Annotated in this window: 57 protein-coding genes and 1 riboswitch (1 of these 58 running past the window's edge); of the genes, 26 read left to right on the top strand and 31 right to left on the bottom strand. The window is 66.0% G+C overall.

Going from position 1 to position 55,676, the window contains the following annotated elements; all coding sequences use genetic code 11:
- The 3 genes from J7E80_RS17205 to J7E80_RS17195 all read right to left on the bottom strand — a co-directional run.
- Positions 1-799, bottom strand: partial view of an ATP-dependent DNA helicase gene (locus J7E80_RS17205; protein WP_215053455.1) — the beginning only. It extends 2,702 nt beyond the left edge of the window; the window shows 799 of its 3,501 coding nt (coding positions 1-799); it begins with the start codon at positions 797-799; its stop codon lies beyond the left edge, outside the window.
- Complete coding sequence (locus tag J7E80_RS17200) at positions 796-4,053, bottom strand: ATP-dependent DNA helicase (protein WP_251037038.1); 3,258 nt, start codon at positions 4,051-4,053, stop codon at positions 796-798. Before J7E80_RS17200 ends, J7E80_RS17205 begins: the two co-directional genes overlap by 4 nt.
- 137 nt (positions 4,054-4,190) lie before the next feature.
- Positions 4,191-4,607, bottom strand: coding sequence for an MGMT family protein (locus tag J7E80_RS17195; protein WP_215053453.1), 417 nt, complete (start codon positions 4,605-4,607; stop codon positions 4,191-4,193).
- A gap of 130 nt (positions 4,608-4,737) precedes the next feature.
- On the opposite strand from J7E80_RS17195, the gene J7E80_RS17190 reads away from it, so the two are divergent.
- The 4 genes from J7E80_RS17190 (at position 4,738) to J7E80_RS17175 (ending at position 8,426) form a co-directional block, all read left to right on the top strand.
- Positions 4,738-5,448 carry a 3'-5' exonuclease gene (locus J7E80_RS17190; RefSeq protein WP_215053452.1) on the top strand — a complete coding sequence of 237 codons (711 nt, stop codon included), beginning with the start codon at positions 4,738-4,740 and terminating at the stop codon, positions 5,446-5,448.
- Between the two features lie 263 nt (positions 5,449-5,711).
- Positions 5,712-6,779 carry a methionine ABC transporter ATP-binding protein gene (locus J7E80_RS17185; protein WP_215053451.1) on the top strand — a complete coding sequence of 356 codons (1,068 nt, stop codon included), beginning with the start codon at positions 5,712-5,714 and terminating at the stop codon, positions 6,777-6,779.
- Complete coding sequence (locus J7E80_RS17180) at positions 6,776-7,447, top strand: methionine ABC transporter permease (protein ID WP_215053450.1); 672 nt, start codon at positions 6,776-6,778, stop codon at positions 7,445-7,447. The genes J7E80_RS17185 and J7E80_RS17180 overlap by 4 nt, the downstream gene beginning before the upstream one ends.
- A gap of 136 nt (positions 7,448-7,583) precedes the next feature.
- On the top strand, positions 7,584-8,426 hold the full coding sequence (locus J7E80_RS17175; protein ID WP_215053449.1) for a MetQ/NlpA family ABC transporter substrate-binding protein: 843 nt from the start codon (positions 7,584-7,586) through the stop codon (positions 8,424-8,426).
- Between the two features lie 97 nt (positions 8,427-8,523).
- Here the strand turns inward: J7E80_RS17175 and hemL are convergent, their stop codons facing one another.
- From hemL to J7E80_RS17135, 8 genes are all read right to left on the bottom strand, one after another.
- Positions 8,524-9,855 carry a glutamate-1-semialdehyde 2,1-aminomutase gene (hemL, locus tag J7E80_RS17170; RefSeq protein WP_215053448.1) on the bottom strand — a complete coding sequence of 444 codons (1,332 nt, stop codon included), beginning with the start codon at positions 9,853-9,855 and terminating at the stop codon, positions 8,524-8,526.
- Positions 9,856-9,860: 5 nt separating this feature from the next.
- The gene (locus tag J7E80_RS17165) at positions 9,861-10,952 is read right to left on the bottom strand and encodes an LLM class flavin-dependent oxidoreductase (RefSeq protein WP_215053447.1); all 1,092 of its coding nucleotides are present in this window, start codon (positions 10,950-10,952) and stop codon (positions 9,861-9,863) included.
- Complete coding sequence (gene hemB / locus J7E80_RS17160) at positions 10,952-11,932, bottom strand: porphobilinogen synthase (RefSeq protein WP_215053446.1); 981 nt, start codon at positions 11,930-11,932, stop codon at positions 10,952-10,954. Before hemB ends, J7E80_RS17165 begins: the two co-directional genes overlap by 1 nt.
- Positions 11,933-11,942: 10 nt before the next feature.
- Entirely contained in the window at positions 11,943-12,938 is a 996-nt protein-coding gene (locus J7E80_RS17155) for a uroporphyrinogen-III synthase (RefSeq protein WP_215053445.1), read from the bottom strand.
- A 21-nt stretch (positions 12,939-12,959) separates the two neighbouring features.
- A complete protein-coding gene (hemC, locus tag J7E80_RS17150; RefSeq protein WP_215053444.1) occupies positions 12,960-13,958 on the bottom strand; it encodes a hydroxymethylbilane synthase in 999 nt (332 codons plus the stop codon).
- The gene (locus tag J7E80_RS17145; protein WP_215053443.1) at positions 13,955-15,196 is read right to left on the bottom strand and encodes a ferrochelatase; all 1,242 of its coding nucleotides are present in this window, start codon (positions 15,194-15,196) and stop codon (positions 13,955-13,957) included. Before J7E80_RS17145 ends, hemC begins: the two co-directional genes overlap by 4 nt.
- Positions 15,193-15,894, bottom strand: coding sequence for a hydrogen peroxide-dependent heme synthase (gene hemQ, locus J7E80_RS17140; protein ID WP_215053442.1), 702 nt, complete (start codon positions 15,892-15,894; stop codon positions 15,193-15,195). Before hemQ ends, J7E80_RS17145 begins: the two co-directional genes overlap by 4 nt.
- Before the next feature lie 135 nt (positions 15,895-16,029).
- Positions 16,030-16,203 carry a hypothetical protein gene (locus tag J7E80_RS17135; protein WP_215053441.1) on the bottom strand — a complete coding sequence of 58 codons (174 nt, stop codon included), beginning with the start codon at positions 16,201-16,203 and terminating at the stop codon, positions 16,030-16,032.
- Between the two features lie 70 nt (positions 16,204-16,273).
- On the opposite strand from J7E80_RS17135, the gene J7E80_RS17130 reads away from it, so the two are divergent.
- Positions 16,274-17,056 (top strand): hypothetical protein, encoded by a 783-nt coding sequence (locus J7E80_RS17130; RefSeq protein WP_215053440.1) that lies wholly within the window; start codon positions 16,274-16,276, stop codon positions 17,054-17,056.
- 139 nt (positions 17,057-17,195) lie between these two features.
- On the opposite strand, the gene hemG is transcribed toward J7E80_RS17130, so the two are convergent.
- Positions 17,196-18,674 (bottom strand): protoporphyrinogen oxidase, encoded by a 1,479-nt coding sequence (hemG, locus tag J7E80_RS17125; protein ID WP_311380867.1) that lies wholly within the window; start codon positions 18,672-18,674, stop codon positions 17,196-17,198.
- Positions 18,675-18,678: 4 nt separating this feature from the next.
- Positions 18,679-19,773, bottom strand: coding sequence for a uroporphyrinogen decarboxylase (hemE, locus tag J7E80_RS17120; RefSeq protein WP_215053439.1), 1,095 nt, complete (start codon positions 19,771-19,773; stop codon positions 18,679-18,681).
- Positions 19,774-19,933: 160 nt separating this feature from the next.
- Between hemE and J7E80_RS17115 the strand changes: the two genes are divergently transcribed.
- The gene (locus tag J7E80_RS17115) at positions 19,934-21,283 is read left to right on the top strand and encodes a glutamyl-tRNA reductase (RefSeq protein WP_215053438.1); all 1,350 of its coding nucleotides are present in this window, start codon (positions 19,934-19,936) and stop codon (positions 21,281-21,283) included.
- A gap of 159 nt (positions 21,284-21,442) precedes the next feature.
- The gene (locus J7E80_RS17110) at positions 21,443-22,141 is read left to right on the top strand and encodes a hypothetical protein (protein WP_215053437.1); all 699 of its coding nucleotides are present in this window, start codon (positions 21,443-21,445) and stop codon (positions 22,139-22,141) included.
- 83 nt (positions 22,142-22,224) lie between these two features.
- On the opposite strand, the gene moeB is transcribed toward J7E80_RS17110, so the two are convergent.
- Complete coding sequence (moeB, locus tag J7E80_RS17105) at positions 22,225-23,424, bottom strand: molybdopterin-synthase adenylyltransferase MoeB (RefSeq protein ID WP_215053436.1); 1,200 nt, start codon at positions 23,422-23,424, stop codon at positions 22,225-22,227.
- Between the two features lie 66 nt (positions 23,425-23,490).
- Between moeB and J7E80_RS17100 the strand changes: the two genes are divergently transcribed.
- Genes J7E80_RS17100 through J7E80_RS17090 form a run of 3 tightly spaced genes read left to right on the top strand, consistent with a single transcriptional unit; the run spans position 23,491 to position 24,771 of the window.
- On the top strand, positions 23,491-24,177 hold the full coding sequence (locus tag J7E80_RS17100) for a TetR/AcrR family transcriptional regulator (RefSeq protein ID WP_251037010.1): 687 nt from the start codon (positions 23,491-23,493) through the stop codon (positions 24,175-24,177).
- 58 nt (positions 24,178-24,235) lie between these two features.
- Positions 24,236-24,460 carry a DUF3107 domain-containing protein gene (locus J7E80_RS17095; protein ID WP_215053434.1) on the top strand — a complete coding sequence of 75 codons (225 nt, stop codon included), beginning with the start codon at positions 24,236-24,238 and terminating at the stop codon, positions 24,458-24,460.
- Between the two features lie 8 nt (positions 24,461-24,468).
- Positions 24,469-24,771 carry a hypothetical protein gene (locus J7E80_RS17090; RefSeq protein ID WP_215053433.1) on the top strand — a complete coding sequence of 101 codons (303 nt, stop codon included), beginning with the start codon at positions 24,469-24,471 and terminating at the stop codon, positions 24,769-24,771.
- Positions 24,772-24,803: 32 nt separating this feature from the next.
- On the opposite strand, the gene J7E80_RS24445 is transcribed toward J7E80_RS17090, so the two are convergent.
- The 4 genes from J7E80_RS24445 to J7E80_RS17070 form a co-directional block, all read right to left on the bottom strand.
- The gene (locus tag J7E80_RS24445; protein ID WP_215053432.1) at positions 24,804-25,469 is read right to left on the bottom strand and encodes a 4a-hydroxytetrahydrobiopterin dehydratase; all 666 of its coding nucleotides are present in this window, start codon (positions 25,467-25,469) and stop codon (positions 24,804-24,806) included.
- 66 nt (positions 25,470-25,535) lie between these two features.
- A complete protein-coding gene (locus J7E80_RS17080; RefSeq protein WP_285291870.1) occupies positions 25,536-26,420 on the bottom strand; it encodes a thiazole synthase in 885 nt (294 codons plus the stop codon).
- Between the two features lie 5 nt (positions 26,421-26,425).
- A complete protein-coding gene (gene thiS / locus J7E80_RS17075; RefSeq protein WP_215053431.1) occupies positions 26,426-26,662 on the bottom strand; it encodes a sulfur carrier protein ThiS in 237 nt (78 codons plus the stop codon).
- On the bottom strand, positions 26,659-28,080 hold the full coding sequence (locus tag J7E80_RS17070; protein WP_215053430.1) for an FAD-dependent oxidoreductase: 1,422 nt from the start codon (positions 28,078-28,080) through the stop codon (positions 26,659-26,661). The genes thiS and J7E80_RS17070 overlap by 4 nt, the downstream gene beginning before the upstream one ends.
- A riboswitch (TPP riboswitch) is annotated at positions 28,073-28,193 on the bottom strand. (Overlaps the previous gene by 8 nt.)
- 27 nt (positions 28,194-28,220) lie before the next feature.
- On the opposite strand from J7E80_RS17070, the gene thiE reads away from it, so the two are divergent.
- Complete coding sequence (gene thiE / locus J7E80_RS17065) at positions 28,221-28,973, top strand: thiamine phosphate synthase (protein ID WP_215053429.1); 753 nt, start codon at positions 28,221-28,223, stop codon at positions 28,971-28,973.
- 36 nt (positions 28,974-29,009) lie between these two features.
- Here the strand turns inward: thiE and J7E80_RS17060 are convergent, their stop codons facing one another.
- Positions 29,010-29,696, bottom strand: coding sequence for a ferritin-like fold-containing protein (locus J7E80_RS17060; RefSeq protein WP_215053428.1), 687 nt, complete (start codon positions 29,694-29,696; stop codon positions 29,010-29,012).
- Between the two features lie 41 nt (positions 29,697-29,737).
- Here J7E80_RS17060 and J7E80_RS17055 point away from each other — a divergent pair, with 41 nt between their 5' ends.
- The 3 genes from J7E80_RS17055 (at position 29,738) to J7E80_RS17045 (ending at position 34,138) form a co-directional block, all read left to right on the top strand.
- Positions 29,738-31,240: an RNB domain-containing ribonuclease gene (locus tag J7E80_RS17055; RefSeq protein ID WP_215053427.1), complete on the top strand. Its 1,503-nt coding sequence runs from the start codon at positions 29,738-29,740 to the stop codon at positions 31,238-31,240.
- 304 nt (positions 31,241-31,544) lie between these two features.
- Positions 31,545-33,257 (top strand): DEAD/DEAH box helicase, encoded by a 1,713-nt coding sequence (locus J7E80_RS17050; protein ID WP_215053426.1) that lies wholly within the window; start codon positions 31,545-31,547, stop codon positions 33,255-33,257.
- Between the two features lie 8 nt (positions 33,258-33,265).
- Entirely contained in the window at positions 33,266-34,138 is an 873-nt protein-coding gene (locus tag J7E80_RS17045) for a site-specific DNA-methyltransferase (protein ID WP_215053425.1), read from the top strand.
- 64 nt (positions 34,139-34,202) lie between these two features.
- On the opposite strand, the gene J7E80_RS17040 is transcribed toward J7E80_RS17045, so the two are convergent.
- Positions 34,203-35,048, bottom strand: coding sequence for a PHP domain-containing protein (locus J7E80_RS17040; protein ID WP_215053424.1), 846 nt, complete (start codon positions 35,046-35,048; stop codon positions 34,203-34,205).
- 104 nt (positions 35,049-35,152) lie between these two features.
- On the opposite strand from J7E80_RS17040, the gene J7E80_RS17035 reads away from it, so the two are divergent.
- On the top strand, positions 35,153-36,742 hold the full coding sequence (locus J7E80_RS17035) for an aminopeptidase P family protein (protein WP_215053423.1): 1,590 nt from the start codon (positions 35,153-35,155) through the stop codon (positions 36,740-36,742).
- A gap of 165 nt (positions 36,743-36,907) precedes the next feature.
- Here J7E80_RS17035 and J7E80_RS17030 read toward each other — a convergent pair whose 3' ends face one another.
- Complete coding sequence (locus J7E80_RS17030; protein WP_215053422.1) at positions 36,908-37,846, bottom strand: general stress protein; 939 nt, start codon at positions 37,844-37,846, stop codon at positions 36,908-36,910.
- Between the two features lie 76 nt (positions 37,847-37,922).
- Between J7E80_RS17030 and J7E80_RS17025 the strand changes: the two genes are divergently transcribed.
- Genes J7E80_RS17025 through J7E80_RS17015 form a run of 3 tightly spaced genes read left to right on the top strand, consistent with a single transcriptional unit; the run spans position 37,923 to position 41,049 of the window.
- On the top strand, positions 37,923-39,206 hold the full coding sequence (locus J7E80_RS17025; RefSeq protein ID WP_215053421.1) for a magnesium transporter MgtE N-terminal domain-containing protein: 1,284 nt from the start codon (positions 37,923-37,925) through the stop codon (positions 39,204-39,206).
- Entirely contained in the window at positions 39,160-39,909 is a 750-nt protein-coding gene (locus tag J7E80_RS17020) for a DUF1003 domain-containing protein (protein ID WP_396020800.1), read from the top strand. The genes J7E80_RS17025 and J7E80_RS17020 overlap by 47 nt, the downstream gene beginning before the upstream one ends.
- Positions 39,910-39,921: 12 nt before the next feature.
- Positions 39,922-41,049, top strand: a complete 1,128-nt coding sequence (locus J7E80_RS17015) for an Mrp/NBP35 family ATP-binding protein (RefSeq protein WP_215053419.1) — start codon at positions 39,922-39,924, stop codon at positions 41,047-41,049.
- 61 nt (positions 41,050-41,110) lie between these two features.
- Here the strand turns inward: J7E80_RS17015 and J7E80_RS17010 are convergent, their stop codons facing one another.
- From J7E80_RS17010 to sigE, 3 genes are all read right to left on the bottom strand, one after another.
- Positions 41,111-41,527, bottom strand: coding sequence for a Sec-independent protein translocase TatB (locus tag J7E80_RS17010; protein ID WP_215053418.1), 417 nt, complete (start codon positions 41,525-41,527; stop codon positions 41,111-41,113).
- A gap of 69 nt (positions 41,528-41,596) precedes the next feature.
- Complete coding sequence (locus tag J7E80_RS17005) at positions 41,597-42,697, bottom strand: hypothetical protein (protein WP_215053417.1); 1,101 nt, start codon at positions 42,695-42,697, stop codon at positions 41,597-41,599.
- An 8-nt stretch (positions 42,698-42,705) separates the two neighbouring features.
- On the bottom strand, positions 42,706-43,323 hold the full coding sequence (gene sigE / locus J7E80_RS17000) for an RNA polymerase sigma factor SigE (protein WP_215053416.1): 618 nt from the start codon (positions 43,321-43,323) through the stop codon (positions 42,706-42,708).
- A 240-nt stretch (positions 43,324-43,563) separates the two neighbouring features.
- Here sigE and J7E80_RS16995 point away from each other — a divergent pair, with 240 nt between their 5' ends.
- Entirely contained in the window at positions 43,564-44,196 is a 633-nt protein-coding gene (locus tag J7E80_RS16995) for an O-methyltransferase (RefSeq protein ID WP_215053646.1), read from the top strand.
- Positions 44,197-44,239: 43 nt separating this feature from the next.
- Here the strand turns inward: J7E80_RS16995 and J7E80_RS16990 are convergent, their stop codons facing one another.
- The 4 genes from J7E80_RS16990 to J7E80_RS16975 all read right to left on the bottom strand — a co-directional run bounded on the left by J7E80_RS16990 (position 44,240) and on the right by J7E80_RS16975 (position 47,320).
- Positions 44,240-44,407 carry a DUF3117 domain-containing protein gene (locus J7E80_RS16990; RefSeq protein ID WP_009357720.1) on the bottom strand — a complete coding sequence of 56 codons (168 nt, stop codon included), beginning with the start codon at positions 44,405-44,407 and terminating at the stop codon, positions 44,240-44,242.
- A gap of 233 nt (positions 44,408-44,640) precedes the next feature.
- Positions 44,641-45,870: a hypothetical protein gene (locus J7E80_RS16985; RefSeq protein WP_251037026.1), complete on the bottom strand. Its 1,230-nt coding sequence runs from the start codon at positions 45,868-45,870 to the stop codon at positions 44,641-44,643.
- Positions 45,871-46,001: 131 nt separating this feature from the next.
- Positions 46,002-46,502 (bottom strand): DivIVA domain-containing protein, encoded by a 501-nt coding sequence (locus tag J7E80_RS16980; protein WP_311380866.1) that lies wholly within the window; start codon positions 46,500-46,502, stop codon positions 46,002-46,004.
- A gap of 32 nt (positions 46,503-46,534) precedes the next feature.
- Positions 46,535-47,320 carry a TIGR00730 family Rossman fold protein gene (locus J7E80_RS16975; protein WP_215053414.1) on the bottom strand — a complete coding sequence of 262 codons (786 nt, stop codon included), beginning with the start codon at positions 47,318-47,320 and terminating at the stop codon, positions 46,535-46,537.
- 104 nt (positions 47,321-47,424) lie between these two features.
- Between J7E80_RS16975 and J7E80_RS16970 the strand changes: the two genes are divergently transcribed.
- The 4 genes from J7E80_RS16970 (at position 47,425) to J7E80_RS16955 (ending at position 50,706) form a co-directional block, all read left to right on the top strand.
- Entirely contained in the window at positions 47,425-48,180 is a 756-nt protein-coding gene (locus tag J7E80_RS16970; protein ID WP_215053413.1) for an amino acid ABC transporter ATP-binding protein, read from the top strand.
- A 52-nt stretch (positions 48,181-48,232) separates the two neighbouring features.
- Positions 48,233-49,120, top strand: coding sequence for a glutamate ABC transporter substrate-binding protein (locus J7E80_RS16965; RefSeq protein WP_215053412.1), 888 nt, complete (start codon positions 48,233-48,235; stop codon positions 49,118-49,120).
- Between the two features lie 99 nt (positions 49,121-49,219).
- Positions 49,220-49,870 carry an amino acid ABC transporter permease gene (locus J7E80_RS16960; protein WP_215053411.1) on the top strand — a complete coding sequence of 217 codons (651 nt, stop codon included), beginning with the start codon at positions 49,220-49,222 and terminating at the stop codon, positions 49,868-49,870.
- Positions 49,867-50,706 carry an amino acid ABC transporter permease gene (locus J7E80_RS16955; RefSeq protein WP_215053410.1) on the top strand — a complete coding sequence of 280 codons (840 nt, stop codon included), beginning with the start codon at positions 49,867-49,869 and terminating at the stop codon, positions 50,704-50,706. The genes J7E80_RS16960 and J7E80_RS16955 overlap by 4 nt, the downstream gene beginning before the upstream one ends.
- A gap of 72 nt (positions 50,707-50,778) precedes the next feature.
- Here the strand turns inward: J7E80_RS16955 and dapE are convergent, their stop codons facing one another.
- A complete protein-coding gene (gene dapE / locus J7E80_RS16950) occupies positions 50,779-51,903 on the bottom strand; it encodes a succinyl-diaminopimelate desuccinylase (protein ID WP_215053409.1) in 1,125 nt (374 codons plus the stop codon).
- 133 nt (positions 51,904-52,036) lie between these two features.
- On the opposite strand from dapE, the gene dapD reads away from it, so the two are divergent.
- Positions 52,037-53,065, top strand: a complete 1,029-nt coding sequence (dapD, locus tag J7E80_RS16945) for a 2,3,4,5-tetrahydropyridine-2,6-dicarboxylate N-succinyltransferase (protein ID WP_215053408.1) — start codon at positions 52,037-52,039, stop codon at positions 53,063-53,065.
- A gap of 59 nt (positions 53,066-53,124) precedes the next feature.
- Complete coding sequence (locus J7E80_RS16940) at positions 53,125-53,979, top strand: hypothetical protein (RefSeq protein WP_311380865.1); 855 nt, start codon at positions 53,125-53,127, stop codon at positions 53,977-53,979.
- 8 nt (positions 53,980-53,987) lie between these two features.
- Here J7E80_RS16940 and J7E80_RS16935 read toward each other — a convergent pair whose 3' ends face one another.
- Both J7E80_RS16935 and J7E80_RS16930 read right to left on the bottom strand, forming a co-directional pair.
- Entirely contained in the window at positions 53,988-54,599 is a 612-nt protein-coding gene (locus J7E80_RS16935) for a hypothetical protein (RefSeq protein WP_215053407.1), read from the bottom strand.
- Between the two features lie 90 nt (positions 54,600-54,689).
- On the bottom strand, positions 54,690-55,319 hold the full coding sequence (locus tag J7E80_RS16930) for a TetR/AcrR family transcriptional regulator (protein WP_215053406.1): 630 nt from the start codon (positions 55,317-55,319) through the stop codon (positions 54,690-54,692).
- 115 nt (positions 55,320-55,434) lie between these two features.
- Here J7E80_RS16930 and J7E80_RS16925 point away from each other — a divergent pair.
- The coding region (locus tag J7E80_RS16925) for an SDR family NAD(P)-dependent oxidoreductase (protein ID WP_215053405.1) at positions 55,435-55,676 on the top strand (242 nt) is incomplete at its 3' end.

Here is a 55,676-nt window from a genome sequence, read left to right as displayed (position 1 = left end):
CGAGGTCGCCGAAGTCCAGGGCGCCACGTGCCCTTTTTGCGTCAGAATAGCGGGCCACAAGGTCGGCCACGCTGGCCCTCGTCCGCAGCATTGCGCCGAGCTCTCCGGCGGCCTGCGTGGGGTTCTTCTTCGCTCCCGCCACGTACGGCAGGTCCTCAAACGTGGCAAGCCGCTCCATCAACCAGACTTGAACCTCGGCCGCGTCACGGAGGTGCTCTGCGCACTCACCAGCGAGCTGAATAACGGCTTTGACCAGCGTGGACTTGGCCACGCGGAAATGCGAGTACTCTCCGTCGAATGATTCGACGACCTCGCTTGCCAGCTGCCAGGCCTGGGCCCCGCCCAGCAGGACGACGTCGCGTTCAATGCCCAGCCGGAGACCATAGTCCGACACGATGCCACTGGCAAAGGAGTGGTAGGTGGACACCTTCGGTTCCAGTGCCTCGGTGCTGAGAAGCCCGGCCGGGAAAACGGAGTGACCTGCATCCGCTGCTGCAATCCGCTGGAGGGCACCGAGCTTTGCCCGTATACGGCTGGCCAGTTCGCCGGCCGCCTTTCGGGTGAAGGTCACGCCGAGGACTTCCTCGGGTTTGACCCAGCCGTTGGCGACCAGCCAGACGACGCGGTCCGCCATGGTGGCGGTCTTGCCGGACCCTGCACCGGCAATAACCAGCCTGGGTGTCAGCGGCGAAGAGATAATGGCCGATTGTTCAGCAGTGGGCAGGTTCTTTTCCTCCAGCAGGACCGAAAGCTCTTCAGGGCTGAACCTCGGGGCCGGGGGTGTGGAAGTGGGATTCATTCCGTGACCTGCTTTCCCCGTGCACACAGTGGGCACACTTCCGGGAGGCGGCAGCCGTGACCGCCGAAGCCGCCCTTGGAGGGATCATGCCGGGCCTCGAATTCACGGCCCGACATGACGCCGGCCGCCCCTTTCACCATGTCCAGCGCCCAGTTGTCTCCGGGATCCAGCGCGTCCTGGTGCTGGACTCCCGGGCTCTTGGACGTGGTGCCCAGTTGAGCCAGCACGGCCCCGCCCGGCTGAACTCCGGCCGGAATGCCTGGATTGTCGAAGCCACCTGCCAGGACGGCCGCCTGATAGGCGCCGAGCTGGGGATGCCGGCCAAGGTCGCCTTTGCCGGGTTGCCGCTTGCCCGTCTTGAGGTCAACGATGACGAGCCGTCCGTGGGAGTCGATTTCCAGCCGGTCCACCTGGCCGCGGAGTACAGCAGCACGGACTTCCAGGTCCGCCGCTGCATCCGCGTCCGGTTCAGCTACAGCCTGGGTCAGCTGCACCTCGAAGTCCTGCTCAACACCGACGAGTTTTCTGCCTTCGCTGCGCATCACCAGGATGTACTGCGCTAGTTTCCGCACCATCAATTCAGCCCGCTGGAAGTCCAATTTCCCTTCCCAGTTGTCTTTCATGCCCAGCGCGGGCCAGCGCTTGACAAGCTCGGCAACGTACTCGGCGCCGGAACCTTCAGGAATGTCCTGGGCGATGGAGTGCACCAGGGTGCCGAGGCTTCTGGCGAAATCGGTGGCAGCCTCACCGCCCGCCGCCTGGATGAACCAGTCCAGGGGCGATTTCTGGACGGACTCCACTTTTGAAGGCGACACGTAAACTGTGCCGCCGGGCGGGACAATCCGGTCATCGCTGGTCAGGGGAGCCAACCCCCACCAGCTGTCGGGATGCGCTCCGGGCACTGGAGGATTCGCAGTGGCGAGGCGGGCGAGGACGCGGACAGCTTCGGCCGATTCTGCAGCGAACCTGCCGTCCAGCTGCGCGTACTGGCGCAGCTCCGCCACTAATGCACGGAGCGTCAGGGGGCGATCCACGGGAGTGAACCCCCTCGCGTCCTGGTCCGGACGCAGGGGCGCGACGTAGTCCAGAAATGAGGAGGGCTGTTCGTCCTCTGAAGCGACAGCGGTGCAGATCAGCACCTCCTGGGCCCGCGAGACCGCGGTCGAGAAGCTGCGGAGTTCGTCGTACCTGATCTCCCTGAGCCGGCTCAGCGGACCGAGCTGGAGCGCGTACTCCACACCATGCTCCACAGCATCGGCAAACAATGTGCTGCCCAGCAGTTCACCGCGCAGCCTGGTGTTGGGCCAGACGCCTTCCTGGAGTCCTGCAACGATGACCAGCGGCCATTCCCGGCCGGCAGCACTGGCCGGAGTCATCAGCTCCACGGCGTCGTCGACCTGTGCACGAGCGGCGAGCGTGTCCATGGGCAGTTCCTGGTTGAGCAGGTATTCAAGAAACTGCTCCGGGCCGGAGCCCGGCATCTGGTCGACGTAGCGTTCGGCAGTATGGAACAGCGCCATCATGGCGTCCAGGTCACGGTCTGCCCTTGCCCCCACGAGACCGCCGGACAGTGCGGCCGCAGTCCACGTCCCGGCAAGGCCCGTGGAGTTCCACAGAGTCCACAGCACGGTCTCGGCGTTCGCCCCGGTTTCAGCTGCGGCGCGCCGCCCTGCATGGATTATCCTCGCCACGCGCCGCGCTGACCGGCCTTCAATGCCCAGGGAGGCGAGCGCCCCGGGCTCCAGCAGTGCCTCTACGAGCAGCGAGTCGCTGGTTCGTCCGCCGCCGCCAAGAATTTCCTCCCGGCGCAGCGACTGGCGGAGCCTGCGCAGTTCCAGGGAGGTTGCTCCGCCGATCCGGGATGTCAGCAGTGATACCGCGGACTCGGGCGTCAGGACGTCGGAATCGAGAGCCACAGCATAGGCGTCGAGCAAGGGACGCACGGCGACTTCGTCGCGGACGGCCGATTCTGCCACGGGAATCCGTACAGGAATGCCTTGCCCGGACAGGTATCGCTGTAGCTGGCTGAGCTGGCCGCCGTTGCGGACAATAACGGCCATATCCGCCAGGTCACGGCCGTCGTTGATCTGGGCCTCCAGGATCCGTTGCGCCACATACCGCAGCTCGTGCACCGCCGAGGGCAGTAAATGTGCCTCGACCGTTCCGCCGGAGTCCCCGTCATCGTGAGGACAGCCGCCGGGCTGTTCGCCGTCCGGTTCGTCCAGGCGGCGGGCAAGCTGGCCGCCCGCGCGAAGGGAGATCCGGTCGGCAACGCCCAGCCAGGCCCTCGCCACCGCCGGCCGGTGCCTATGCGCATAACGGAGCGGCCTCTCCAGAACCGCCCTGCCGTCGCCCCGGCCTGACAGGAGGCGCGGGAGGTCCGAGACGAGGTCCGGCCGTGCTCCCCTGAATCCCTGGACTACGGTGTCCGGCGAGGATGTGACGAAGACATCCTTGCCGCCGGCGACATCTGCCAGCAGTTCAAAGACCGCAGGATTCGCTTCCTGGATATCGTCAACAAGAATTAGCTGGAGACGATCCCGCTCCGCTGCCAGAAAATCGGGCGAATCCTGGAACAGCTGCCGGGCGGCGGTGATGATGCCGGCGGGATCAAAGGCCTCCGGCATGCGCAGGTCGAGGACATCGCGGTATTCGGCGTACAGCGCCGCCGCCGCGATCCAGTCGGGCCTGCCGCAGTCGTGTCCGAGGTTTTCAAGGTCCTGGGGCGTCCGCCCGGATTCGATGATCCGATCGAACAGCTGCCGCACCTCATGCCGGAAGCCCCGGGTGGGTAGCGCGGCGTTCAGGTCGGCAGGCCAGGGCAGTCCCAGACCGGGTAAGGCGTGGCCTTCCAGCAGTTCCTTGATAATCAGGTCCTGTTCGGGGCCGGACAGGAGGCGCGGGGCCCGGGGCAGCGGCAGGACCCCTTCTGCCTTGGCGCGCCTGATCAGGTCGAAAGCATAGGACGCCCACGTCCGGGCGGGCGTGGTGCTCAGGCTGCGGTTCAACCGTGCGGTGAAACGGTCACGCAGGGTGTCCGCAGCCAGCCTGCCCGGCGCGAGGATGAGGATCCGCTCCGGATCGGCAGCGTTCATCTCCACCCTGCGGACTGCCGCTTCTATGAGAACGGTCGATTTTCCGGTGCCGGGCGCTCCCGGCACCAGCACGGGACCCGAACCCGGGGGCACGCCGACGGCTGCGAGCTGGTCTCCGGAAAGATCGGGAACGGCAGTGTGGACCTGGCGGGGCGGCAGGAGCCGGAGGCCGGTCGCGGAGAGGTGCGGGGCGGTTGCGGCTGGGTCCCAACGCTGCCCGGCGTTGTCCAGTGCTACGGCTTGGGCGAGGGCCACAGCGTCGGCGGGTGCTACAGCGGTTTCCTGGGTGGTTGCGGTCACGGAGACATTCCATCATCTGCCACTGACAATTTGCGCAGCGACGCTTCCAGCCGCTCAGCGATGGCGTCCACGGCGTCGAAGTCGGATTCGGAGGGAGCCCATCGTGCTGCCGCCAAATCCACACGCCAGCGGCCGTCTCCCGTCCTTGCGAACCGGAGGAACTCGCCGCGCAAGGGCGTGCCCTCCTTGAGGTAGTACTGCAGAGCTTCCGCCTCAAGTCCTTCCGGAGCCTCTCCGCTGGCCTTGAGCACGCGCCACCAGGGCACCGCGCTTCCATGGTGGCTCATGACGGAACCGACTTGCCGCGGCCCACCCGAGCCGATCAGTTCAGCGATGTCCCCGTAGGCCACAGCCGAGCCGGCGGGGATAAGTTCCACGACCGCCAGCACCGCCTCAACATACTCCCTGCGCATCGCTCCAGACTATCGGCCCGCACACTATCGGCCGGGCCCCGCGCGGCAGATCAAACCGGAACTCAAGCCAACTCCGGCAGAACGCGCGACACGAACCAAAACTGTCGGAGCCAGCCGGTAGCGTGGAGCCATGAGCACTTGGAACACCCTCCCCCGGGCCGCCTTCGACCTTGAAACCACCGGCCGCAATTCCCGCGCCGCAAGGATCGTGACGGCCTCGGTGACCGTCGTGGATGCAGTCGGAAGCGTCATCCAGGAACATGAATGGCTGGCCGACCCCGGCGTCGAAATTCCCACCGAAGCCAGCGACATCCATGGGATCACCACCGAGCATGCGCGCAGCAATGGGCGGCCGGCAGCAGAGGTCACGCGGGAAGTCGCTGCAGTACTTCAGGAGCTCTTTGACACCGGCGTGCCGGTGATCGCTTTCAACGCCAGCTACGATTTCACGGTCCTCGCCGCTGAATCGGCTCGGTACGGGGTCCCCCAGCTCACCAGGTTTCCGGTTCTCGATCCGTACATCATGAACAAACAGGTGGACCGGTACCGCAAGGGAAAGCGCACTCTGACCGCGCTTTGCGAAGAGTACGGCGTGGACCTCGAAAACGCCCATACTTCTGCCGCCGACGCCCTGGCCACGCTCCGGATGCTGGACGCGATGGCCGGCAAGTTCCCCAAGCTGAAGCTGCCGGCCAGCCAGCTGCATCAGCTCCAGGTGGACTGGGCCGTGAGCCAGGCGGCCGATTTCCAGCAGTACCTGCGCAAAACCAAGCCGGCGGCAGTCATCGAGGGCGACTGGCCTGTCCTGCCCCCTGAGGACGCCAGCAAGGGTGATTTTTAGCCGCCTTCCATTGGCCGGCTGGGACAAAGATCACAACGTCGCGGCCGGCTGCGGGAGACTGAGTGCTTGGCAGCGATTCAGGAACCCGCCAATGCCCTGCCTATACCACCGCAATATCCTCGGCATAACGGCTGATTATGCAGCTGGCAGTGTCAACCACCGAACGATCTTCGTAACTGGCTGCCATATCCCAGCGCTGACATAATTTAGTTCAGAAGCGCGCTTGTGCTAGGCCCTGTACGAGCCCTACCGCCTGAGGATAAATGATCACAGTTACCGACCTGCGCAAGGTCTACCGTCAGGGGAAAAAGGAAGTTGTAGCCCTCGACGGGGTCTCCCTTTCGGTCCCCAAAGGCGCCATCCACGGCATCATCGGCCATTCGGGAGCGGGTAAGTCCACGCTGGTGCGGTGCCTCACCCTGCTGGATCGCCCCACATCCGGCTCCGTGAATATTGATGGCAGGGAACTCAGTTCAGTCAAGGACTCCGAAATCCGGGCGGCCCGACGCCGGATCGGCATGGTGTTCCAGCACGCCAACCTGATGGATTCCCGCACGGCCGCAGGTAACGTCGCGCATCCGCTCGAGCTCGTCAAGACCCCGAAGGACAGGGTCCGGGCGAAGGTCGCGGAACTGCTGAAACTGGTGGGCCTTGAAGGCTTCGAGAATGCCTATCCTTCGCAGCTGTCCGGCGGCCAGCGTCAGCGCGTGGGCATCGCCCGCGCTTTGGCCTCGGACCCCGACGTCCTGCTGTGCGATGAGCCGACATCCGCCCTGGACCCGGCCACAACCGACGAGATCCTCGACCTGATTCAGGACCTGACGCGGCGCCTTCAGCTCACTGTTCTGATCATCACCCATGAAATGCACGTCGTTAAGCGCGTGTGCGGATCCGTGTCGCTCCTGGCCCGGGGCCGCGTCGTCGAAGCCGGCGAGTTGGCCGACGTGGCTGCCGAACTCGACAGCAAACTGGCGCGGGCGCTCCTGCCCCTGCCCGCTTCCGAGCCGCTCAAGGGAGCGCTGCAGGCGGGTCCCGTGCTGGAGATTCTCTTTTCCGGCGACACCGCCAAGGAGCCTGTGCTCACCAGCGTTGCGCGGCATTTCGATATTGACCTCAACGTCCTTGCCGGGAGCGTGGAAACACTCGCCGGCCAGCAGTTCGGACACCTGCGCGTTCAGCTGGCCCAGGGCGCGGATTATGACGCCGTTCTTGGCTACCTCCGCGACCGCGGCATCAGCGCGAAACTGGCGGCCGCCGTCGGCCCGTCTGAGCCGCCTGACGTCGACGTGGACATGCCTGACTTCGTCACCGAGACGGGAGACCTCAAGTGAACGACCTCTTCAGCAATCCTGTCTTGGCTAAGGCCCTTCCCGAAGCCGTTGTTGAAACCCTCCAGATGGTGGGGATCTCCGCTTTCTTCACCGTGCTGATCGGGCTGCCGCTGGGCGTTTTCCTGCATGTCACGGCACCGGGTGGGCTGCGCCCCATGCCGGTCGTCAACCGGATCGTCAGCGACATCGTCGTCAACATCACCCGGTCCATCCCCTTCGCCATCCTGATGGTGGCCCTGATCCCGCTGGCCCGGCTGTTGGTGGGAACCAGCCTCGGACCGGTCGCGGCGTCCGTATCGCTCTCCATCGGAACCATTCCGTTCTTCGCGCGATTGGTTGAAGCCTGTCTCCGGGACGTCCACCACGGCAAGATCGATGCCGCGCAGGTGATGGGTTCCACGAGGATGCAGGTCATCAACAAGGTCATGCTGCCCGAGTCCCTTCCCGCCCTCGTCGCGGCCACAACCACCACCGTGGTCACGCTGGTGGGCTACAGCGCCATGGCAGGCCTCGTCGGCGGCGGCGGCCTGGGGAAACTCGCGTACAACTACGGGTTCCAGCGCTTCGACGTCACGGTCATGATCGTCACCATCGTGCTCATCATCGTCCTGGTCCAGGTCATCCAGTTGACCGGCGAATGGATCTCCCGGAGCCTGGACCACCGCTAAAGCTCCGCCAGCAGTCCGGCCCTATGGCTTCGGACCTGCTCAGACTTCAACGCAGCGAGTAGCCGCTCACTGCATCTGAACCGGACCTCGGCGGCCTGCCGTCGAATTCCAGGCTATTTCGAAAGGAACGCATCCGATGCGTAAATCACTCACCCTTCTCGCCACGGGCATCGTCACGGCCCTGGCGCTGACCGCGTGCGGCGGTTCATCCGCGCCGAGCGCCGAGACCCAGACCCTGGATCCGGCCAAGCCCGCCACGCTCAGCGTCGGCGCCAGCCCGGTGCCGCAGGCCAAGATCCTCGAATTCATCAACCAGGACCTCGCTCCCAAGGCCGGCCTCAAGCTGGACATCAAGGAGATCGAGGACTACCAGACGCCCAACACGGCTCTGAGCGACGGCTCGCTGGACACCAACTATTACCAGCACAAGCCGTGGTTCGATGACCAGGTCAAGACCAAGGGTTACAAGTTCGGCCACGGCGAAGGCGTCCACATCGAGCCGTACGCCGCATTCTCCGAGAAGGTCAAGGACGTCAGCGAGATCAAGGACGGCGCCAAGATCGCCATCACCAACGATCCCTCCAACCAGGTCCGGGCACTGAGGGTTCTCGAAAAGGCCGGCCTGGTCAAGGACATCAAGGACGACACGTCGGTGATCGCCATTACTGATGAGCAGAACCCGAAAAAGCTCAAGTTCTCTGAGAACCAGCCGGAACTGCTGATCAATGACCTGAAGGACCCCTCCGTGGATCTGGCGCTGATCAACGGCAACTTCATCCTCAAGGCCGGCCTCAGCACCAAGGACGCGCTGGCAGTGGAGTCCACGGACAACAACCCGTACGCCAACTTCCTGGCCTGGCGCGAGGAGTCGAAGGACGACGCGCGGATCAAGAAGCTTGAGGAACTCCTCCACTCCCCCGAGGTGAAGGCCTTCATCGAGAAGGAATGGCCCAACGGCGATGTGACCCCGGCCTTCTAGGCCTCGCCTCAACAGTTTCCTAAAAAACTTTGGCACCCGCTGCGGCGGGTGCCAAAGTTTTTTAATGCCCGGCCATGCAGCCCAGGACGACGGCGGGTCAGGCCTTCGCTGAGGCGGCCGCCTTCGCGGCGGCGGGCAGTGCGTCGAAGATCCGGTTCATGGCGGCGTCGTCGTGTGCAGCCGAGAGGAACCAGGCCTCAAAGACGGACGGCGGAAGATAGACGCCGGAGTCCAGCATGGAGTGGAAGAACGGCGCGTACCGGAACACGTCCTGCTTCTGGGCGTCGCTGTAGTTGTGGACGCCGTGCTCCGACGTGCCGAACGCCACCGAGAACAGGTTTCCGGCCCGCTGGATCGAGTGGTCGACGCCTGCGGCGTCCAAAGCCGAGGACAGGGCCGAGGACAGCTCCAGTGAACGGGCGTCCACGAAGGAGTACACGTCGCGTGTGGCGTGGGTGAGCGTGGCGACGCCGGCGGCCATGGCCACCGGGTTTCCGGAGAGTGTGCCGGCCTGGTATACGGGACCGATGGGCGCGAGGTAGTCCATGACGTCGGCACGGCCGCCCAGTGCCGCCGTCGGCATGCCGCCGCCGATCACCTTTCCGAAGGTGAGCAGGTCAGGGGTCCACTTTTCCTCGGCGTCAGCGGCGCCGCCGGTGAGGCCCCAGTAGCCGGCGTAACCGGTACGGAAGCCGGTGAGGACCTCATCCACGATGAGCAGCGCACCGTGGGCGGCCGTGATGCGGGACAGCCCGGCATTGAAGCCCTCGCCCGGGGTGACAACTCCCATGTTGGCCGGTGCCGCTTCGGTAATGACGGCAGCGATGTTGGAGCCGTGCTCAGCGAAGGCGGCCTCGACGGCGTCGAGGTCGTTGTACGGGAGCACGAGGGTTTCGGCAGCAGTGGCGGCCGTGACGCCGGCGGACCCGGGCAGGGCCAAGGTGGCCACCCCGGAGCCGGCCGAGGCGAGCAGTCCGTCGAGGTGGCCGTGATAGCAGCCGGCGAACTTGATCACGAGGTTGCGGCCGGTGAAACCCCGGGCCAATCGGATTGCGGTCATGGTGGCCTCCGTCCCGGTGGACACCATGCGGAGCCGTTCAACGGCGGAAACCCGTTCCTTGACGATGGACGCCAGATTGGCCTCGTCCGGCGTTGACGCTCCGAACGACAGGCCGCGGTCCACGGCAGCGTGTACCGCCTCGAGCACGGCCGGGTGGGCGTGGCCGAGCAGGGCCGGCCCCCATGAGCACACGAGATCAACGTACTCGTTGCCGTCAGCGTCCGTCAGGTAAGCGCCCTTGGCCGAGACCATGAACCGTGGGGTGCCGCCCACGGAGCCAAAGGCCCGGACCGGGGAATTGACGCCGCCCGGCATGAGCTGGCGGGCGCGGTCGAAGAGTTCCTCGTTGCGAGGCATGCTGGAAGTCATGCGTCCTATTCTTTCAGGAGTTCGTTGACGCGGGGTGCCACAGCCGTTCCCAGCAGCTCGATGGAGCGCATCATGGCAGGGTGCGGCAGCGATCCGCTGCTGTATTTGAGGTCGAAGCGGTCGACTCCGAGGTTGTGCTTGAGGCGCACGATCTTCTGAGCCACGGTGTCCGGGGACCCGACGTAGAGGGCACCTTCGGGCATGCACATCGCGTCGAATTCGGCGCGGCTGGCGGGGCCCCAGCCGCGTTCGGCACCGATCCTGTTCCGAAGTTCGAGCCAGTGCGGGAAGTATTCCTCCCGTGCTTCTTCATCGGTCTCAGCAACATGCCCGGGCGAGTGCGTGGCAATCTGCTGCATGGAATGGCCGTACTTGGCCATGGCCTCCCGGTAGAGATTGGCCAGCGGCGCGAAGGACCTGGGCTGGCCGCCGATGATTGCAAAGATGATGGGGTAGCCGTACTCGGCACAGCGCAGCACCGATTCCGGTGTGCCGCCCACGCCGATCCACGTCGGCAGGAGGTGGCCCTCAAGGTGCGGATAGACGGTCAGCCCATTCAGCGCCGGCCGCGTGCGGCCCTCCCAGTGCACGGGTTTCTGCGCGCGGACCTTGTGGAACAGCTCGAGCTTTTCCTCGAAGAGCATTTCGTAGTCCGCCAGGTCGAAGCCGAACAGCGGAAAGGATTCGATGAACGATCCACGGCCGAGCATCACCTCCGCCCGTCCGTTGGAAAGTGCATCCAGCGTGGAGAAGCGCTGGAAGACCCGGATGGGGTCGTCGGAGCTCAGTACCGTGACGGCCGAGCCGAGCCGGATCTGCTTGGTCCGCGCGGCTGCCGCCGCAAGAAAGACTTCGGGCGCGGAGACCGCAAAATCCCGGCGGTGGTGCTCCCCCACAGCGAAGGCATGAAGCCCGACGGCGTCCGCCAGCTCTGCCTGTTCGAGCAGCTGCCGCAGGACCTGGGCATGCGGCGCCATGCTACCGTCCGGTCGGGTCCCGACGTCGCCGAATGTGTTGAGCCCCAAGAGGATTGTGGAAGGACCGACGGGTTCGGTCGGGCCGGCCTGAGGCGAAGAGGCCGCCGGCGATTCGCTCATCAGGCTTCCTTCAGCCAGCCGGCCAGCTCCGTCGCCCAGTAGGTAAGGACCATGTTGGCGCCTGCGCGGCTGATGCCCAAGACGGATTCGGTAATGGCCGCCCGGCGGTCGATCCAGCCGTTGGCCGCGGCGGCCTCGATCATGGCGTACTCCCCTGAGATCTGGTACGCGGCCACCGGGACGGGACTCATCTCGGCGACGTCCCGCAGGATGTCCAGGTAGCTCATCGCGGGTTTGACCATCACCATGTCAGCGCCTTCGGCGAGGTCCAGCTCCACTTCCTGTATGGCCTCGCGCCGGTTGGCCGCATCCATCTGGTAGGTCCGGCGGTCCCCTTTCAGCTGGGAATCGACCGCTTCCCGGAAGGGTCCATAGAACGCCGAGGCGTATTTGGCGGCGTACGCAACGACCGCGGTGTTGACGTGTCCGGCGTCCTCGAGTGCCTGGCGGATGACGCCGATCTGGCCGTCCATCATTCCGGATGGGCCCAGCACGTGGGCCCCGGCGTCAGCCTGGGCCACCGCCATCTTGGCGTAGATGTCCAGGGTGGCGTCGTTGTCCACGTAGCCGTTGCTGTCCAGAACGCCGCAGTGGCCGTGGTCGGTGAATTCATCGAGGCAGACGTCGCTCATGATCACCAGGTCATCGCCCACCTCCGCCCGGACATCACGGATGGCCTTGTTCAGGACCCCCTCCGGATCCAGCGACGCCGTTCCTTCAGCGTCGCGGACCTCCGGAATGCCGAACAGCATGATTCCGCCAACCCCCCGTTCCACAGCTTCCGAGGCGGCCCGCTTGAGGGTCTCGGTGGTGTGCTGCACCACGCCGGGCATTGATGCGATCGGGTTGGGTTCCGAGAGGCCCTCGCGGATGAACGCGGGGAGGATCAGCTCTGCGGGGGCAATCCTGTTCTCTGCGGTGAGCCTGCGCATCGCGGGAGTGGTGCGCAGCCGCCGGGGGCGGTGGTTCGGAAAACTCATGTCCTGTCCTTCACTGTGTGCCTAATGCTGACGAATGGATACCTGTGCTTCCGGAGCCGCCGGTTTCGGGGTGCAGGGCCCTGATGACCGCGGCCACGAGTCCCTCGGGGGTGGACTCAGTGGCTGTGGCGGCCACAGTCAGGCCCAGCGCCTCCGCTTCCGCGGCGGTGGCCTTCCCAATGGCGACGAAGCGGCATGTGCCCAGGGGTGAAAGCAGTGCGCTGATGCGGCGGGCGGCGCTGGGCGAAGCAGCAACGACGGCGGCAAGCCGGCCGTCGTCGACGCGGGCCTTCGCCTCCGCCGGTGTGAGCAGCTCTGCCTCGGCGTGGGACACCGCGGTCCGGGATGCTCGCTGCGCGGGCGATGGTGGCTGGGCCTGGGACGGTCGGTGTGCCGCAAGGCGGCGGCCCGGCTCCGCCGGGTAATCCACTGTGTGATAGGCCACCACGGTCTTCACATTGGCCCCTTGAGCTGTGAGGCGGCGCGCCAGGGCCGGTGCGGCAATATCCGCCTGGGGCAGCAGCACTGCGGCAGGTCCACCGGGCCATTCCCCGGCAAGACCCGCCGCGGAGTGGTCGTGCTGAGGCACGAAGTGCACGGCGATCCCGGCGGCCTCAAGGGCGCCCCGGGTGGACGGGCCGACGGCAGCCACCCGTGTTGCCGCCGGGATCCAGTGGCTCAACGTCACTTTGCGTTCGGCGGCCTTCTCTGCCAGCGCCAGGACTGTGGTGACGCTGCTGACCACGAGCCAGGCATATTTTCCTGCGCCCAGGTCATCAAACGCCTCATCCAGGGCTGCCTGATCCGCGGCCCGTTCGAAGTCCTTGAGCGGCAGCACAAGGGGCTCGGCGCCGGCATGCCGGAGTTGCTCGGCGAGGGCTTCAGACCGCTCCGGGCTCCGGGTGACCAGGACACTGTCACCTTCGAGGGGACGGCGCGTTGCAGGGGGTCGCGTGTCCTGGTGCCCGGCAGGGCCCGGCACCGGACCTTCGCCCCGTTGTCCCATCAGGTGGTCTCCGCCGGCCGGTCAGGAAGCTGTCAGGTCCGCGATGTCAGCAGCACCGGCGGCGAGGAGAACCTCGGCCAATTCGATGCCCAGCAGCGTGGCGCCGACTTCAGTCAGTCCGTCTGTGGCCCTCTTGTCGCGCACCGAGGCCGTGCCGTCAACGGCGCAGACCACTGCGTCTAGGTGGAGCAGACTGCCCTTGCGGTAGGCATAAGCGCCCACCGGAGCGGCACAGCCAGCCTCGAGCCGTGCCAGCAGGGCGCGCTCCGCGGTGACAGCAAGACGTGTGTCCTCGTCATCGAGGGCGGCGAGTGCCTGTGCGAGAACGCCCTGTGCTCCGTCGGTGGAGCCGGCCTTCCGGGGGGCATCGGCGGAGCGGCACTCGATGGCAAGGGACCCCTGCCCCGCAGCCGGCAGCATGATGTCCGTCTCCAGGTATTCGGCAATGGTGTCCAGCCGGCCGATGCGCTCCAGGCCTGCCGCGGCGAGGACCACGGCATCGAGGTCACAGGATTTTCCGTCCACCACGGCCTCGGTGGCGTTTCCCGGCAGGCCGGGAACACGCCCGAGGCGGGTGTCGACGTTGCCGCGGATGTCCACGATGTCCAGGTCAGGACGGACGGCCCGGAGTTGCGCGGCACGCCTGGGCGAGCCGGTGCCCACGCGCGCGCCCTTCGGCAGGTCAGCGAGCTTGAGGCCGTCGCGGGCGCACAGAACGTCGCGGACGTCCACTCGCGGCGGAGTCGCGGCCAGGATAAGTCCCGCAGCCGGGCCGGTGGGAAGGTCTTTCAGGGAGTGCACGGCAACATCGCACTCGTTGCGGAGCAGGGCGTCACGGAGCGCCGCCACGAAGACTCCGGTGCCGCCCATCTGTGACAGTGACCCCTTAAGGACGTCGCCTTCGGTCCTGATGTGCACCAGTTCCACGGGGAAACCCCCGACGGCGGCCAGCAGGTCAGCGGTCTGCTGCGTCTGGGTGAGGGCAAGCTTGCTTGCCCGGGTGCCGATCCGTACAGTCACTGCGCGTCCTGCCTGGCCGAAGGGTACGGGTCATGGCCGGTGCCCACGGTGGTGTCGGCGCCGGCAATGGTTGGCTTTTCGCCGCGGAAGTTGGCACAGCATCCCGGGCGGCAGACGTCGTACCAGGGACCGAGCGGTGTCACGGCGGGGCGATCGGTGATGTTGTTCTGCACTGTCCGTTCGCAGATGAGGTCCACCAGGCCGGACACGAAGCGGCGGTGGGTCCCCGGCGTGGGAACGCGCGTGGCGGCGAGTCCGAGGTCTCTGCAGGTTTCCAGGGCTTCGGTGTCGAGGTCCCAGACCACTTCCATGTGGTCGCTCACAAAGCCGAGCGGCACGATCACGATTCCCTTGACCCCCTGCTTGGACAGGTCCTCAATGGCGTCATTGATGTCGGGCTCGAGCCACGGAACATGCGGGGCGCCGGAACGTGACTGGTAGACCAGGGACCACGGTGCGGAAAGTCCGGTTTCCTCGTCCGCGCGACGCATGACCTCGGTGCCGGTCGCCAGGTGCTGGGCGACATAGGCCGAGCCCTCGGCGAACTCGCGGGGTTCATCCTCGGATTTTCCGGCAGCGTCGGCATCACGGGTGGGGATGGAGTGCGTGGCAAAGAGGACGTGGACGGGAGCGTCCGGCGTCCCCGCGGCAGCGAGCTGCGCACGGACGTCGGCAATTCCGGCGGCCGTGCCCTCGATGAAGGGTTCCACGAAACCGGGGTGGTCGAAGTACTGGCGTACCTTGTCCACCTCGAGCCTGCCGTCGAGCCCCGTCTCCGTCAGCGCCATGCCGATGTCTTCGCGGTACTGGCGGCAGCTGGAGTAACAGGAGTAGGCGCTCGTGGTGACCATGAGCAGCCTGCGGTGGCCGGCGTCGTAAGCGTCCTGGAGGGTTTGCGGGATGTAGGGAGCCCAGTTCCGGTTGCCCCACAGCACCGGCAGGTCGATTCCCCTGGCCGCCAGCTCCGCTTCAAGGGCCGCTTTGAGTTCGCGGTTCTGCTGGTTGATCGGGCTGATGCCGCCGTTGGCACGGTAGTGGTGCGATACCTCTTCCAGCCGCTCGTCGGGGATTCCGCGGCCGCGGGTCACGTTGCGGAGGAAGGGGATCACATCCTCCTGGCCTTCGGGTCCGCCGAAGGAGGCGAGCAGGACGCCGTCATAATCCTTGGGCGCCATCCTGCCGGCTTCCGTCACCGAGTTCACCGCAACCGTGGGGTGCTGGGGATCCAGCGGGCTCATGCCAGGACCTCAGCGATCTCCCCGGCAGAGATGCGGCGGCCGGTGTAGAACGGGATTTCCTCACGCACGTGGTTGCGCGCATCCGTGGAGCGCAGGTGGCGCATCAGGTCCACCAAGTCCACGAGTTCCGGAGCTTCCAGGCCCAGGATCCACTCCCAGTCGCCGAGCGCGAACGATGACACCGTGTTGGAGATGACCTGCGGGAAGTCGCGCCCCAGCATCCCGTGGTCCCGCAGCATTTTGCCGCGCTCCTCGTCCGGCAGCAGGTACCACTCATAGGAGCGGACGAACGGGTAGACGCAGAGCCATTCGGCCGGCGCCACACCGCGTGAAAAAGCAGGGGTGTGGTTCTTGGCGAACTCCGCTTCGCGGTGGACCCCCATGGCGGACCACACCAGTTCGGTTCCTGCGAACAGCTTGCTCCGGCGGATATCGCGGATGGCCTGCTGCAGGGCTTCGGGCTTGGGTCCGTGGAGCCAGACCATGACGTCCGCATCGGCGCGCATGGCGGAGACGTCGTAGCTTCCGCGGTGTGTCACTCCGCCCTCAGCAAGGCGCGCCAGCAGGGCATCAAAATCATCGGCAGCATCGGCACTGCGGATGACGTCTGCGGAGCGCTTGAATACAGTCCAGAGAGTGAAGAACTGCTCGTCTGATTCTTCGGTTTTAGTGACAGATTCGGCAGGAGTGTGGCTCATGGTTACCATACTGCCCCTTCGATGCGTCCAAGTCGAAAAAGCTAACTTCTACAACACGTAGAAGTGGCCAATCTCACACGGAACTGAATTAACACTGGACTGAGTCCGCGGGAACCCGCCGTGTCGGGGAAGGACTTACAGAGACCTGCGGATTCTGAACGCTACGAGACCGGCAGCCCCGGCGAGGACCACCAGCACGGCCCCGGCCCAGACCAGCGGCGAGACCGAGCCTTCGTCGGAAGCGCCGAGAACCGCGCCCGAGTATGGCGCACTGGCGGCGTAGCGGTCGCCAAGGGACGCCATGTTCATCGGGCCGGACAACTCTCCGGAACCCCAGACTCCGGAAGCGCTGCGGCCATAGGCATGCGACCCCGCCGCCTTGGCCTCGCTCGCCTGGGAGCCCTCAGCCGCGGATGTTCCGGCCGCCGATGTTTCGTTTGCCGGTGCCGGCGTAGCATCCGACGGCCCTGTCCCTGCCGGCGCGGGCGCCGGTGTTCCGGCTGCCGGAGTCTGCCCGGGCGCCGGCGGAGTTGCCTGGGCCGGAGCGGGAACTGATTGCTGTGTTGCGGAAGGCGTCGCGCCGGACTCTGGCGTTGCCGAAGGCTCAACCGACGGGGCGGGCGTTGTGGGAGCAGTCGTCGAGGGCTCGGACGGTTGCGACGGAGCCGCGGTGGTGGACGGCGACGGACTGGTAGGCAGCGGCACCGGCGGCGATGGCGTCGTGGACGACAACAGCGAGGGCCCCTCGGGCAACGGCACCAGGGACTCTGTCGGCTCCGACAGCGCGGACGCGGTCGAAAGGGTCGGCGCCGGGTATACCGGCGGATCCTGCTCCCCCGTGAGGGCTGCGGCAGCCCAGGCCTCGAGGTCAGCAGCATCACCGGAGACGGTGGCAGTGAGCCGCGTCCCGGTCCGAGACTCGCCCCCGCTGTCGTCGTCGGCGTCTGGGAGCAATGTGACTCTGTTTAACGAGTCCGTGCTCCCAGAATCTGTGCTGGACGGATCTGTGCTCACCGCGTCTGTGATCCAGGCGGGCGTGGCAGCGTTGGATGCAGGGACTCCTGCGGATAAGACCAGTACCGCTCCGAGCGCTGCTGCTGCTGTGCCACGCCGAAGCCCCCCATGGTTACCGGTCAGCGTACGAAAATTATCGGACTTCTGATCGACCATAGTTATTGACCCTAGACACAAAACGCCGCATGGAGAAACTTGCAAAAAGCGTAACGAAGAGGTAACGGCGGGCGTCTTTGTCACGGGCCCGACGGCACGACGGGCCGATGCCGCCGACTATGGCAGGAAGGCTACTGCAGGAAGTCGTGCAGCTGCGTCCGGGTGTCGGCAACCACTGCGGCCAGCCCGTTCCCGGCGAGCCACCCGCCGACCAGCAGGAGTCCGTCGCTGCCCGCGCAGATCCGGCGGACTTCGGCGACACGCTGCCGGTGCCCGACGGCGGCGAACGGAAGCGCGCCCGCCCACGAGACCACGTCCCAGTCCACCAGGCTTGCCGCTGTCACTGGCACGGTGAGCAGGGCAGACGCGTCCTGGAGGGCGAATTCCAGCAAGTCGGAGTCCGGCAAGGTTGAATCCTCCACGGTCCTCTCGGATCCCGCTGCAGTCCGCGCCGGGTCGGCAGCGTCAATGCGGCCGTAGGAAAGCCTCAGCACGTGCCGGCCCGGCCCCGCTTCCGCCGCCAGCCAGTCCCACTTGCCCGTGGCATGGGTGAGAGCCTTGGCGCGGATACCGGGGGTCTGCGGAGCCACAAGTATGCCGGTACCGCGCGGGCGCCGGTCCAGTTCCGGGAGGTCCACCACAAGCGTTACCAGTCTTACTTCCGGCCCCGCGCCGGGCTGGTGGCCGGCCAGGGTCGGAACAGCGTCCTGAAGCAGGCCGACGGCGGACGGTCCGTCCAGCGCGACGACCAGCATGCCGGCGTCGTACGTCTTGTTCCCGGCGGCAATCCGCCAGCCGTCCGGGATACGCGTGGCGGAGTGGGCCCTGGTGCCGCTGACCAACTCCACGCCCAGCCGGCGGAGATCGGCCACAAGGGCCGCTACGAGGGTGTGCATGCCGCCCCTCAGGCCGGCCACGGCGGAGCCTGCTTTGGCGGCTGCAGTCCCTTCAGTGCCGCCTTCAGCGGGACCGCGGCGCTGGGCGGCGACAGCGGCCGCCAGCGATCCGTGCCGGGTAATTCCGGCGCGGAGGCCGGGAGCCACCATGTCCACATCGAGCAGTCCGGGATCCGCTGAATGCACCCCGCCCACCACGGGCTCCACCAGCCGGGTGAGAACGCGCCGGCCCATCCTGGTCCGGACCAGGGAGGAGACACTGGCGACGTCGGCCGTGGTGCCCACGGAGGCCGGGAGGATCCTGTCCAGCGAGGCGCGGAGCGAGCCGCTGATCCCCAGGGACCGGCGCACTTCCGGATCCCACGGATTGGCAGGAATGCCCAGGACGCCGGTCTTGGGAAGTTCGCGCGGCCCGTCCGGCAGCTGCACCCAGGCACCGCCGGGATGGGGCGCGACGATCTGGCCGGAAAGCCCCAGCTCCGCGGCGAGATCCGCCACCGAGCTGGAACGCGTGGCGAACGACTCGGCGCCGCTGTCCAACGCGAGTCCGGCAACGTCATGCCGGCCAACGCAGCCGCCCCAGGAATCTGTGGCTTCTAGCAGCGTGGTGACAAATCCGGACTGGGCCAGTTCCCTTGCCGCCAGGAGACCCGAGATGCCGCCGCCCACCACCAGAGCAGTCCGTGCGGCGGCCGGAGAGCTTCCCGCGCCCACGGCCTTACTCCGGGGAGATGGAGTGGATAAGTTCGACGACACGCGTCAGCACGTCCGGATCGGTTTCCGGCGGCACGCCGTGGCCGAGGTTCAGGACGTGGCCGGGCGCAGAGGCGCCGGAGGCGATGACCTCCCGGACGTGCGTTTCAAGCACGTCCCACGGCGCGGAGAGGAGCGCCGGATCGATGTTGCCCTGGAGCGGCACGGTGCCGCCCAGCCGGCGGTTCGCCTCTTCAAGGGGCAGCCGGTAGTCGACGCCCACGACATCCACGCCGACGTCGCGCATGGCCACCAGCAGCTCCGACGTTCCGGTGCCGAAATGGATCAGCGGTGCGCCGAGGTGCCGGACGTGGTCCAGGGCACGCGCTGACGCCGGTGCGGCGAAGCGGGTGTAGTCCGCCAGGCCCAGGGAACCGGCCCAGGAATCGAACAGCTGACCGGCTGAAGCGCCGGCTTCGAGCTGGGCACGCAGGAACATGCCTGACGTATCGGCGGCCCAGTTGGCGAGGGCAGTCCAGGTTTCCGGATCCGCGTGCATCATGGTGCGCGGGCCGAGGTGGTCGCGGGACGGCTTGCCCTCCACCATGTAGGCCGCAAGGGTGAAGGGCGCGCCCGCAAATCCAATGAGCGGCGTCTTGCCCAGCTGGGCCACCGTCAGCCGGACGGCTTCCCGGATCGGCGCCAGCGCCTCCCAGGTGAGCTGGGGCAGGGCTGCAACGTCGGCTGCGCTGCGGACGGGCTTGTCCAGGACCGGGCCGACACCGGGCACGATGTCCACCCCGACGCCGGCCAGCTTGAGCGGGATGACGATGTCCGAGAAGAAGATGGCAGCATCGACGCCGTGGCGGCGCACGGGCTGCAGGGTGATCTCCGAGGCCAGTTCAGGGCGCAGGCAGGAGTCCAGCATGGCCACACCTTCGCGCACCTTCAGGTATTCAGGCAGGGACCTCCCGGCCTGGCGCATGAACCACACCGGCCGGCGGCTCGGCTTGCCCCCGCGGTAGGCGGTAATGAGCGGCGAGTCGGCAGTGCGCCCGTCCATGAGCGGATGGCCCGCATCCAGAACCGTGCCGGGAGATGTTGCAGCGCTAAAAGTCATGCCTTTGATTGTGCCGAATATCGGCCCCAAAAGATAACGACGGGCTGTCACCTCAGTGGCCGCCACCGGTCCACGTGACGGGAATCACATGGCCGGCGGCGCGGCATCCCCGGCCAGGGGTTGTTCTACGCGGCTGCGAAAAAGCTATGATTGTCCTGCTGTGGTTCTTTTTTCATTGGTGGCTACACACGCCGACATCGACCTCGAAACCGTTGCTCAGCTGAGCAACGGTTCTTCAGGCATCGCAACATCCGCCCTCGCCGGATCGCCGGCAGTGACGGGTGCGGTTGTCCTTGCCACCTGCAACCGCTACGAAATCTATGGCGAAGCGTCCCATGCTGACGACGTGGAAGCTGCCCGCGCCGCGCTCGTCGGGCAGATCAGCGAGACGAGCGGACTCAGCGAACAGCTCGTGTCCCGGTCCTTTAGCACCCGGACGGGCCCGGAGGTGAGCGAGCACCTTTTTGCCGTCAGCTCAGGGCTTGACTCGGCGGTGGTCGGAGAACGCGAAATCGCCGGGCAGGTCAGACGGGCGTTGATTACCGCACAGCACGAGGGCACGGCCAGCTCCGGCCTGGTCCGCCTTTTCCAGGCCGCTTCCAAGACGGCAAAGGACGTCGGTGCGCAGACCGCGCTCGGCTCAAGGGGGCTGTCCATCGTTTCGGTGGCCCTCGACCTCGCCACAGATCTTTCTGAAGACGCCGATTGGTCCACGAAGAAAGTGGTCGTATTCGGCACCGGCGCCTACGCGGGTGCCACCATGGCCCTGCTGCGCGAACGCGGCTGCCGCGACATCTCCGTCTTCTCCTCCTCCGGCCGGGCAGCCACTTTCGTGGCCACGCGCGGCGGCACAGCACTCGACGGCGAGACCCTCCGCCCCGCCGTCGCCGCCGCCGACGTCATGATCGGCTGCAGCGGCTCGGACACCCGGGTGGAGGCCGCGGAGCTTGCAGAGGTCCGTGCCGGCTCTACCCGGCCCCTGATCGCCATCGACCTGGCGCTCACCCATGATTTTGATCCCGCGGTTGGAGAGCTGGACGGCGTCGAGCTCCTCACGCTGGAGTCCGTACGGCTTGCGGCTCCGGAGGAACAGGCGGAGTCCCTGGCCCAGGCAAGCAGCATTGTGTCGGGTGCGGCAAAGGCCTTCGAGCAGGAACGCGAGGCACGGTCCGTGGACACGGCCATCGTGGCGCTGCGCCGCCACACCATGAACGTTCTGGACGCGGAAATGGAAAAGGTGCGCGCCCGCCACGGCTGCACCGCCGCGGCCGAAGAGGTCGAGTTCGCCCTCCGCCGCATGGTGAAGCAGCTGCTTCACGTCCCAACGGTCAGGGCTCGGGAGCTCGCGGCCAACGGCCAGCAGGACGATTACGTTGCCGCGCTGGAAACTTTGTACGGCATCACCGTGGACCAGTCCGCCGCAGCTGCCACGGCCGAGTGCCCGGTTGACCACAGCCAGCTGGCTCCGTCCCAGCTACCCGAGACAGATTCCCGGAGGGAATCCGCCTAACATCCGGCAGTCTGCCGGCGTCGCGCCAAGGGGTTCGAGTCTCGCCGCAGGCGTCACGCGTCAAGGTTTCACCGCGGTCCAAGCATCGCATTCCAAGGTTTCCATAGGTTCTGTGCGGACCATGGGTGCAACTCGTGAAACCTATTGGGGGTGCGAAGAGTGAATCCTGATTCCCGCACGATTTCCGGGCCGCTCCTGAGCCGCCGACAGTTCGGACTGGTGGTGGGCGGCGGTGCCTTCCTGCTGGTGGCCGGCGGAACATACGGCGCCGTGTCCCGAAGAGGCCCTCATGCGGCCCCGCCCACGGACACCGGCTTCGGTTCCCTCTCAGTCACCCGTGCCGGGCGCCTCGCCCGGCTGGATGCGCAGGGAAATCAGGCCTTCCTGTCCGTGGACGCCGCAGCCGCCTGGCTCACTGGCGGCGCAGCCCTGGCTGCAGGGTCAGTCGCTGCTGTTGCCGGCAGCTACCACCGGGCCGCAAGCCCGGCCAGCGTCACCACCAGCCTCAACGGCGGCGACCACGGCCACGGCGGGGGAACGCAGCCGGTTCCCCGCTGGCCCCAGCCGGTCAATCTGACCTGGGGCGACGTGGTCCTGGTTGAGGTGGAACTGACCAACGCTAGTCCGGAGCCGGTGCTGTTCAGCCCGGGGCAGCTCCGCCTGAGGCTGGCACCTGCGGCCACCACAGTCACGCCCCAGGATGCGGGCCGTGGTCCCGGAACCATCGCCGCCGGGGCCACGGAGCACCACTGGATCAGCTATCTGGCACCCCTTGGATCCACCGCCATGGACCTGGAGTTCACGGATCCCTGGGAGGACTGGACACTGGGAGTTTCCTTGCCGGCGCTGGCCGCATGAGGTCCGGCACTGCGGCCAGCCGTGCCAGGCTGGTTAGGCGTGCCAAGCCGGCCTGCCCGGCTGTTGGCGGCGTGCCGCTCCGCTCAGTAGACGGGCTTCTGGGGTTCCACGTCCCGTACCCAGGCGAGGATTCCGCCGTCGAGATGGCTCACCCGCTGGTAGCCGGCTTTCCTGGCGGCGGCAAGCACGGCGGCGGACCGTGTCCCGGCCTTGCAGTGGAAGACGATGTCCTTGTCCTGCGGCAACTCGCCCCACGCCTCCCCGGCAAGGATTCTGCCCTGCGGGATGAGGACCGAGCCGTCAATCCTGACGATGTCGTACTCCCCCGACTCCCGGACATCAACGAGTTCGAAATCCTTCAGCCCGGCTTCGCGCGAGGCCAGCATCGTGGCCAGTTGCGGGGCGGTGACGGTGTGTTCGGTGTCGGTGGCTTCCGGCGGGGTGATTCCGCAGAATGCCTCGTAGTCCGTCAGCTCGGTAATGGGCGGGGCGGCGGGGTCCTTCGCCACCCTGATCTCGCGCCAGCTTCCGCCCAGGGCGTCGTACAGGGCCACGCGGCCAAGGAGGGAACGCCCGACGCCGGTAATCAGCTTGACGGCCTCCGTCACCATCAGCGAGCCGACCGCCGCGCACAGCATCCCGAAGACGCCGCCCTCGCCGCACGACGGCACGGAACCCGCAGGCGGTGCCTCGGGGTACAGGTCCCGGTACGTGGGGCCGTGCTCTTCCCAGAACACACTGACTTGTCCGTCGAAGCGGAAGATCGATCCCCATACATAGGGTTTTCCGAGGATGGCCGCTGCATCGTTGACCAGGTAGCGGGTGGCAAAGTTGTCAGCGCCGTCGAGGATGAGATCGTAGCCGGCAAACAGGTCCAGGGCGTTGGTGGCATCCAGCCGGACGTCGTGAAGGCGGACGTCCACCAGCGGGTTCAGCGCCGAAATGGCGTCACGCGCCGACTCGATCTTGGGCCGGCCCACGTCCGCCACGCCGTGGATAATCTGGCGCTGCAGGTTGCTCAGGTCAACCGCGTCGTCGTCGATGATGCCGATGGTCCCGACCCCGGCCGCGGCGAGGTAGAGCAGGGCAGGAGAGCCGAGGCCGCCGGCACCGATCACCAGGACGCGGGCGTTCTTCAGGCGCCGTTGGCCGATGGCGCCGATCTCCGGAATGATGAGATGCCGGGAGTACCGCTCCACCTCGTCAGGCGAGAGCGCCGGAGCCGGATCAACGAGCGGCTCCAGCGGCGTGCGGGTTGTATTTGCGGGGGATGGAGAAACCATACTTCAATGTATGCCTGAACATACCGCTCGGTCATATTACCCCCGGGTAAAGTGAAGTTATCTGCAATGGAAAGAAGGCCAACAGTGGTTCATCATGCACCGGTTGATCGAACTCAGGCCGCGCACTCCCCCGCCGGCAATCCCCGGCCCGCCGGACAACGGTCGGCCAGGCTGCCGCGTGACGAACGCCGGGCCCAACTGCTGGCCGCTGCCCAGGAAGTCTTCGTCGCCAACGGCTATCACGGAGCCGCCATGGACGAGATCGCGGAAACCGCCCACGTCAGCAAGCCGGTCCTGTATCAGCATTTTCCCTCCAAGCGGGAGCTCTATCTCGCACTCCTGGACAGCCACCTCAGCGTCCTGACCGACCTCATGATGGGGGCGCTCAACTCCACCACCGATAACAAGGAGCGCGTCAAGGCCGTCATGCGGGCCTACTACCGCTTCATCGACAGTGACGACCAGGCGCACCGGCTGGTGTTCGAGTCGGACCTCATCAACGATCCCGACGTCAGTTCGCGCCTGGAGACCTTCAACAAGACATTCGCCGACGCAATCGCGCGGGTCATTGCTGAAGACACCAAACTCCCGCATCTGGAGGCCCAGCTGCTGGGCCGAGGCCTTGCCGGGATGGCGCAGGTGAGCGCGCGCTATTGGCTCGAGACGGACGGAAACCTGGACCTCGATGTGGCCAGCGACCTGATCTACCGTTTAGCTTGGCGCGGAATCTCTCGCTTCCCCAAGGAGACCTAGACTACAAAGGGAGAACCTTTGGAAATGATTCAACATTGATTGGCTGGGAGGCCTTGCTGTGGAAGTAAAGATCGGCATTCAGAACATCGGCCGCGAACTTGTGCTGGAATCGGCCCAGGATGCTGACTCTGTGGCCAAGGTAGTTTCGGAGTCCATCGCCAAGGGCACTGAACTGCGGCTGAGCGACGAAAAAGGCCGTCAGATCATTGTTCCGGCCAGCGTCCTGGGCTACGTGGAAATCGGTGCGGAGGAAGTCCGCCGGGTCGGCTTCGGCGCGCTGTAGGACCACCCATGCTGTCCCTCGTAATCGTCGTCCTGGTCACTGTGGCTGCGGGTTTCATCGTCTGGGCAAATGACAAGCGTCATGCCAAGTACGGCATACTCCTGCCTGCGGGCGTGGCAACGGTGGCCGGGGTGCTCGCCTGGATCATCTGCATGGCTGCGGGCCTCGGCTACCAGCCGGGCCTCACCTGGATACCGTGGGTCCTTCCCATGGTGGCGGGAGCGGCGGCGGCTGTGGGCGTTTCTGCCTTCCTTGGCCGGGCACGGTCCAAGCAGGACACTCAGCGATTGACAGCGGCCCTGAAGATGTAGGGAAACGCTGCGCCGGATCCGCTTCGGCTGCGTCAGAGGTCCGGCTGATGGCCTTCCTCGGTGCAGAGGCGCAGGGTGTTCCCTTGAGCGTCAGTGACCACCACCCAGTTGGGTGCGTGGTCACTGTTGATTGAAGCGCCGGTCGCCGCCGTCTTCTCCAACGCTGGCCCGGATTCGGCTTTAGAACGGTGGATGTCGATGTGAAGGCGGTTGTCATTCAGTCTCGGCGTTTCCTGGAACCACACCCCGGGTCCGCGGCCATGAGGGTCCTCGAGGTCGCCGGAGCGGCCTTTCCGGTAGCCCAGGGCGACGCGCCAGACCTCCGATATCTCGGCGGCGTTTGGCGTGTCGATCCCGATCTGCACGGTCCTGTACAGCCCGGGCTCCGCGGAGGCGCCGGCCGCGGCAGCGGCATCTGCGACCGCTGCCGCGGCGCCAACGTCGCGCGCGGTCACCTCGCCCCCGACGTCATGGGAGCTTAGCCGGATGAACACCCGGTTGTAGCGCCAGTCCAGGTCCGGGTGGTGGTCGCGTTCCTCGGCAAGACGCCCGACGGCGGCAATCAGCTCGAGCGCGGCCGGCGCCGTCGGCGTCTTATAGACGGTGACCAGGCCGCCGAGGCGGTACCGCCAGTCGGGCAGTCCCGAGAGGGCTTCGTCGATCTGGGGGCGGGTGAGGATGTCGTCCCTGACTGTCACAGCTGACTCCTTGGCGAGGTTCCCGGCTGAGCACGCCTGCCGCCAGGGCGCCGTGGTGGTGCGGGTCTAGAGGAACTCGGCCCGGCCCTCCATGGCTGATGACGCCAAAGCATGCTCGCGGCGCGGGATGCGCCCGGCCGCTTTCGCCAGCCTACCGGCGATAACAGCGTGTTTGAAGGCTTCCCCCATGAGGGCAGGGTTTTGGGCGCGCGTCACGGCTGTGGCCAGAAGCACGGCGTCACAGCCCAGCTCCATGGCCAGGGCGGCGTCTGAGGCGGTGCCGATACCGGCGTCCAGCACCACAGGCACAGAGGCGCGGGACACGATCAGCTCGATGTTGTGCGGGTTGAGGATTCCCAGGCCGGTGCCGATCGGTGATCCCAGCGGCATGACTGCCGTGGCGCCCAGGTTCTCGAGGCGCAGCGCCAGGACCGGATCGTCGTTGGTGTAGGCGAAGACTTTGAAGCCGCGGTTGACGAGCTGTTCGGTGGCATCCACGAGCTCCACGGCGTCGGGCAGGAGCGTGTGTTCATCGGCAATGACTTCGAGTTTGACCCAATCCGTCTCCAGAGCCTCGCGGGCCAGCTCCGCGGTCATGACGGCGTCCCGCGCCGTGAAACAGCCTGCGGTATTCGGCAGCACACGGATGTTGTGGTCCAGGAGCAGTTGGAACAGTGACCCTGCCTCGGCAGGCGAATAGCGGCGCATGGCGACGGTGGTCAACTCGGTGCCCGACGCCAGGAGCGCGGCTCCCAGACCGTCCAGGCTGGGGGCACCGCCCGTGCCCATGATGAGCCGCGAGGTCAGTTCCACACCGTCGATGACGAGGCGGTCGGCGCTGGCCGCCGTCGTCTCCGTGGCCTTGCCAGTCGTTTCTTCCGCCGCTTCCTTCGCTTGTTCCCTCGCTTCTTCAATGCTGGGCGTTGCTGCGTCCGTGGTTGCTTCGGTCATCGTCTTCATCCTCCCTGAACTGCCGTCACGAGTTCGATCTCATCGCCTTCGGCGAGTGCCGTGCTGTGCCACTGGCTCCTCGGCACGACTTCTGAATTGCGGGCCACCGCCACACCCAGCCGCTGGCCGTCGGCAGCCTGTCCGTTGGCCGCAAGTTTCCGCCCCGTGACGTCGCTGACGAGGGTGGTGACGGAGGCGCCTGCGCCCACGGGGTGAACGTTGCCGTTGAGAGTGATGTTCATGCTGTTTCCTTGTCTGGGTCAAATGTGACTGGGTCGGGAACGGCACTGCCTTGGCTGGCGGCCTGCGCTTCGGCTGGCCGTTCCGTGGAAAGCCGTTCCGTGGAAAACCGCGCCGGACGGAACGGGTTCCACCGGCCGTCCTCCACGCCGTCCATCAGCTCACGGCAGATGACCGCGGCCGCGGGCGTCAGCAGTACACCGTGGCGGAAGAACCCGGTGGCGACGATGAGTCCCTCAACCGTTGCCGCCGGACTTCCGTCAGCCGCCGGCGTGCTGCGGGCGGTCACCCGGCCCAGCAATGGGGCGTTGTCGGGGGTTCCCGGCCGTGCCCTGGCGATTGCTTCGAGGAGTTCCAGTTCAGCGACTGCCGGCACGAGTGCCTGGGCGTCCCTGAGGAGCTGGTAGACCCCTCCGGCACTGGGGGCCGCCTGTGCGTCTTCGCGCTGGGTGGCTCCGATGACCACGGTGCCGTCCTGCCGCGGAACAAGATAGACGGGGATTCCGCGGACCATGCCCCGGACGGTGGCGGTCAGCAGCGGGCGGAGGTGCGCCGGGACCCGGAGCCTGAGTATGTCGCCGTAGACGGGTCGCAGGGGCAACTTCAGGCCCGGGGGCAGTCCGTCCAGCGAGGCCGCCGCGAGGCCGTTAGCCACCACAGTCTCCACGGCCAGGACAGTTCCGCCGCCTGCCAGCCGGACACCGCTGACGCGTCCCCGGTCCTGTCTCCGGTCGTGTCCGGTGTCGTCTCCGCTGCCGACTGCACTGCCACTTTGGCCTTCCCACAACAGGCCGGCTGCGTTGTCCCGGACGGCATAGCCGTTTTCCGCTCCGGCCACGGAGGTACCGGCGCCGGGTTCGTGGCGGCCCAGCGCCGCGGCGAGGCTTGCCACCAGCTTCCGCGGATCAACCTGGTGGTCGGCGGGGATGTCCAGCGCGCAGGAGATGCCCGGGCTCAGCAGCGGTTCCCGCGACCGGGCCTGGCGGATGGTCAGGGGTTCGGCCACCAGTCCGCTGGCCTGCTGCACCTCGCGAAGATCCATCAGCGCCCGCCGGTCGGCCGGGTCCGCTCCCACGGCGATGGTCGGCGTCGAAAGATATCCGGTGTCCAGCCCGGCGTTGCCGCCGGCGAGCGCCGCCGCGAACCCGGGCCATCGTGCCGAAGATTCGAGCATGAGCTCCAGGAGATCCTCTTCCTGGTAGTGGAGTTCGCTGACCGGAGCGAGCATTCCCGCGGCCGCCCAGCTGGCACCGGTTCCCGGCGCCTCATCGATGAGCACCACGGAGCGTCCGGAACGCCTCGCTTCCCAGGCGATGCCGTGGCCGATCACGCCGCCGCCGATGACGGCCACGTCGGCCCTTAGCGGTTTTGTGACGGATGTGCTTGTGGCAGAAGTGTTCCCGCCGGATCCAAGCTTCATGGAAATCCTTCCCTACGCCGGTACTAACCGGATCAGGTCAAGCGGTCGGCTCTTAAGCCCTCTCAGCCCTGCGGCCTTTGTGACTGCTGCAGCGGGCTCCCGCGGTACCAGCCCAGTTTAGAGGAACTAGGCTGTTCACCATGACCGCGCATGATCCCCACACTTCCGCACGCCTGTACCTTTGCACCGATGCCCGCAAGGAGCGCGGCGACTTCGCCGACTTCGTCGACGCGGCCTACGCCGGCGGCGTGGACATCATCCAGCTGAGGGACAAAACCATCGAGGCCGCCGAGGAACTCGAGCTCCTGGAGGTCCTGCACCGGGCCGCCCGCAGGCACGGCCGGCTCTGGGCCGTCAATGACCGCGCCGACATCGCGTCGCTCGCCGGAGCTCCGGTTTTCCATATCGGGCAGAAGGACCTGCCGCTCCGCTCCGCTCGGAAGCTGCTGCACGATCCCACGGTGATCGGCTTGTCGACCCACACGACTGACGAGGTGGATGCCGCCATCGCCGCTTCACATGGGCGCAGCGGCCTGGATTACTTCTGTGTCGGACCGGTGTGGGCCACGCCTACCAAGCCGGGCAGGTCCGCCGTCGGGCTTGATCTGGTCCGGTACGCCGCCGAGGCAGTCCGGGCGGCGGATGAGGAAAGGGTTGGCGGCCTGCTGCTTCCCTGGTTCGCAATCGGCGGCATCGACCTGACGAACGTGGAGCACGTCGTAGCGGCCGGAGCAAGCCGAATCGTGGTGGTGCGCGCCATTACCGACGCCCCGGATCCTGAGGCTGCCGCGGCGGAACTGCTTTCGGCACTGGATGCGGGCGCGCCGGACGCGGGAACAAAGGCCCGTGCTCAGGCACCAGGAGTACCCGGCGACGACCCGCTCAGGCGCTAGCAGCTCAGGCGCCGCCGCTCCTGTCCGGCACGGCAGCTAGCTGATCAGGCCGAGCTGCACCATCCGCTTGGCGTGGTTTTCGGCGAGTTCTGCAGTGAGTTTACGCACCAACTCTCTGGCTGCCGCGTCGTCCGCACCGCTGTCCGCTTCGGTGATCAGGTCGGTCAGAAAGGCGTGTTCGTATCCCACGCGCTGGGCTTGGGTGAGGGCCTCCCCCAGGAGCCGCCTGCCCCAAAGCGCGAGCCGGGAGGCGAGGCGGGGATCATCCGCCAGTGCTCCCCTCAACCGTTCCCGGAGCACAGCCGTCGCTTCCTCGGACGACTGGATCTGCTGAATAACCTCCCGGGTCCCGGCATCCACATACCGGGCCACGGCCTGGTAGAAGTCGGCAGAGACCGTATCCACCACATACGCCTTCATCAGGGATTCGTACCAGTCGGCCGGCCGCGTCCGTTCATGAAAATGGTCCACTGCTGCCTGGAACGGGAGCATGGCATCCTCCACGTCCACGCCCATCTGAGCAAGCTTTTCACTCACCAGTTCGTAGTGCTGGAACTCGAGGACGGCAATCCGGCCGAGCACTGCCCGGTCGTGGAGCGTCGGTGAGTAGCGGGCGTCGGAAGAGAGCCGTTCAAAGGCCGAGAGTTCGCCATATGCCATCACCCCGAACAAGTCAGCGACGAAGCGGTCATACCGAGCGGTGCCAGCCGAGGATGTGCCCATAATCCAAGACTAACGGCGGAAATCGGGCTAACCTGATTTTCGTGTCACATCATCGTCTGTCCCCCAGCGTCCACGAACAGACTAATGCCCTGTCGGAGGCTCTGAGCGCGCTGCGAACGGAGCTGGAGCTTCCGGGGCAATTCCCCGAAGCAGTGCTCCGGGAGGCAGAAGCAGCCGTGGCGCAGCGGCAGCTTCCGGACCTTGATTTGACCGGCGTCGAATTCCTGACCATCGATCCGCCGTCCTCCACCGATCTGGATCAGGCACTCTTTATTGAAAGGTCCGGAGACGGCTACCGGATCCTGTATGCGATCGCGGATGTGCCATCCTTTGTCGCTCCCGGCGGCGCCCTCGATGCCGAAACCCGCCGCCGGGGCCAGACGTTCTATGCCCCGGACGGCCGCATACCCCTGCATCCCGAAGTCATCAGCGAGAATGCGGGCAGCCTGCTCGCCGGCCAGCTTTGTTCGGCGTTCGTCTGGGAGTTCGAACTCGACGCAGCGGCCGAGGTGGTTTCGGTACTCGTGCGGCGGGCCATGGTCCGCAGCAGGGCCAAGCTTAATTACAGGGGCGTCCAGGCCGAGCTGGATGCGGGAACGGCGTCTCCGGTGCTGCAACTCCTGCGCGAAGTAGGTCTCAAGCGCGTTGAGCTCGAACGGGCCCGCGACGGCGCCAGCCTGAACATGCCGGAGCAGGAAATCGTCCAGCTTCCCGACGGCGGCTACCAGATCGTGGCGGCGCCCCAGCTTCCGGTAGAGGACTGGAATGCCCAGATTTCCCTGATGACCGGCATGGCCGCTGCCTCACTGATGCTGGACGGCAAGGTGGGCATCCTGCGTACGATGCCGGCCCCGGATGAGCGTTCCTTGGGCCATTTCAGGCGCCAGACCGCTGCGCTGGGCAAGCCCTGGGACGGAATGGTCAGCTACGGGGAGTACCTGAGGACCCTGGATCCCACCGACCACCGCCAGCTGGCCATTCTGCATTCCGCCAGCATGCTGTTCCGCGGGGCCGGCTACACCTACTTTGACGGAACGGTTCCGGATGACGCCATCCAGTCGGCCATCGGCACGGCGTATGCGCACACCACGGCGCCCCTGCGCCGGCTGATCGACCGTTTCGTTCTGGTCATCTGCGAGGCGCTGAGCAACGACCGCCCCGTGCCCGTGTGGGCCCGCGAAGCGCTCCCCTCCCTGCCGGTCATCATGGCCTCCTCGGACCAATTGGCCGCGAAGATGGAGCGGCTGGCACTGGACACCGTCGAGGCCGCGCTGCTCATCAACCACATCGGCCAGGAGTTTGACGCCGTGGTGATTTCGGGGTCCAAGCCCGCGAAGAACAACGGCAACGGCAACGGCACCAACGGCAACGGCGCCAACGGCAGGGGCTCCAACGGAACAGGCCCGTCCGGCATCGTCCAGATCGCCGAGCCAGCTGTCACGGCCCGCTGCGCCGGTGAAATGGAGTCCGGCACGCGGGTGCGGGTGCGGCTGATCTCCTCGGATATTGCCACCCGCGAGGTGCATCTCCAGCTGGTCGGCTGATTCCTGTCCGGCCCGTGTTTCCAGCCCTGCGCCGCCGCGCCAGTCAGGGAATCCTGTTTTGCCGGTTAGACTGAAAGGGTAGTAATGGATGCCCGGTCGTTGATTTCCTTGATTTCGAATTCAACAAGCCCGCCCCTACGCGATCTTGAGACAGACCCGCTGGTCCCCAGTGCCAGCATTTAGATAGCCCGCGATCGGCTTCCACTGGATTTGCTTGCGCGCCTGAGCGTGCTCCGGAACGGCCCCCTGCGGCCGGCCGTTGAGCAGGCGGCGCCAATGCCTAAATGAATAAGGAAACTCCACTGTGAGTGAATTGCATACCCACCAGCTTCTCTCTGATGACTCCGGAACCGAGACCATCGAGCCCGAAGAAACCATCATCTCGGATGAGAAACCCCACGAGATCGCGGAGAAGTCCTTCTCCGACTACAACGTGCGCGCGGACATCGTCGAGTCGCTGGCCGACGCCGGCATCACCCATCCCTTCCCCATCCAGGCGATGACCCTGCCGGTGGCGCTGTCCGGCCACGACATCATCGGCCAGGCCAAGACCGGTACCGGCAAGACCCTCGGCTTCGGCATCCCTGCACTGCAGCGTGTCATTGGCCCGGACGATGAAGGCTTCAACAAGCTGCCCGCCCCGGGTGCCCCGCAGGCACTCGTGATCGTGCCCACCCGCGAACTGGCCGTGCAGGTTGCCAACGATCTGCAGAACGCTTCGCGCAAGCGCAACGCCCGGATCACCACGATCTACGGCGGCCGCGCCTACGAGCCGCAGGTTGAGGCCCTTCAGAAGGGCGTGGAAGTGGTCGTCGGCACGCCCGGCCGCCTGATCGACCTCTACAAGCAGCGGCACCTGGTGCTGAAGAACGTCAAGATTGTGGTGCTCGATGAGGCCGACGAGATGCTGGACCTCGGCTTCCTGCCCGACGTCGAAACCCTGATCGCCGGCACGCCCCCGGTTCGCCAGACCCTCCTGTTCTCGGCAACAATGCCCGGCCCCGTCATCGCCATGGCCCGCCGGTACATGACGCAGCCGACGCACATCCGGGCTGCAGACCCGGACGACGAAGGCCTCACCAAGCGCGACATCCGCCAGCTCATCTACCGCGCGCACAGCATGGACAAGACCGAAGTTGTTGCCCGCATCCTGCAGGCCCGCGACCGCGGCCGCACCATCATCTTCACGAAGACCAAGCGCACCGCCGCCAAGGTGGCCGAGGAACTCGTGGACCGCGGATTCGCCGCGGCCGCCATCCATGGCGACCTTGGCCAAGGCGCCCGCGAGCAGGCCCTCCGGGCCTTCCGCAACAACAAGGTGGACGTCCTCGTGGCCACCGACGTCGCCGCCCGCGGGATCGATGTCGACGACGTCACGCACGTCATCAACTACCAGTGCGTCGAGGACGAGAAGATTTACCTGCACCGCGTGGGCCGCACCGGCCGTGCCGGCAACAAGGGCACCGCCGTGACCTTCGTGGACTGGGATGACATGCCGCGCTGGGGCCTCATCAACAAGGCCCTGGGCCTGAGCGTTCCCGAGCCCGTCGAAACGTACTCCTCCTCGCCGCACCTTTACGAGGACCTGGACATCCCGGAAGGCACCAAGGGCCGGCTCCCCCGCAGCAAGCGCACGCTGGCAGGCGTCGACGCCGAAGTCCTGGAGGACCTGGGCGAGACCGGCAAGAAGAACTCCCGCAGCGGCGGGCGCGATGGTGCACGTGAGAGCAGCCGCTCAGGCGGACGCGAGGGCAGCCGGTCCGGCAGCAGGGAAGGCAGCCGCCGCAGCGGCGAATCGGGCGGACGCTCCGGAGACCGCCGTCGTCGTTCCGCTGATGCCGCTTCCGACGCCGGAACCGGACCCGCGGCTGGATCGGCAGCCACCGCTACGGCGGACGCCGAGCAGCCCTCGCGCGCCCGGCGCACGCGCACCCGCACGCGCCGCCGCAACGGCGAAGTGGTGGCAGGCGGCGAGTCCGCGGCAACCGGCTCACAGCCGGGCAACACCGAGGCCTAAAAGCCTCAATGACTGAATCTGTTTGGGCGCCGGACGGCAGCAACCTGGTGGTACACGCGGACAACGCGGACTTCCTCCCCACGCTGCCGGACGGCGCCTTCACACTCATTTACGTGGACCCGCCGTTCAACACCGGCCGGGCCCAGCAGCGCCAGGAAACCAAAATGGTGCTGAATGTAGGGGGCGATGGTGACCGGGTGGGCTTCAAGGGCCGCTCCTACGACACCATCAAGGGCGCCCTGCACCGGTATGACGACGCGTTCAGCGACTATTGGTCGTTCCTGGAGCCGCGGCTTGTCGAGGCGTGGCGCCTGCTTGCCGACGACGGCACCCTCTATCTGCACCTGGACTACCGCGAGGTGCACTACGCCAAGGTGATGCTGGACGCCATCTTCGGCCGCGAATGCTTCCTCAACGAAATTATCTGGGCCTACGATTACGGCGCCCGCGCCAAGTTCCGCTGGCCCACGAAACATGACAACATCCTCGTCTACGTCAAGAACCCGACGAAGTACCACTTTAACAGCGCCGAAGTGGACCGGGAGCCGTACATGGCCCCGGGTCTCGTGACGCCCGCGAAGCGTGAGCTGGGCAAGCTGCCTACCGATGTCTGGTGGCACACCATCGTCTCCCCCACGGGCAAGGAGAAGACCGGATACCCCACGCAGAAGCCGGAAGGACTGGTGCGGCGGGTAGTTGCCGCCTCAAGCCGCCCCGGCGACTGGTGCCTGGACTTCTTCGCAGGTTCAGGGACGCTCGGCGCGGTGGCCGCGAAGCTGGGGCGCAGATTTGTCTGTGTCGACCAGAACCAGCCGGCCATCGACGTCATGGCCAAGCGCCTGGGCACGCACGCCGAGTTCACGACCTACCCGCCCAACTAGGTGGCAGCCCGCGCAGTTCTCAGCGCTGGGAACGATGCGTGCTGCTACTCAGTTGGGATGCGGGTCAGCGGATGACGGCGGTGCCTGTGCCGAGCTCTTCGATCCGGGCAAACACGTCCGGTGCCGTGAGGTTTTCGCCCAGCCGGTTCGGCTTGCCGGCGCCGTGATAGTCGGAGGATCCCGTCACGAGCAGCCCGTGCCTGGCGGCGAGGCCGCGCAGGAATTCGCGGCCGTCGTCGGAATTGTCGCGGTGGTCGATTTCAAGGCCCGCCAGTCCGGCATCGATCATCTCACGGTAGGTGTGCTCCCCCACGACGCGTCCGCGGGACGATGCCACCGGATGGGCGAACACGGGCACCCCGCCTGCTGCGCGGACAAGCTCGACGGCGAGCGCGGGCTCCGGGGCGTAGTGCTGCACGAAGTACCGCGAATGCGAGGTCAGGATTGAGGTGAAGGCTTCAGTCCTGTCAGCCACCACGCCTGCGGCCACGAGTGCGTCGGCGATGTGCGGCCGCCCCATGGTTGCCCCCGGCGCCACATGGTGGATCACATCGTCCCAGTTCAGCGGGTAGTCCTCGGCCAGCAGCGTGACCATGCGTTCGGCCCGGGTGAGACGCGCGTCCTTGGCCTTCGTGATCTCATCCAGCAGGCCGGCGTGGGTGGGGTCGTGCAGGTAGCTGAGGAGGTGGACGCTGATCCCGTGCTCCGTCCGGCAGGAAATCTCCATGCCAGGCACAAGTGCCACGCCGACTTCGAGCGCGGCGCGGGACGCTTCGGCCCAGCCGTCGGTGGAGTCATGGTCTGTCAGGGCTATGACGTCCAGCCCCGCCGCAGCGGCGGCTGCCATCACGGCGGCTGGCGTCTCCGTGCCGTCTGAAACGTTCGAGTGGGCGTGCAGATCAATCCTCACCAGCCCAGCCTAGTAGATGGTTGCCCCCATTCGGTCAAGATCGTCCGGTTCCGCGGCCGGTGCTGTGTTGGCCTAAGCCGCACGGCTGGTGAGACGATGGGACGGTGAACGACGCAGACAACACCCACAACGCTGAAAATACAGCCTCCCAGCCTCTCGACGAGCGGGTCAACAACCGCTCACAGCGGCCCAGTTCCGAGGCGTTCAAGGCCTTCATGGCCAGCAACTGGGCGCCGTCACCGCAGGTGACCCCTGCCCGCGATGCCGTGGCTGACCACGCGGCGCGGCGCCGCCGCGTCATCTCCGGGCTGTTCAAAGGTGAACGCCTGGTGGTGCCGGCCGGCCCGCTGAAGGTCCGCTCCAACGATTGCGACTACCGTTTCCGGCCGCATTCGGGTTTTGCGCACCTGACGGGTCTCGGTTTGGACCACGAGCCCGATGCCGTGCTCATTTTCGAGCCGGTCGAGGAAGGCACCGGAGACGACGGCGGCAATCACCGTGCGGCGCTCTACTTCCGTCCGCTGGCCGGCCGGGACACCGAGAAGTTCTACGCCGACTCGCGGTCCGGTGAGTTTTGGATCGGTACGCGCCCCACACTGGCGGAGTTCGAAGCCCGCCTCGGCCTCCCGACGGCCCACATCGACGAACTCGAGATGGCCATCACCAAGAACGTGGGCGCCCCTGAAATCGGCGGCATCTCAGTCCGGCTGGTGCGCAAGGTGGACGACAACATCGACGCCCTTGTGGACACCGCGCGCTACAACACTGCCAAGGACCCGGACAACCTGGACCTCGGCGTGCTGGACGCCCTCGACGAGAAACTGTCCGAAGCCCTTTCCGAGCTCCGCCTGATCAAGGATGAGTGGGAAGTCGAGCAGATGCAGATTGCCGTGGCCGCCACGGTGGAAGGCTTCACTGAAGTGGTCAAGGCGCTGCCCCGCGCCCTTACCCACTTCCGCGGCGAACGCGTCGTGGAAGGCGCCTTCTTCGCCCGCGCCCGGGAGGAAGGCAACGAGCTCGGCTATGACACCATTGCCGCCTCCGGCAACAACGCCACAGTGTTGCACTGGACCCGGAACACCGGCAAGATCAACGCCGGAGAACTCCTCCTGCTGGACGCCGGCGTCGAGGCCGACTCCCTCTACACCGCCGACATCACGCGCACGCTGCCCGCCAACGGCACGTTCTCCGACATCCAGCGCAAGGTCTACGAAGCTGTTCTCGATGCCGCTGACGCCGGCTTTGCGGCCGCCCAGATCGGCACCCGCTTCCGGGACATCCACACGGCGGCCACCACCGTCCTCGCGGAACGCCTCGCCGAATGGGGCCTCCTTCCCGTGCCGGTCGAGGAAGCCATCAGCGACGAGGGGCAGCAGCACCGTCGGTGGATGCCTCACGGGACCAGCCACCACCTGGGGTTGGACGTCCACGACTGTGCACAGGCCAAGCGGGAGCTGTACCTGGACGGCGTGCTGACGGAAGGCATGGTCTTCACCATCGAACCCGGCCTCTACTTCAAGAACGAGGACCTCGCCATCCCCGCGGAGTACCGGGGAATCGGTGTCCGCATCGAGGACGACATCCTGATGACCGCCGACGGCCCCCTCAACCTCAGCGCTGCGCTCCCCCGGACGGCCGACGACGTCGAGGCCTGGATGGCGGGCATCTGGCAGGAAGCTAACGGCAGGGCATAGCAGACGCCGGTTCCCGGCAGCTTCATGAAGCTAGCCAGTCGGTTCAGCGGCTGATGGCGACCGCCCGTCACTGGGAACTTGAGCAAGCGAAAAGGAGGGCCATCGGATCAATTTCTCCGATGGCCCTCCCTTTTGGTCAGGCCCTGCACCGGGGCCTGCCGTGCGCTACCGCTGCGTCTCGTCCTTGCTTTGCGGCTCTGTACTTTGCGGCCGCTGGTTGGGGTCATTCACGCGCACACCGTACTGCGGACGTCCGTCAGGCAGGTCGGGATAGCGGACAGCCGCAGGCCGCGGGGCCCTGGGTTGCGCGTCCGGGGCCTGGCTCCCTTCGGCGGACTGGCCGGGCTGGGCCTCGCTGACGGCCCCGTACTCGGGTGCCCGCTGCGGGCCCTGAGCCGGGGACCCCGGGGTCTGCGGGCCCTGGGTCTCATGACCTTGTGCGGCGTCCTGGGCCCTCTGGCCGTAGGGGTCGTTCCAGCCCGGCGGCCGCGGGGGTGCCTGGCCCTGGTAAGGGCCCTGCTGCTGGCCGGGCTGCTGATACGGCTGGTTATGGTAGTCGCGCTGGGTGTAGTTCGACGGCGCGGCGCCGGTGGCGTCCGACGGCGTCATGGGCAGCTGCTGCAGCAGCCGGCGCGCCTCATGGGCTGCTTCGAAGGACACCACGACGTCGTAGTTGGTAGCCACCACTTGACTGGTGGACGTGAAATCACGCTTGCCGCGCTGCATGGCGTACGTGACAATGCCGAACAGCATGAAGAAGGCTGCACCCATCAGGACGGAACTGATGATGGAGAACGTTCCGCCGGCCGGTGTGAAGAAGGACAGCATGACACCGACGAAGAGGCCGAACCACATGCCGCTCAATGCGCCCGACAGCGCCACGCGCGGATAGCTGAGCCGCCCGGTCACCCGCTCCACCATCTTGAGCTCGTTGCCCACGATGGACACCATGTGCACCGGGAACTGCTGGTCAGCAAGGTAGTCGACTGCCTTCTGGGCGTCCAGGTAGGAGGTATAGCGGCCGACGGTATCCCCGGTGGGGACAGTCCGGGACTCGTCGGAGCCGGGGACACCGGCCTTGGGAGCACCAAAAATGTTTGACATACACCCATTCTTGCCCATAAGGATGTGTGCGAGCTGAAATTCAGCTAAAAGTGAGCAGACTCGGTAGCCTGTAGAGGTGAGCACAAATCCTACCCGCGTCTTCGTCGCGCGCCTCCTGGGGCTGGACGTCTTCGATCCTCTGGGCGACCGTCTGGGACGGCTGCGTGATGTCGTAGTGCTCTCACGCGGAACCCGCGGTGCCCCCCATGTGGTGGGCATCGTCGTCGAAGTGCCGGGCAAGAAGCGGGTGTTCGTCCCGATGACCCGGATCACTTCGATCGACCAGACGCAGATCATCTGCACCGGCCTCGTCAACCTGCGCCGGTTCGAACAGCGGGGCGCTGAAACCCTCGTCGTGGCGGAGATGTTCGACCGCCGCGTCACGCTCCGCGACGGCAGCGGCGACGCCACGATCGAAGACATCGCGATGGACCAGCACCGCTCGGGCGACTGGTTCGTCAGCAAGCTGTTCGTCCGCCGCGGGCATTCCCTCGCTCCCCTGAGCAGGCTCCGCCGGAACGAAACCATGATCATCGACTGGGCGGACGCCAATCAGGGGCCCAAGACGGAACCCCAGGCTGCCACCCAGTTCGTCGCCACCCACGAGGACCTCAAGCCCGCCGACTTCGCCGAGGCGTTACAGGAGATGAGCGACAAACGGCGCTTCGAAGTGGCCAGCGAGCTACAGGACGAACGCCTGGCCGACGTCCTGCAGGAGTTGCCCGAAGACGACCAGGTGGAGATCCTCTCCGCGCTGGACGTCCAGCGTGCGGCGGATGTCCTGGAAGAAATGGATCCCGACGACGCCGCCGACCTCCTCGGCGAGCTCCCGTCCGCCCAGGCCGAGGAACTGCTGCAGCTGATGGAACCGGAAGGCGCAGAAGACGTCCGGCGCCTGCTCGAATACGACGAAGACACGGCCGGCGGCCTGATGACCCCCGTCCCGGTCATCCTTCCGCCCGAAGCCACGGTGGCCGAGGCACTCGCCCACGTGCGCCGGGAAGAGCTGTCCCCTGCCCTGGCATCGTCCATCTTCATTGCCCGGCCGCCCCTGGAAACCCCCACCGGCCGGTTCCTGGGCGTGGTCCATATCCAGCAGCTGCTGCGCTTTCCACCGTTTGAACCGCTGGGCAACCTGGTGGACAAGAATCTTGAGCCCCTCTCGGACCAGGCCCATATCAGCGAAGTGGCCCGCACGCTGGCCACCTACAACCTGAACTCGCTTCCGGTTGTCAATCAGGCCGGCCGGCTGGTCGGGGCTGTGACCGTAGATGACGTCCTCGACCACCTGTTGCCGGATGACTGGCGGGCAAATGACGGCGAAGCTCCGATCAGAAGGCTTGGAGGCCGCATTGGCTGAAATCATTCCAAAGGGCGCAGGCTCGCGGGCATCCGGAAAGGGAGCCGGCAAAGGCAGCCTGGACACGCCCCTGAGCGGCCGCCAACGCATTCTGCCGAAATTTTCGCCCGACCCGGATGCCTTCGGCCATGCCACGGAGGGCTTCGCCCGCTTCATGGGCACGCCGCAGTTCCTGCTCTACATGACGGTCTTCTGCTTGTTCTGGCTTGCCTGGAACACGTTCGCACCCACAGACTGGCAGTTCGACAGGGTGGAGCTCGGCTTCACCCTCCTGACGCTGATGCTCTCGCTGCAGGCCTCGTACGCGGCGCCGCTGCTGCTGCTGGCGCAGAACCGGCAGGATGACCGAGACCGAGTCTCTCTGCAGCAGGACCGCCAGCGGGCCGAACGCAACCTGTCCGATACCGAATACCTGACCCGCGAACTGGCGTCGCTGCGAATTGCGCTGCGGGAGGTGGCTACCCGCGATTACGTTCGAGCTGAACTGCGCAGCCTGCTCGAGGACCTGCTGGAAGCCCAGGAGGAGCTTCGCACCCACGACGCCCCCGGACCTGGCAGCCATGAGTCGCCGCGGGAGCTGGTCAGGGAAAAACTCAAGGAAAAGCGGGAGCGGCAGCGCAATCCGCGGACCCAGCAGATACCCAAGATCAAGGTGGACAAGACCCGCCAGGGCCGGCCAGGCCCCACCAATCCGGAAAGCTGAGCACCAGACAGCATGAGTACCTCCCTCGCCCCGGCAGTCAACGCTGCCCTGGCAACCGTCATCGATCCGGAACTGCGTCGACCCATCACGGAGCTGGGGATGGTGGATTCCGTGGAGATCTCCGACGACGGTGCGGTGCGCCTTACTGTGCTGCTCACCATTGCCGGCTGCCCCCTCCGGGACACGATCACACGGGATTCGGAGGGTGCATTGCTGAACATTCCCGGCGTCACCGCCGTCGACGTCGAACTGAAAGTCATGAGCCAGGCACAACGCGATGCCCTGAAGGAGCAGCTCCGCGGCCCCGGCGGCCAGCGCGGAATCCCGTTCAACCAGCCTGGCTCGCTGACCAAGGTGTTCGCCGTGGCCAGCGGCAAAGGCGGAGTGGGCAAGTCATCAGTCACCGTGAATCTTGCCTGCTCCCTTGCCGCGCAGGGCCTGCGGGTCGGCATCGTGGACGCGGACGTCTACGGCTTCTCGGTGCCGGCGCTGATGGGCATCACCCAGGCACCCACCCGGGTGGATGACATGATCCTCCCTCCCGTGGCGTACGGCGTGAAGGTTATTTCCATTGGCATGTTCGTGGCGGGCAACCAGCCGGTGGCCTGGCGCGGGCCCATGCTGCACCGTGCGCTGGAGCAGTTCCTCACCGATGTCTACTTCGGTGACCTGGATGTCCTGTTCCTCGACCTGCCTCCGGGTACCGGGGACATCGCCATCTCCGTGGCCCAGTTGCTACCGAAAGCCGAGATTCTGGTGGTCACCACTCCCCAGGCGGCCGCCGCGGATGTCGCCGAACGCGCCGGAGCCATCGCCACCCAGACCGGACAAACAGTTGCCGGCGTCATCGAGAACATGTCGTACCTGGAAATGCCCGACGGCGGGCGGATGGAACTGTTCGGAAGCGGCGGCGGGCAGCTGCTCACCGAGAGGTTGAGCGCCACGACCGGCGCCGAGATCCCGCTGCTCGGCCAGATACCCCTCGACATACTGCTGCGGGAGGGCGGGGATTCAGGGGAGCCCATCGTGCTCGGTCGCCCGGATACCCCGGCAGCGGCGGCGATAACGGGCATCGCGGGAAAACTGGCATCCAAACCCCGGGGGCTTACCGGCATGTCACTGGGCCTGCAGCCCAGATAACCGGAGCCGCGGGCCTGCGGATGCCATGCGAGCGGGGCCAGCGCTGTCCAGGCCTGAAGCGCTAGGTGGCTTCGCTGTCGAAAGGAGCGGCCTCGCCCCACGGCAGCCGCTCAACGACACGGCCTGGGCGAGATGTGTGCTGGGCCGCCTCCCCTGCTGCGGAAACGGCGGCCATGGTTGCGTCAGTGCCGCTGACGGGGGCACCGGCACTGACCGGCTTTGTGACGTCTTCGAGCAGGGCTTCCTTGATGATGCGGCGCGGATCATACTGGCGGGGGTCATATTTCTTCCAGTCGACGTCATCGATGTCGATGCCGACTTCTTCCTTGATCTGTTCCCGCGCACCGGACGCCATCCGCCGCACTTCGCGGACAAGGTTTGCCAGCTTCTGGGTGTATTCGGGCAGCCGTTGGGGGCCGATCACCATGATGCCGATGAGCAGCAGAAGGAGAAACTCCGGGCCGTTGATTCCAAACACTGTAGGAAGATTACCCTCTCCGGAGAGGCGGTGACGATTTGGCCACCATCTGGGCGGCGGGGAGCTGCCTCACGGGACCAACTGCTCGGTCATCTTCTCCAGGTGCCGGGCCATTCTGCGAAGTCCGCGTTCGAGCCGTTCCACGACTGATTCGTTGCCGGAGCCGCCCACCGCCACCTCCGTGCCGGCCGCAACACCCTGGTCCGTCCCTGCCGGGTCTGTGGCATCCTGGTCTGTGGCATCCTGGTCCGCGGCATCCTGGTCCGCGGCACGGCCCGCCGCCGCCAACACTGCGATGGCATCGTCCGCCAAATGCCCGGGAAGATCCGCGACGTAGGTGAAGGTGGTCCCCGCGGTCTGGTAAATGGCGCTCCACGGGGCGGAAGCCCTGAACCAGAGCCTGCCGTCGAAGGCCTCCCCGGCGGCATCAACTGCCACAAATCCGTCGCGGTTGGCGGGGTGTCCCGTCAGGGGGTTGACCGGCACAGCCGGCGGGGCTGAGGGGGACGGCGGGACTGTGTTGCCGTCCGGCTTTGCGGAGCGCTGCTCAAGAATAGTGGCCGTGTGCCGGCCGTCCGAAAGCCGCAGTTCAACGGCGGCCCGGCCCGCGAGAACTTTCGACGTGGCTGACATGATGTGAAATCCCATGGCCTGCAGATCAGGACAGGCCCAGCCGGAGGAGCGCAGGGCGGCCACGCTGGCTTCCACTGATGGTGTCCGGCCAACGCCGCCACCGGTTGATGCCCCGCCAGTGCTGGCGGGCCCTTCCACAGGGACCGCTGCCTGCCCGGAGAGGGAAGCCGCAGCGTACTGACGGGGCTCGCCCGCGAAAATGTATGCCCCTGCGACGACCGCGCCGGCAGCCACCATGGCAACGCCGCCGGCGGCAAGGCCCGCGAGTTTCAGCGGTTCCCGGCGCGGAGACGGCAGGGGCGGTTCCATGGCAAGTTGCTGGGTCCGGAGCAGCAGCCGCGCTGTTAGTTCGTCGCTCGCCGCGGGGACGGAGGCCTCACGAAGCCGCTCAAGGTATTGGCGCTGCCGGCGGAGCGCGGCGGCGCAATCGGCGCAATGGCGGGCATGCTCGGGCGTGCCCGGATGCCGCGTCCCTACCAGGGACAGGGACGCGGACAGTTTCTTGAGGCCCTTCAGCAAGCGATTCGGTCGAGGCATGGCGCCGATCAGAGAACGCCGGCAATGCGGGGCATCTTGAGCCGCGGCTTGCGCGACTCCTGGGGCCGCGGATCGCGGTGGGCAAGCTTTTCACGCAGCATGGTGCGTCCCCGGTGAATACGGGAGCGAACTGTACCGAGTTTCACACCGAGTGCCTCGGCAACCTCGTCATAGGACAGGCCTTCAAGGTCACACAGGACGACGGCGGCGCGGAAGTCCGGAGGAAGCTCCTCCAGCGCCGCCTGGACATCCAGGTCCAGGTTGTTGAGTTCGAAGCTTTGCTCCGGGCCAGGCTCCCGGCCGGGAAGCCGTGATTCGGCGTCCTCCCCCAGCGCGTCGAAGCGGATGCGGCTCTTTCGCCGCGCTTGGTCAAGGAACAGGTTCGTGGTGATGCGGTGCAGCCATCCGTCCAGCGTGCCCGGCTTGAAATTCTCCAGGGAACGGAAGACCCGGACGAACACCTCCTGGGTGAGGTCTTCGGCGTCGTACTTGTTGCCGGTGAGCCGATAGGCAAGCCGGTAGACCTTGGCAGAGTGGTTGGTCACCACATCTTCCCAAGTGGGCCTGACCCAGTCGGCCCCCGACTCTTCAACTGCAGGGACAGGTGCCACAGCTGATCCTGACATCGTCCACTCCCCTCGTGGATGTACTAACGCCTGATGCGGTTTACATCATTGGTTCGGCGCCGATCACCATTTGGATGAGCGGATTATTATCATTTCAAATTTGGCTGGGAATTTCCTGATTATGGGTCCCCCTTTAGCCGTAGGCGCAACGGGTCCACCCGGCCGTCACCTTCCCGCGGCACGCCCCCGGACACAGTACGCTGTATGAAACACCCTCCTGCCGCCCAGAAAGCGAATACCATGAGCGCCGATAAGTCCACGAGCTGGTCCTATGCAGAAGATCTGCCTGCCGAGGATGAGGTCCTGCTGCGCGCCCGGGAACGCTCCTTCGAACTGGGCGTCACGCCCATCGGACGCGGCGTCGGAGCGGTACTGACGGTCTTGGCTGCGGCGTCGAAGGCGCAGACCGCCGTGGAAATCGGCACGGGCGCCGGTGTTTCCGGCGTCTGCCTTCTTCGCGGGCTCGGCCCGCAGGCCGTGCTGACGACCATCGACGTGGATGTTGAGCATCTCAAGGCCGCCCGTGAGGCGTTCCACGAAGCCGGCAGTCCGGCGAACCGCACCCGCACGATTTCCGGCCGGGCGGGAGATGTGCTGCCCAGGCTGACTGACGCAGCCTACGATCTGGTCTTCGTCGATGGGGACAAGCCGAACTTCCCGCGCTACGTGGAGCAGGCCGTGCGCTTGCTCAAGGCAGGCGGCCTCCTGATCGTCAACGACGCCCTGGACAAGGACCGCGTCTCGAACCCGGCCGCCCGTGAGGCAACTACTGTGGTGCTGCGCCAGGTTGGCAAGGCCATCCGCGACGACGATCGGCTCGCCTCGGCCATGCTGCCCACCGGTGACGGGTTGCTGGTAGCGGTTAAGAAGTAAGGCAGGGCACGCGGCCCTCCGGCTGCAGGCCCTGCCTGGCAATCTATTCGGTAACGCCTACGAGGCATTCCTTGAGGTTGGCCGCCTCAGCGGCATTGAGTTCAACCACGAGCCGTCCTCCGCCTTCGAGCGGCACACGCATGATCAGGCTGCGGCCCTCCTTGGTTACTTCCATAGGGCCGTCGCCGGTGCGTGGTTTCATAGCCGCCATGAGGAATATCCCCTCCAGTAGTCCCAGGACTGAGCAGCCCGGCCGGGCTGAGTCCGCATGGTCAAACAAAGCCGCTATGGCGGCCGGTTCGGCAGCCGCCATGACTGAACTTGGAATGCTTTTTGTCCTTGCTTACCCCCTATTATCCTGTAATTACCCGTCTGTAGCTAATCGATGGACTATCGATGCGGGCGAGGGATTCCCCGCATGCCGGCCAAGGACAGACCCTAGTATCAGGGCGGGTAGTCCCCGCCGCCGGGCAGCTCGGCCCAAGCCCAGAGCCAGACCACCCAGACGATCTGCAGCAGGATGAACATGGTGAGGACAGCTCCGCGGTATGCCCGCGACCGCGAGACCAGAGCCGCGCCCAGCGCCAGCGGAAACAGCGGCAGCAGCATCCGGAAAGTGCTCGTCTGCGGGTGCAGGAACACCAGCAGGTACCCCATGTAGCAGGCACACCACAGCCTAAGCTCAGGACCCAGCTGCAGCACCGGCCGCGACAGCAGGAGCAGCGCAAACACAGCAACAAATATGAAGGGCGCCACCAGCCCCAGCACCGGGCCGAACAGGAGTACGCCGGTGTCGAACCAGGGTTTGAACGGCACGAGGTCGTGCCCGCGCCACACAGTTTCGGTCTTGGTGTAGGCCTCGATATCGCCCGTCGTCGCCCAGGCGATGGCTGGCCACAGGAGTGCTGCTGCCCCGCTGGCCGCGATCAGGACGGCCAGCGACCACAGGTCCCGGGGGCCATGGGGTGGCTGTGCAGGTTCAGGCTGCGGGGCAGCCTGGTGCCTCGCGCGCAGCCATGCCTCGCCGGCGCGGTACAGGAACAGGATCCCCACGGTGACCGCGAACGGCACCCCCGTCGGCCGGGACAGGCACATCGCCACGACTACCGGGATGGCCCACAGATATTGCCGCCGCACCACAAGCAGCAGGGCAGACGCCAGCAGCAGGATGTTCAGGGATTCCGCGTACGGAACCTGCAGCACCGGTGAAACCGGAAACGTGGCAAAGAACGCCACGCCCCACAAGGCGGGCCCATGGGCTGCCCGGTGACGGAACAGGGCATAGACCACAAGGGACGCGGCAAGGCCCGCGAGCATGGCAATGACAATGAGGGAGGCGGCAGGGCTGATGCCCGTTGCAGCCGATAGCGTCCGCCCAAGGACCGGGAAGAGCGGATAAAACGCCCAGGCGTTTTCCTTAACGTTCCCGGCCTCGTCCACCGGCAGCATAGACGGGTAGCCATTCGCCATGGCTTCGCCGTACCAGCGGGCATCCCAGATGTTGATGAAATTCCAGTAATCGGGCTTTGCCGGGAACCACGGGTTGATCCCCTGGTGAAGCGCCGCGGACATGAAGATGCAGGCACTGACCAGCCTCGCTGCCACATAGATCGCCGCCACCTGGATCCACCACGGCCAGCGGGACGCCCCGGCCTCCAGACGTGCCAAGGCCAGGCTGAACGCTCTGGCTACTGCCGCTGACGGGGTGGTTTTGCCCGCCACATGCTCATGCCGGGCAGGGGCTGGACCGGAGTCCGGGCCACCCGAGGCGGCGGACTGCGGACCGGGGCCGGAGGCAGAACTCGTCAAGACCGTTCCTCGGCCACTCGCCGGTTCTCAGCCACACCATCGTCCCCGGTCTCCCGCCGCTCCTCCGTCACCGGCTGGTCTTCTGTCCGGGGCTGATCTTCCGGCACGGGCTGGTCCTCCGTCCCGGGCTGGTCTCCGGACGTGTCACGAGCCTCCGGCGCGGTACGCGGGCCTCGGCTCCGGAGCTGGGAACGCAGCCGCTCTATCTCAGAGTCCTTGGCGGCAAGCTGATCCCGGAGTTCATCGAGGACCTGGTCCACCTGGTCCATCCGGTAGCCCCGCAGCCCAAGGGCGAACCGCACGTGGTCAACGTCCGCAGGCTTTGGATCGGCCGGCAGCAGGACCGGCGGCAGTGAAGCTACAGGCTCGTCGAAGCCGTCGTCGATCAGTTGGCCGCCGGGGCGGCCCTTCCGAAAAATGCCTGCCCCGAGGTCAGTCCCGATGACAGCAGTGACGCCGATCAGGACGATCGCAAGGAAGACAAGGAATAAACTCACATCACCCATCGTGCCAGACTGCGCTGCCGCCGCTACTCAGGCCGCTGTTCCCCGTTGGCCGAGGTCGGGCGGAGGTGGCCGTGGAGGACCAGGCTGACAGCCTCTTCGGGGCTGTCCACGACCTGGACCAGGTCCAGGTCCTTCTCGGAAACCATGCCTTCGGCGACCAGGGTCCCCTTGATCCATTCGATCATCGGGCCCCAGAACGATGTGCTCAGGAGGACGATGGGGAACGAGGTCACCTTCTGCGTCTGGACCAGGACCATGGCCTCGAAAAGCTCGTCAAGAGTGCCGAGTCCACCGGGCAGCACGATGAAGCCCTGCGCATATTTGACGAACATGGTCTTCCGAGCGAAGAAGTACCGGAAGTTGATGCCCAAGTCCACCCACTGGTTCAGGCCCTGCTCGAAGGGCAGTTCGATTCCGAGGCCGACGGACACGCCGTTGCCTTCCACGGCTCCCCTGTTGGCGGCCTCCATTGACCCCGGCCCGCCGCCGGTGATCACAGCAACGCCGGCTTCCGCCAGTTTGCGTCCCACTTCAACGCCCATTTCGTAAAACGCGCTGCCCGGCTTGGTGCGTGCGGAACCGAAAACACTGACTGCCTGGCCGAGGTCAGACAGGGCGCCGAAGCCTTCAACAAATTCGCTCTGGATCCGCATCACGCGCCATGGATCAGTGTGAATGAAGTGCCCCGGCCCCTTCGTGTCAAGCAGCCGCTGGTCCGACATCTCCACCGCAGCCTGCTTGCGGCGCAGCTCGAGAGGCCCTTTACGGCGCGGCTGAACGGATTTAGACGGATCTGCGTTGATGCTCATCCCCCAAGGCTAACCTCTGAGCTGCAGGTATCTCTTGAATTACGATCAGCAGGAAGTTGGAGTGATTGCGGTCATATGTGACCAATGTTCGCTAGATTCTTCTTATGACTACTCAAGTGCCCGACAATGCGCTCGTCTCCCTGAATGCCGTGAACAAGCATTACGGCCAGCTGCATGTTCTGAAGGACATCAATCTCCAGGTCCGCAAGGGCGAGGTCGTTGTGGTCATCGGGCCCTCGGGCTCGGGCAAGTCCACGCTGTGCCGAGCCATCAACCGCCTTGAAACCATTGACGACGGCGATATTTCGATTGACGGAAAGCTGCTGCCCGAGGAAGGCAAGGAGCTCGCGCACCTCCGCGCCGACGTCGGAATGGTGTTCCAGTCCTTTAACCTTTTCGCCCACAAAACCATCCTCGAAAACGTGACCCTTGGCCCCATCAAGGTAAAGGGCATGTCCAAAGCTGACGCGGACAAGGAAGCTATGGCCCTGCTCGAGCGGGTCGGCGTGGGCCACCAGGCCCCGAAGCTTCCCGCGCAGCTCTCCGGCGGACAGCAGCAGCGTGTGGCCATCGCGCGTGCCCTTGCCATGAAGCCGAAGGTCATGCTCTTCGACGAGCCCACCTCGGCGCTCGACCCGGAAATGATCAACGAGGTGCTGGATGTCATGATCCAGCTGGCCAAGGAAGGCATGACCATGATCGTGGTGACCCACGAGATGGGGTTCGCCCGGAAGGCCGCAGACCGTGTGGTTTTCATGGCGGACGGCCAGATCGTGGAGGATGCCACGCCCGAAGACTTCTTCACCAATCCCCAAAGCAGCCGCGCCAAGGATTTCCTGTCCAAGCTCCTCACTCACTGACCCCCTGGGTTCGTACTGGCCGTCCCGGCGGCCGCCCAATGAAAGGAATGTCATGAAGGCATTTTTGACCCGAAGGAAGTCCCTTCTGGTAGCAGCATCCGCAGCCCTCGCACTGTCACTGAGCGCATGTGGCGGCGGCGGCGGCGGTGCCGGCACCAACCCCTCGCCCGTCGAGAAGCCCAGCTTTGCCGCAGGCTCCACCATGGAAAAGCTCTCCTCCGCCGGCAAGGTGACCATCGGGACCAAGTTTGACCAGCCGCTGTTCGGCCAGAAGGGGCTGGACGGCAAGCCCGTTGGCTTTGACGTGGAGGTCGGCAAGCTCCTGGCAGCCAAGCTCGGAATCCCCGCCGACAAGATCGAATGGGTTGAAACCGTCTCCGCCAACCGGGAGCAGTTCATCAAGCAAGGCAGGGTGGACATGATCATCGCCACCTACACGATCAACGACAAGCGCAAAACCGAAGTGGACTTCGCCGGCCCGTACTACGAGGCAGGCCAGGCTCTCATGGTGAACAAGGACGACACATCCATCACCAAGCCCGAAGACGTCAAGGGCAAGAAAGTCTGCTCCGTCACCGGTTCCACTCCCGCCGCCACCATCGTGGAAAAGTACGGCGCTGTCCTCGTTCCGGCAGCCACCTACTCGGCTTGCCTTGAGCCGCTGCGCAACAAGCAGGTCGAAGCCATCACCACGGACAACGTCATCCTCGCCGGCTTCGTGAACAAGGAGCCTGACGCTTTCAAGCTCGCCTCCGATGAGACGTTCACCAAGGAGCCTTACGGCATCGGCCTGAAGAAGGGCGACACCGTGTTCCGCAACTGGATCAATGACCAGCTGGAGGAATTCGCCAAGGACGGATCGTACAAGAAGGCCTGGGAGGATACCGCCGGCGCAGTCATCAAGACGGCACCGGAGCTTCCGACCATCGACCGCTACTAGAACAGGTGTGGCGGTCACCGGATGCCGGGCATCCCCCGGCCCCGGTGACCGCCGCTTCCATTTACCGCACATTTCCCACAAACGCAGCTGAAGGACCCTATGGACGTCATCATTGAAAGCCTCCCGCAGTACTGGGACGGCTTTCTCAGAACCCTGTTCCTGGCCGTCGTTTCCGGCATCATTGCCCTCGTCGCGGGCACGCTCCTGGCTGCTGCCCGGGTGTCCCCGGTGGCGGCACTCCGCGGATTCAGCATGGCCTACGTGGAGGTGGTGCGAAACACCCCGCTGACCATCGCCTTCTTCTTCGCCGCCATCGTCCTGCCCCGGCTAGGCGTCACGTTCGAGCAGTTCGAAGTTGCCGCCATCATCGCACTCAGCGCTTACACGGCCGCCTTTATCGCCGAAGCCGTCCGCTCGGGCGTCAACAGCGTCCCCGTAGGCCAGGCCGAGGCGGCGCGCAGCATCGGCATGACGTTCGGCCAGGTGCTGTCCCTGATCATCCTGCCCCAGGCCCTGCGCACGGTGATTCCGCCGCTGATCAACATCCTGATCGCGCTTGTCAAGAACTCCTCCGTGGCCGGCGCCTTCTTCGTCCTGGAGCTGTTCGGCTATGGCAAGCAGCTGGCCAATGACCATGGCGATGCCGTTATGTGGGTCCTCGTGGGCGTTGCCTTCTTCTATCTCCTGATCACCGTGCCGCTGGGCTACATCGCTCACCAGGTCGAACGAAAGGTGGCGATCGCTCGATGACTTCCGTTCTCTACGACGTCCCGGGGCCTAAAGCCCGCAGAATCTCGCTGATCGGCTCGGTCATCGGCGTCCTTGTCATCGGCGCCCTTCTCGCGCTTGCCCTTGTCACACTCGCCCAGCAGGGAATCTTCGAGGCGCGGAGATGGGCCATCTTCGGGCAGGCGGATGTCTGGTCCCTGATCTTTGACGGCATTGGCGCCACGCTGGGGGCTGCCGCCATCGCAGCGGTGATCGCCTTCCCGCTGGGCCTCCTGCTTTGCCTCATGCGTATCTCGGAGGTTGCCTGGATCCGGGTTCCCACCCGAATCGTGCTGGAATTCTTCCGCGGCATGCCCGTGGTCCTGATGATGCTGTTTGTCCTGCTGGTGTTCGCCACGAGTCCGTTCATCGCCGTCGTGGCCGGCCTGGTCCTTTACAACGCGGCGATCTTCGCCGAGATCATCCGCGCCGGCATCCAGTCCCTCCCGAAGGGACAGCGCGAGGCCGGCCTGGCGATCGGCCTGACCAGCTTCCAGTCACGGCTCAGCGTCGAACTGCCGCAGGCCATCCGCCGGATGCTTCCGTCCCTGGTGGCCCAGCTTGTGGTCCTCCTGAAGGACACGTCGCTGGGGTACATCGTCGCGTACGGCGAGCTCCTGCGTGCGGTGCAGGTCATGGCGGACTTCCTGGGGCCGCAGTTCCTGTTCCCCGTGTTCTTTGTGGCTGCGGCGATCTACATTGCCATCAACCTGGCTGTCTCGCGCCTCGCCATTTGGATTGAGCGCCACGGCTCCAAGAAGGCGGCCGGCGGCGTGGCGAAGGCTCCCACAGCCGGAGTATCCACGGTCATCAAATAGTCTCGGGGCTCTAAACGCAGAAGGTCCGCAACCTGATGGTTGCGGACCTTCTGTGTTAAAGTGCTCCGGGCGTCAGGACAGCCATTTCTGCAGGGCACGGAGGCAGGCCCGGATGGCCTCGGCCTCCACATGTTCATTGTCCTTATGCGCCAGCAGGGCATCGCCCGGGCCGAAGTTCACGGCCGGGACGCCCAGCTCGCTGAAACGCGCGACGTCGGTCCAACCGTATTTGGGTTTTGGCTCGGCTCCCACGGCGGCGACGAAGGACGCCGCGGCCGGGTGGTTGAGGCCGGGCCGTGCCCCTGCTGCAGCGTCAGTGCGGACCACGTCGAACCCGCTCAGCAGTCCGCGCACGTGGGCCTCCGCCTGGTCGGGCGTCTTGTCCGGGGCAAAGCGGTAGTTGATCTCAACGACGCAGCGGTCCGGAATGACGTTGCCTGCAGTGCCTCCGTGGATCTTCACGGCGTTGAGGCTTTCGCGGTAGTCCAGGCCGTCCACCTTGACGGTCTGCGGCTGGTATGCCGCGAGGCGTTCAAGGATGGGTGCCGCGGCGTGGATAGCGTTGCTTCCCATCCAGGCGCGGGCGGAGTGCGCGGCTTCCCCCAGGGTTGTGGCCTGGAGCCGCATGGTGCCGTTGCAGCCTCCCTCCACGGTGCCGTGCGTCGGTTCCAGGAGGATGGCAAAGTCGCCTTCCAGAAGCGGAGCGTGGTTCCGCACCAGCCTGCCCAGGCCACTTTTGACGGCTTCCACTTCCTCGTGGTCGTAAAAGACGAAGGTGACGTCCTTGGACGGCTCCGCACCGCGATCGAACAGTGACGCGGCCAGCGCAAGCTGCACCCCTACGCCGCCCTTCATGTCGGTGGCGCCGCGGCCGTACAGGACGCCGGCGCCAGCAACCCCTGAAACCCAGGTTGACGGGACCGTGCCCAGCGCGCCGTCCGTCACCGGCAGCGGCACCGTGTCGAGGTGCCCTGCGAGGATGACCCGTTCCGCGCGGCCGAGGGACGTGCGGGCAATGATGGAGTCCCCGTCGCGGACCAGGTCAAGGCCGGGCAGCCGCCGGAGGGCAAGCTCGACGGCATCAGCCAGCACGGCTTCGTTGCCCGACACGCTGTTGATGTCGATCAGAGCGGCCGTCAGCAGGGCCACATCCTGGCGCAGGTCGAGGGTTACGGGGGCGGTTTCGGCAATCACCATCCAACTCTATCCCGCGACACTTCCCGCGTGGGTAGCAGCATCGGCCCGTCAGCCGCGTCATCACAGCGTCAAATGCGACTGATTGGGGCAGCGTCGTTTCGGCGCCTGAACGTCGGCTCGATAGACTGGGGCCATGACTGAAACCGCTTCTTCCGCCGTGCCCGCTGCCCAGACGCTGTCCGACGAATCCCGTTCGGCCTATGGATTTGGAGTGGCCACCGTTGCCACCCGCAGCGGTGACGCCACGGTGCTGGACGTCTGGTTCCCGGCCCCCGCCCTCGGTGTGGCCGCCGAAAGCCTCCGCACCATCGAGAACGCTGACGAAACCCTCGCTGACATCGCCGCCGGCGGCGCAGACGCCGACCGTGGCACTGAGCAGAAGGTGGTGTTCGTCCAGATCAACCTGGACGAGGCACCGGCAGACACGGCCGACGCTTACCTGCGGCTCCACCTGCTGTCGCACCGCCTCGTGCAGCCCAACACCATCAACCTGGACGGCGTGTTCGGGAAGCTGCCCAATGTGGTGTGGACCAACTTCGGACCGTGCGCCGTGGACGGCTTTGAAGTGACGCGCGCCAAGCTGCGCAAGCGCGGTGCGGTGACCGTCTTCGGCGTGGACAAGTTCCCGCGCATGGTGGACTACGTTGTCCCGGCGGGCGTCCGCATTGCCGACGCCGACCGCGTCCGCTTGGGTGCCCACCTCGCCGAGGGCACCACGGTCATGCACGAAGGCTTCGTTAACTTCAATGCCGGAACGCTGGGCACCTCCATGGTGGAAGGCCGCATCTCCGCCGGTGTTGTGGCCGGTGACGGCACGGACGTGGGCGGCGGCGCCTCGATCATGGGCACGCTCTCCGGCGGCGGCAAGGAAAAGATTGCCCTCGGCCAGCGGGTCCTGCTGGGAGCGAACTCCGGTGTCGGCATCAGCATTGGCGACGACTCTGTCGTGGAGGCCGGACTTTACGTCACTGCCGGAACACGGGTGCGGGTCATCGGCCCGAAGGATGCCGACGGCGAGGACACCAGCAAGATCGTCAAAGCCGTGGAACTCTCGGGTGTTCCGAACCTGTTGTTCCGGCGAAACTCCACCACCGGTGAGGTGGAAGTTCTCCCCCGCAAGGGCCAGACGGTGGAGCTGAACGACGCCCTGCATGCCAACTGACCATCCAGGTACCGCCGGCACACCTGCCGGCTGGCCCCGGGCCTCAGGAGAGTAACTTCGTGACACACCGACGCAAGATGCGCCGGGCGATCGTTGTGGCGCTCTCTCTTGCCCTCGTCGGCGGCGGTGTCTACACCGCCGCCGTCCTGGTTCAACGATCAGAGCAGTTGGTCACTGAAGGCTGCACCGCCACCGTCGGAACACAGCGGGCTGAACTCGCCACCGACCAGACGGCAAATGCCGCTCTGATCACTGCTGTTTCAGTGCGGCGGGGACTGCCGCCCCGCGCGGCGAGCATCGCCTTGGCCACGGCCATGCAGGAGTCGAAGCTGCGGAACCTTGACCATGGCGACCTGGCAGGTCCTGATTCCCGGGGGCTGTTCCAGCAGCGCCCCTCGCAGGGCTGGGGCACCATGGAACAGATCATGGATCCGCAGTACGCCACCAATGCCTTCTACGACGCACTAGTGGAAGTGCCTGGGTACGCAGACATGGACGTCACCGAAGCAGCCCAACAGGTGCAGCGCTCGGCATTCCCGCGCGCCTATGCCCAGCACGAGACCATGGGCCGCTCCTTTGCTTCGGCGCTGAGCGGCCAGACCCACGCCGCCCTTGACTGCACGCTGCGCTCAGCCGCGCGGGCAGGCGACCCTGCAGCCCTGCTCGAGGAGCTGGAGGCCCTCTACGGAAGCATCCGCTCCTCGGCGGCGGGCCCGACTCTGGAACTTGAGGCCTCGGGTGACCTGGCATGGTCGCTGGCCCATTGGGCGGTGGCAAACGCCAAGGAATACGGTGTGACGCAGGTGGACGTGGACGGCAAGAGCTGGAACCGCCAGGCCCGGAACGGGTGGCGGGATTCCCGGACTCCGGACGGCGTGGTCACACTCACGTTTGCCGAAGCGCCGGCCGGATAGCGTATCGGTCAGACAAGCATTTCCACGACCGGCTGAACGTAGCTCCTGAACACTTCCGGCTGCTTCAGCAGGTCATGGCTCATGATGATCTTGTCGGGTTCGAGGAACCACGCACGCTGCTCGTCGAGGGGCAGTTCGATGATAGTCAGGTCAAAGTCCCGTGAATCCCGGCCTACTTCCAGGAGCCGGTCCTCGACTATGTCCTCCAGGAGATGCGCCGATCCGCCAGCCACGCGCTCGGCCTCCAGCTCCGCATACTCCTTGCGGCGTTCCCGGGCCCAGGTCAGGGCCGCGCCGAAATGGGCCTGCAGGACACGGCGCAGCGCCGGGGAATTGGCGAAGGACCTGAAACCGGGCGGCGACAAGTCCGGGGACATTTGCGGATGCGCCTTCAGCAGCTGCTCCCACCAGGCTTCCCATTCCGTTTTGAGGGCGCTGAACCCGCCCACCTCCGCGGTCAGATGGACATGGTCCACATGCCTGACTTTCGGCGCCGCATGGGAAAGAGCAGGAAAACCCGCACCGTCCAGTCCGGCAACGTCACGTATGTAAAGAGCGATGAGCATGGGCCCCGAGGTGTCCATGGTGATCCGCCAGCCCGGACCGCCTGTATCCTGCATCCGTATGCCTCCCTTGGCATCTTGAAATCCGCCCGCCTTGATGCGGCAACCCGTTCTCCGGCTCCAGTCTATTCCCCCAGCCCGGGGAGGTTAATGGCTGGAGGCCGTAACCCTTCCGAACCCCGCCAGATGGGACTCAAGCACGTCCTGGCACATCTCCAGGGTCATCCATTCCGGCTGCAGGAGCGCGTGCATCGTCAGGCCATCCAGCGTGGCCAGGAGTCTCTCCGCCTCGGTAACCAGCTGGTCCCGGTCACCGACGTCCCCTTGCAGGAGGCGCGTGATCAACTGCCCGACGACGGCAGCCACCGCCCGATGGCTCCGGTCAGCCTCACCAGCCAGGAAGGGCCGGATCCGGGCGGCATTCTTAAAGGCCAGCCATGCGCAGGCGTCCAGCGCTCGTTCTTCATCCAGGGGCAGGAATTCGCCCAGCAGGGTTAACACCGCGGCGTCATGCACGCGGCTGCCCGCTGCTGCCGTGGAAACGTTGGCATAGGCGCCGCGTAGGCGTGCCAGAATGCGGTCCACCACGGCCGCGAAGGAGAAGGTCAGCATCTCTTCGCTGTTCTCGAAGTAGTGCCGGACCGACCCCACGGCAAGGCCCGCCTCGTCGGCAACCTCCCGGAGGGATGCCCGCTCCAGGCCATCGGTGGCGATGATCCGGCAGACAGCATCAACAATTTCCTGGCGCCGGGCGGCGGCATCCACAATCTTCGGCACGTGTCGTTTTTAGCATGGTTGTGTTGGAGGACCCGGCAGCCCCGCCGCGACGTGACAGCACTCACACACCGGACCCGGAGAGCGGGTTGCCGGCCAGCTGGGATAGCGTTGAGGAATGAAAATTCTGGTCACTGGCGGTACCGGCTACATCGGCTCGCACACAGTTCTGTCCCTGCAGGAAGCCGGCCACGAGGTGGTGGTCATCGACAACCTGGTGAACTCCAGCGAGGAGTCGCTGCGCCGGGTCGCCGAACTCACGGGCAAGGAAGCCGCGTTCCACCCCGTGGACCTCCTGGACGAGGCCGCCGTCGACCGGATCTTTTCCCGGCACACCATCGACGCCGTCATCCACTTCGC

Origin of the sequence: Arthrobacter sp. ISL-28, assembly GCF_018613875.1 — a bacterium.
In the GTDB taxonomy this organism is placed as follows: domain Bacteria; phylum Actinomycetota; class Actinomycetes; order Actinomycetales; family Micrococcaceae; genus Arthrobacter.
This window is presented reverse-complemented; position numbering and strand designations above follow the sequence as displayed.

What these genes read in the sequence shown, in the direction of transcription:
- J7E80_RS17100 (WP_251037010.1), top strand. Translation starts at nt 23,491, where the DNA reads ATGGAAAGAAGGCCAACAGTGGTTCATCATGCACCGGTTGATCGAACT.
- J7E80_RS17155 (WP_215053445.1), bottom strand. Translation starts at nt 12,938, where the DNA reads ATGGGACAACGGGGCGAAGGTCCGGTGCCGGGCCCTGCCGGGCACCAG.
- J7E80_RS17090 (WP_215053433.1), top strand. Translation starts at nt 24,469, where the DNA reads ATGCTGTCCCTCGTAATCGTCGTCCTGGTCACTGTGGCTGCGGGTTTC.
- hemQ (WP_215053442.1), bottom strand. Translation starts at nt 15,894, where the DNA reads ATGAGCCACACTCCTGCCGAATCTGTCACTAAAACCGAAGAATCAGAC.
- J7E80_RS17175 (WP_215053449.1), top strand. Translation starts at nt 7,584, where the DNA reads ATGCGTAAATCACTCACCCTTCTCGCCACGGGCATCGTCACGGCCCTG.
- dapE (WP_215053409.1), bottom strand. Translation starts at nt 51,903, where the DNA reads ATGGTGATTGCCGAAACCGCCCCCGTAACCCTCGACCTGCGCCAGGAT.
- hemE (WP_215053439.1), bottom strand. Translation starts at nt 19,773, where the DNA reads ATGACTTTTAGCGCTGCAACATCTCCCGGCACGGTTCTGGATGCGGGC.
- J7E80_RS17015 (WP_215053419.1), top strand. Translation starts at nt 39,922, where the DNA reads ATGAGTACCTCCCTCGCCCCGGCAGTCAACGCTGCCCTGGCAACCGTC.
- J7E80_RS16960 (WP_215053411.1), top strand. Translation starts at nt 49,220, where the DNA reads ATGGACGTCATCATTGAAAGCCTCCCGCAGTACTGGGACGGCTTTCTC.
- J7E80_RS17030 (WP_215053422.1), bottom strand. Translation starts at nt 37,846, where the DNA reads ATGTCAAACATTTTTGGTGCTCCCAAGGCCGGTGTCCCCGGCTCCGAC.
- sigE (WP_215053416.1), bottom strand. Translation starts at nt 43,323, where the DNA reads ATGTCAGGATCAGCTGTGGCACCTGTCCCTGCAGTTGAAGAGTCGGGG.
- moeB (WP_215053436.1), bottom strand. Translation starts at nt 23,424, where the DNA reads ATGGTTTCTCCATCCCCCGCAAATACAACCCGCACGCCGCTGGAGCCG.
- hemB (WP_215053446.1), bottom strand. Translation starts at nt 11,932, where the DNA reads ATGAGTTTTCCGAACCACCGCCCCCGGCGGCTGCGCACCACTCCCGCG.
- J7E80_RS17005 (WP_215053417.1), bottom strand. Translation starts at nt 42,697, where the DNA reads ATGCCTCGACCGAATCGCTTGCTGAAGGGCCTCAAGAAACTGTCCGCG.
- J7E80_RS17020 (WP_396020800.1), top strand. Translation starts at nt 39,160, where the DNA reads ATGACGGCGAAGCTCCGATCAGAAGGCTTGGAGGCCGCATTGGCTGAA.
- hemL (WP_215053448.1), bottom strand. Translation starts at nt 9,855, where the DNA reads ATGACTTCCAGCATGCCTCGCAACGAGGAACTCTTCGACCGCGCCCGC.
- dapD (WP_215053408.1), top strand. Translation starts at nt 52,037, where the DNA reads ATGACTGAAACCGCTTCTTCCGCCGTGCCCGCTGCCCAGACGCTGTCC.
- J7E80_RS17185 (WP_215053451.1), top strand. Translation starts at nt 5,712, where the DNA reads ATGATCACAGTTACCGACCTGCGCAAGGTCTACCGTCAGGGGAAAAAG.
- J7E80_RS17060 (WP_215053428.1), bottom strand. Translation starts at nt 29,696, where the DNA reads ATGGGCACATCCTCGGCTGGCACCGCTCGGTATGACCGCTTCGTCGCT.
- J7E80_RS16970 (WP_215053413.1), top strand. Translation starts at nt 47,425, where the DNA reads ATGACTACTCAAGTGCCCGACAATGCGCTCGTCTCCCTGAATGCCGTG.
- J7E80_RS17070 (WP_215053430.1), bottom strand. Translation starts at nt 28,080, where the DNA reads ATGAAGCTTGGATCCGGCGGGAACACTTCTGCCACAAGCACATCCGTC.
- J7E80_RS17080 (WP_285291870.1), bottom strand. Translation starts at nt 26,420, where the DNA reads ATGACCGAAGCAACCACGGACGCAGCAACGCCCAGCATTGAAGAAGCG.
- J7E80_RS17145 (WP_215053443.1), bottom strand. Translation starts at nt 15,196, where the DNA reads ATGAGCCCGCTGGATCCCCAGCACCCCACGGTTGCGGTGAACTCGGTG.
- J7E80_RS17190 (WP_215053452.1), top strand. Translation starts at nt 4,738, where the DNA reads ATGAGCACTTGGAACACCCTCCCCCGGGCCGCCTTCGACCTTGAAACC.
- J7E80_RS17165 (WP_215053447.1), bottom strand. Translation starts at nt 10,952, where the DNA reads ATGAGCGAATCGCCGGCGGCCTCTTCGCCTCAGGCCGGCCCGACCGAA.
- J7E80_RS16965 (WP_215053412.1), top strand. Translation starts at nt 48,233, where the DNA reads ATGAAGGCATTTTTGACCCGAAGGAAGTCCCTTCTGGTAGCAGCATCC.
- J7E80_RS16975 (WP_215053414.1), bottom strand. Translation starts at nt 47,320, where the DNA reads ATGAGCATCAACGCAGATCCGTCTAAATCCGTTCAGCCGCGCCGTAAA.
- J7E80_RS16990 (WP_009357720.1), bottom strand. Translation starts at nt 44,407, where the DNA reads ATGGCGGCTATGAAACCACGCACCGGCGACGGCCCTATGGAAGTAACC.
- J7E80_RS16935 (WP_215053407.1), bottom strand. Translation starts at nt 54,599, where the DNA reads ATGCAGGATACAGGCGGTCCGGGCTGGCGGATCACCATGGACACCTCG.
- J7E80_RS17195 (WP_215053453.1), bottom strand. Translation starts at nt 4,607, where the DNA reads ATGCGCAGGGAGTATGTTGAGGCGGTGCTGGCGGTCGTGGAACTTATC.
- J7E80_RS17045 (WP_215053425.1), top strand. Translation starts at nt 33,266, where the DNA reads ATGACTGAATCTGTTTGGGCGCCGGACGGCAGCAACCTGGTGGTACAC.
- J7E80_RS17135 (WP_215053441.1), bottom strand. Translation starts at nt 16,203, where the DNA reads ATGAACATGGCGTCCCTTGGCGACCGCTACGCCGCCAGTGCGCCATAC.
- J7E80_RS16955 (WP_215053410.1), top strand. Translation starts at nt 49,867, where the DNA reads ATGACTTCCGTTCTCTACGACGTCCCGGGGCCTAAAGCCCGCAGAATC.
- thiS (WP_215053431.1), bottom strand. Translation starts at nt 26,662, where the DNA reads ATGAACATCACTCTCAACGGCAACGTTCACCCCGTGGGCGCAGGCGCC.
- thiE (WP_215053429.1), top strand. Translation starts at nt 28,221, where the DNA reads ATGACCGCGCATGATCCCCACACTTCCGCACGCCTGTACCTTTGCACC.
- J7E80_RS16995 (WP_215053646.1), top strand. Translation starts at nt 43,564, where the DNA reads ATGAGCGCCGATAAGTCCACGAGCTGGTCCTATGCAGAAGATCTGCCT.